At 40.1% G+C, this 57,671-nt stretch carries 35 protein-coding genes (1 of these 35 cut by a window edge); 20 read left to right on the forward strand and 15 right to left on the reverse strand.

Annotation, left to right across the window (positions count from 1 at the left end; all coding sequences use genetic code 11):
- Window positions 1-77: 77 nt before the first annotated feature.
- Window positions 78-449 carry a DUF4372 domain-containing protein gene (locus tag HMPREF9455_RS03545; protein ID WP_085930881.1) on the reverse strand — a complete coding sequence of 124 codons (372 nt, stop codon included), beginning with the start codon at window positions 447-449 and terminating at the stop codon, window positions 78-80.
- A 176-nt stretch (window positions 450-625) separates the two neighbouring features.
- Window positions 626-2,272 (reverse strand): diphosphate--fructose-6-phosphate 1-phosphotransferase, encoded by a 1,647-nt coding sequence (locus HMPREF9455_RS03550; RefSeq protein ID WP_006798230.1) that lies wholly within the window; start codon window positions 2,270-2,272, stop codon window positions 626-628.
- Window positions 2,273-2,640: 368 nt separating this feature from the next.
- On the opposite strand from HMPREF9455_RS03550, the gene HMPREF9455_RS03555 reads away from it, so the two are divergent.
- From HMPREF9455_RS03555 to HMPREF9455_RS03575, 5 genes are all read left to right on the forward strand, one after another.
- Window positions 2,641-2,988 carry a DUF3836 domain-containing protein gene (locus HMPREF9455_RS03555; RefSeq protein ID WP_006798231.1) on the forward strand — a complete coding sequence of 116 codons (348 nt, stop codon included), beginning with the start codon at window positions 2,641-2,643 and terminating at the stop codon, window positions 2,986-2,988.
- A gap of 271 nt (window positions 2,989-3,259) precedes the next feature.
- On the forward strand, window positions 3,260-3,697 hold the full coding sequence (locus tag HMPREF9455_RS03560) for a hypothetical protein (protein WP_006798232.1): 438 nt from the start codon (window positions 3,260-3,262) through the stop codon (window positions 3,695-3,697).
- 168 nt (window positions 3,698-3,865) lie between these two features.
- Complete coding sequence (locus HMPREF9455_RS03565; RefSeq protein WP_006798233.1) at window positions 3,866-4,990, forward strand: PCMD domain-containing protein; 1,125 nt, start codon at window positions 3,866-3,868, stop codon at window positions 4,988-4,990.
- A gap of 11 nt (window positions 4,991-5,001) precedes the next feature.
- Window positions 5,002-5,766, forward strand: a complete 765-nt coding sequence (locus HMPREF9455_RS03570; protein ID WP_006798234.1) for a porin family protein — start codon at window positions 5,002-5,004, stop codon at window positions 5,764-5,766.
- 143 nt (window positions 5,767-5,909) lie between these two features.
- Window positions 5,910-6,548, forward strand: a complete 639-nt coding sequence (locus HMPREF9455_RS03575) for an HAD family hydrolase (RefSeq protein WP_006798235.1) — start codon at window positions 5,910-5,912, stop codon at window positions 6,546-6,548.
- On the opposite strand, the gene HMPREF9455_RS03580 is transcribed toward HMPREF9455_RS03575, so the two are convergent.
- Together HMPREF9455_RS03580 and trhO are read right to left on the reverse strand one after the other, a co-directional pair.
- Complete coding sequence (locus tag HMPREF9455_RS03580) at window positions 6,532-7,053, reverse strand: NUDIX hydrolase (protein WP_006798236.1); 522 nt, start codon at window positions 7,051-7,053, stop codon at window positions 6,532-6,534. The genes HMPREF9455_RS03575 and HMPREF9455_RS03580 overlap by 17 nt on opposite strands.
- A gap of 7 nt (window positions 7,054-7,060) precedes the next feature.
- A complete protein-coding gene (trhO, locus tag HMPREF9455_RS03585) occupies window positions 7,061-8,092 on the reverse strand; it encodes an oxygen-dependent tRNA uridine(34) hydroxylase TrhO (protein WP_006798237.1) in 1,032 nt (343 codons plus the stop codon).
- 263 nt (window positions 8,093-8,355) lie between these two features.
- Here trhO and HMPREF9455_RS03590 point away from each other — a divergent pair, with 263 nt between their 5' ends.
- The 9 genes from HMPREF9455_RS03590 to HMPREF9455_RS03630 all read left to right on the forward strand — a co-directional run bounded on the left by HMPREF9455_RS03590 (window position 8,356) and on the right by HMPREF9455_RS03630 (window position 26,085).
- A complete protein-coding gene (locus HMPREF9455_RS03590) occupies window positions 8,356-9,681 on the forward strand; it encodes a TolC family protein (protein ID WP_006798238.1) in 1,326 nt (441 codons plus the stop codon).
- Window positions 9,682-9,759: 78 nt separating this feature from the next.
- Window positions 9,760-11,010: an efflux RND transporter periplasmic adaptor subunit gene (locus HMPREF9455_RS03595; protein ID WP_006798239.1), complete on the forward strand. Its 1,251-nt coding sequence runs from the start codon at window positions 9,760-9,762 to the stop codon at window positions 11,008-11,010.
- Window positions 11,011-11,017: 7 nt separating this feature from the next.
- On the forward strand, window positions 11,018-13,345 hold the full coding sequence (locus HMPREF9455_RS03600) for an ABC transporter permease (protein WP_006798240.1): 2,328 nt from the start codon (window positions 11,018-11,020) through the stop codon (window positions 13,343-13,345).
- Window positions 13,346-13,350: 5 nt separating this feature from the next.
- A complete protein-coding gene (locus HMPREF9455_RS03605; protein WP_006798241.1) occupies window positions 13,351-15,681 on the forward strand; it encodes an ABC transporter permease in 2,331 nt (776 codons plus the stop codon).
- A 12-nt stretch (window positions 15,682-15,693) separates the two neighbouring features.
- Window positions 15,694-18,042, forward strand: coding sequence for an ABC transporter permease (locus tag HMPREF9455_RS03610; RefSeq protein ID WP_006798242.1), 2,349 nt, complete (start codon window positions 15,694-15,696; stop codon window positions 18,040-18,042).
- Window positions 18,043-18,104: 62 nt separating this feature from the next.
- Window positions 18,105-18,785: an ABC transporter ATP-binding protein gene (locus HMPREF9455_RS03615; RefSeq protein WP_006798243.1), complete on the forward strand. Its 681-nt coding sequence runs from the start codon at window positions 18,105-18,107 to the stop codon at window positions 18,783-18,785.
- A 45-nt stretch (window positions 18,786-18,830) separates the two neighbouring features.
- On the forward strand, window positions 18,831-21,158 hold the full coding sequence (locus tag HMPREF9455_RS03620; protein WP_006798244.1) for an ABC transporter permease: 2,328 nt from the start codon (window positions 18,831-18,833) through the stop codon (window positions 21,156-21,158).
- A 39-nt stretch (window positions 21,159-21,197) separates the two neighbouring features.
- Entirely contained in the window at window positions 21,198-23,555 is a 2,358-nt protein-coding gene (locus HMPREF9455_RS03625; protein WP_006798245.1) for an ABC transporter permease, read from the forward strand.
- Window positions 23,556-23,697: 142 nt separating this feature from the next.
- The gene (locus HMPREF9455_RS03630) at window positions 23,698-26,085 is read left to right on the forward strand and encodes an FtsX-like permease family protein (protein WP_006798246.1); all 2,388 of its coding nucleotides are present in this window, start codon (window positions 23,698-23,700) and stop codon (window positions 26,083-26,085) included.
- A gap of 5 nt (window positions 26,086-26,090) precedes the next feature.
- On the opposite strand, the gene HMPREF9455_RS03635 is transcribed toward HMPREF9455_RS03630, so the two are convergent.
- From HMPREF9455_RS03635 to HMPREF9455_RS03670, 8 genes are all read right to left on the reverse strand, one after another.
- Window positions 26,091-26,804 carry a DUF4276 family protein gene (locus HMPREF9455_RS03635; protein WP_006798247.1) on the reverse strand — a complete coding sequence of 238 codons (714 nt, stop codon included), beginning with the start codon at window positions 26,802-26,804 and terminating at the stop codon, window positions 26,091-26,093.
- Window positions 26,804-27,943, reverse strand: coding sequence for an ATP-binding protein (locus HMPREF9455_RS03640; protein WP_006798248.1), 1,140 nt, complete (start codon window positions 27,941-27,943; stop codon window positions 26,804-26,806). The genes HMPREF9455_RS03635 and HMPREF9455_RS03640 overlap by 1 nt, the downstream gene beginning before the upstream one ends.
- A gap of 344 nt (window positions 27,944-28,287) precedes the next feature.
- Window positions 28,288-29,379: a Gfo/Idh/MocA family protein gene (locus tag HMPREF9455_RS03645; protein ID WP_044215369.1), complete on the reverse strand. Its 1,092-nt coding sequence runs from the start codon at window positions 29,377-29,379 to the stop codon at window positions 28,288-28,290.
- 352 nt (window positions 29,380-29,731) lie between these two features.
- Window positions 29,732-30,835: a glycoside hydrolase family 88/105 protein gene (locus HMPREF9455_RS03650; protein WP_006798250.1), complete on the reverse strand. Its 1,104-nt coding sequence runs from the start codon at window positions 30,833-30,835 to the stop codon at window positions 29,732-29,734.
- Window positions 30,836-30,905: 70 nt separating this feature from the next.
- Complete coding sequence (locus tag HMPREF9455_RS03655) at window positions 30,906-32,285, reverse strand: FAD-dependent oxidoreductase (RefSeq protein WP_006798251.1); 1,380 nt, start codon at window positions 32,283-32,285, stop codon at window positions 30,906-30,908.
- A 924-nt stretch (window positions 32,286-33,209) separates the two neighbouring features.
- Window positions 33,210-35,918 carry a glycoside hydrolase family 2 protein gene (locus HMPREF9455_RS03660; protein WP_006798252.1) on the reverse strand — a complete coding sequence of 903 codons (2,709 nt, stop codon included), beginning with the start codon at window positions 35,916-35,918 and terminating at the stop codon, window positions 33,210-33,212.
- A 149-nt stretch (window positions 35,919-36,067) separates the two neighbouring features.
- Window positions 36,068-37,813, reverse strand: a complete 1,746-nt coding sequence (locus tag HMPREF9455_RS03665; RefSeq protein ID WP_006798253.1) for a RagB/SusD family nutrient uptake outer membrane protein — start codon at window positions 37,811-37,813, stop codon at window positions 36,068-36,070.
- Between the two features lie 103 nt (window positions 37,814-37,916).
- Complete coding sequence (locus tag HMPREF9455_RS03670; protein WP_006798254.1) at window positions 37,917-41,036, reverse strand: SusC/RagA family TonB-linked outer membrane protein; 3,120 nt, start codon at window positions 41,034-41,036, stop codon at window positions 37,917-37,919.
- Between the two features lie 278 nt (window positions 41,037-41,314).
- On the opposite strand from HMPREF9455_RS03670, the gene HMPREF9455_RS03675 reads away from it, so the two are divergent.
- On the forward strand, window positions 41,315-45,367 hold the full coding sequence (locus HMPREF9455_RS03675; protein WP_006798255.1) for a hybrid sensor histidine kinase/response regulator transcription factor: 4,053 nt from the start codon (window positions 41,315-41,317) through the stop codon (window positions 45,365-45,367).
- A 274-nt stretch (window positions 45,368-45,641) separates the two neighbouring features.
- Here the strand turns inward: HMPREF9455_RS03675 and HMPREF9455_RS03680 are convergent, their stop codons facing one another.
- Complete coding sequence (locus HMPREF9455_RS03680; protein ID WP_006798256.1) at window positions 45,642-46,784, reverse strand: adenylyltransferase/cytidyltransferase family protein; 1,143 nt, start codon at window positions 46,782-46,784, stop codon at window positions 45,642-45,644.
- 520 nt (window positions 46,785-47,304) lie between these two features.
- Here HMPREF9455_RS03680 and carA point away from each other — a divergent pair.
- From carA to HMPREF9455_RS03695, 3 genes are all read left to right on the forward strand, one after another.
- Window positions 47,305-48,375, forward strand: a complete 1,071-nt coding sequence (gene carA / locus HMPREF9455_RS03685) for a glutamine-hydrolyzing carbamoyl-phosphate synthase small subunit (protein WP_006798257.1) — start codon at window positions 47,305-47,307, stop codon at window positions 48,373-48,375.
- Between the two features lie 97 nt (window positions 48,376-48,472).
- Window positions 48,473-51,691, forward strand: coding sequence for a carbamoyl-phosphate synthase (glutamine-hydrolyzing) large subunit (gene carB / locus HMPREF9455_RS03690; RefSeq protein WP_006798258.1), 3,219 nt, complete (start codon window positions 48,473-48,475; stop codon window positions 51,689-51,691).
- A 293-nt stretch (window positions 51,692-51,984) separates the two neighbouring features.
- The gene (locus HMPREF9455_RS03695; protein WP_006798259.1) at window positions 51,985-53,307 is read left to right on the forward strand and encodes an alpha-amylase; all 1,323 of its coding nucleotides are present in this window, start codon (window positions 51,985-51,987) and stop codon (window positions 53,305-53,307) included.
- A gap of 64 nt (window positions 53,308-53,371) precedes the next feature.
- On the opposite strand, the gene HMPREF9455_RS03700 is transcribed toward HMPREF9455_RS03695, so the two are convergent.
- Window positions 53,372-54,127 carry a hypothetical protein gene (locus tag HMPREF9455_RS03700; RefSeq protein WP_006798260.1) on the reverse strand — a complete coding sequence of 252 codons (756 nt, stop codon included), beginning with the start codon at window positions 54,125-54,127 and terminating at the stop codon, window positions 53,372-53,374.
- 125 nt (window positions 54,128-54,252) lie between these two features.
- On the reverse strand, window positions 54,253-55,077 hold the full coding sequence (locus HMPREF9455_RS03705) for a TerC family protein (RefSeq protein WP_006798261.1): 825 nt from the start codon (window positions 55,075-55,077) through the stop codon (window positions 54,253-54,255).
- Between the two features lie 824 nt (window positions 55,078-55,901).
- Between HMPREF9455_RS03705 and HMPREF9455_RS03710 the strand changes: the two genes are divergently transcribed.
- Together HMPREF9455_RS03710 and tilS are read left to right on the forward strand one after the other, a co-directional pair.
- Window positions 55,902-57,128: an HD domain-containing protein gene (locus HMPREF9455_RS03710; RefSeq protein ID WP_006798262.1), complete on the forward strand. Its 1,227-nt coding sequence runs from the start codon at window positions 55,902-55,904 to the stop codon at window positions 57,126-57,128.
- Window positions 57,129-57,131: 3 nt separating this feature from the next.
- Window positions 57,132-57,671: the 5' end (the start) of a tRNA lysidine(34) synthetase TilS gene (gene tilS / locus HMPREF9455_RS03715; protein ID WP_006798263.1), read on the forward strand. The gene runs 777 nt beyond the window's last position; 540 of the gene's 1,317 nt are visible here — the first part of the coding sequence; its start codon is at window positions 57,132-57,134; its stop codon lies off the right edge, out of view.

Raw genomic sequence — 57,671 nt, forward strand, 5'->3', positions numbered from 1 at the left:
AACTATCTGTTTCCTAGGTCTAACAATACTGTGTATTATTGGATTTATTCAATCAATGAGCTTTAAAGAAAAATTTTCTAAAAACAATCTATACTACGTACTTCATTGGCTTTAGATAAATTACTACGTGTTACGCTTTTTCCAAATCCAAGATGATAAAACTTTTTCTTATGCGCATCAAGTATCCCTATCAAATCCCGAAGGCTTTCCCGATTAGATAACTGACCAAAAATCAGAACTAAAAGGTGATTCCAACAAGTAAATGATTTTACATATTTATTGCCTTCGTATTTATCGACTAAACAATCAAAAGCTCTCTTGGGCAGAAATCTACATAATTGAGTAAAAACGTAATGTCCATTGTGCATTCCTACTATCATTTTGTTACTTCTAACAAAAATAGAGATTTGAAATGTACACGTAAAAAAAACGAATATTATTAATTGCATATCAAATAATTACATCGCTTGTTAATGTTTTTTAGTGGACACTAGTGTGTGCAATACGCCCCTACAAGCCTTCAATAAAGATTAAATAATTTAATGCATTTGTTCTAATATGCATGAATAAAACAAAAAGGCACGGAATTTCTTCCATGCCTTTCCTATATATATTGCGGGGTAAATTATTTACCTTGTTCCAGTTTTAATGTGATTGTAGGCTGGTCGCATACTTCAGTTGGTCCGAAGTATTGTATCGGTCCCGGATAAACAAATTCTGTACCCACAGCCCAAGCTTCACGATTTGCTACCAGATATTTGAACGGAGCACCATCGAGTTCAACAAGAGCTTTACGAATCACAGGCTTCATTTCACCATGACGGCGTTCCATGTTCATCATCATTGTCACAGGTACACCACCCGCTACCCATTCACTGGCCGGAGCTGTAGTGTTACGTACCGATGACATATATCCTGTTTTGCCTGCACCAATAAGGGCAGCAGCAGTATAACCCAAAGAATAACAATAGTCTGCATCATAATTTGACGGAGCAGCACAACGCCCTTCATATCCGAAGAAATGCACTTGCGATGCAAATTTACCGCTATATTTTCCTTCAGCTTTCATTTCAGCAAGTTTGTTACCTACCATTTCGGCCAGTAACTTTTCGGTTTCGATAAGAGAAACCTGTACATTGCCATGAGGGTCACGGTCGAGTGTCAACTGACGGGCAACGCCATCGGGAAGGCTTGCAAATACTTTCGCATTATCGGCGGATAAGTTCTTTCTGATATAAGCCAGTTGTTCATCTTTAGGCACTGCATTGAATTCGTCCTGATGATGCGCAAGGAAATCATTCAATTCTGAAATAAGCACTTTCATCGCCGGAATGAACTCGATAAGCCCTTCCGGGATAAGCACAGTACCAAAGTTATTACCATCGGCAGCACGGCGTGCCACAGCTTTAGCTATATCTGTCACAATATCGTCAAGGGATAGTTTTTTAGCTTCCACTTCTTCCGAAATGATACAGATATTAGGCTGTACCTGCAATGCACATTCAAGTGCAATGTGAGAAGCCGAACGACCCATCAACTTAATGAAGTGCCAGTATTTACGGGCAGAGTTACAGTCGCGCTGAATATTACCGATAACTTCGGCATATACTTTACATGCTGTATCGAAACCGAACGATGTTTCTATCATTTCGTTTTTAAGGTCGCCATCGATTGTCTTAGGACAGCCGATCACCTGTACCCCTGCATTGATAGCTTTGTAATATTCAGCCAATACACATGCATTTGTATTTGAATCATCACCACCAATAATAACCAGCGCTTTGATATCCAACTTTTTAAGAATTTCAAGACCTTTATCAAACTGTTCTTTCGATTCCAGTTTGGTACGTCCCGAACCTATGATATCAAAACCACCTGTATTGCGGTATTCATCAATAATTTCACCTGTAAGTTCTTTATAATCGTGGTCTACCAATCCGCCGGGTCCCATAAGGAAACCATAAAGGCGACTGCCTGAATTTAAGTTTTTGATTCCGTCGAACAGACCTGCAATTACATTATGTCCGCCGGGAGCCTGTCCTCCAGAGAGGATAACCCCTACATTGATAGCCGGATAGTTTGCTTTCTCTGAAGCTTCTACAAACTTAAGAGTAGGCATTCCATATGTATTAGGAAATAACTTCTTCACCTCTTCCTGGTCAGCTACCGATTGTGTTGCTGCACCTTCTTCAATTTTCACAGAACCATACAATGCTTTTGGCATTTTTGGTTTATAAGCAGCCCTGGCTACTTGTAAAGCACTTTTTACCATCGTTTTTTTATTGGTTTATATAGTTAAATTTATTCAGCTCTTTTTAAGGCTCGCAAATTTCGTCATTTTTTTTCAAATATGAAAGACTTTTCAACCCATATCTGCCCCATTTTTATACAATAAGCATTGTTTTTTTGATATAATCTTCTCTTTTGATGGATTTGCTTATCCTTTTATTATTTTTAGTTATATCCGATCATCAAAATATATCTTTTTGATAGTAAATATAACCAAAAAAACCCAAATTATAAACGCAAAATATATCAAATTAACTATATTTAACTACATAATAATGACTATTTGATAATTTTTCTTTCTTCTATATAAGAAAACAATATATCTTTGCAGTACTAAATTAATTTTGAATCATGAAAACAAAAACTTTATTTTCGTTATTAGCTATTCTTTTCTTTTCTGCAAACATTTTTGCAGGCACTCCTGAAACCATCACATTTACTAATGTGGAACAGACTGAAGACGGGTGTGTGAAAGAATTTATATTTTGTGACAAAAACACAAACGCTCCATTGACAAAAACTACTTATGTCTATGATGCAACTAATCGTATGATGGAAAAAGCCACTTATGAATGGATGGGCGAAAAAGGATGGACAGGTGTTCAGAAGTATAAATATACTTACAATGCCGAAAATCAACCTCAGACTCCAACTATGATCAAGTGGGACAAGAAGTCTAACGATTGGGCCAAGAAATAAAAAAACTTCACTCACTACATATATAAAAGCCCTAAGACAAAGATTCTTTTAATAATTTAAGTTTAAAATTATTCCCGAATAGCTAAAGTGGATTATATGACGCCGCCCTTCTTAAATAAGAAGGGCGGCTTTTTTATGTACAACATTTTCATTTTATTCTCTTTTATAATAGAATTTCTGTAACCTTTTTCTACCAATCTCGTCATATACATAGAAAGCGCTTATAAAAAATTTCAATCAGTGTAAAACCAGTTTAACAAAAAGTACGATTATGAAAGCAAAAGTTTTAACATCAATAATAATATTCTTATTTCTATCAGTAGGTGTTTTTTCTCAAAATAAGAGACATAGTGATGTAAAGATAAGTAAAGATGAGAGTGGATATACAACTAAAGAGTCAACTCAGTATCAACGGACAAAGGCTGTATCAAAAGTTATTTACCTATACGACCCTAGCGAAAAGCTGATAGAAAGGACAACTTATCTCTCAGAATATGGTACAAAATGGATTCCCGCCCAAAAGTACAGATACGAATATACCAGTGATGGGAAAATAGCCAATATAATCCAGACAAAATGGAACCAAGAACAGAAGATGTGGGCTCGAAAGTCGCAATGTATAGCACATTCGTATGGCAATAAAGGGACTGTGATAAGGCAAATAACCATAGACACAAACAATGATAAGTTGCTGACTATGAAAGAATAATATTTACACAGGATATTCCCATAAACAAATAAGAGCTTTTCTCTCCATTTATGAGAAAAGCTCTTGTTATTTGCATAAAAGAAAGGTAATAGTAGCTTAATATTCAGATTTTGGGCAAAATGTTAACAGAAATATTTACCTTTGCATACTATTTTTTAATCGAAATGTATGAGATCTAAATCATTTTTAACCCTGAATATCATCATTGCCCTGACATTGAACTCATGTATTCAGGATGAACCTTTAAACAGAGAAGCTGACATCACAGATGTAAAAGTAGAAGGAAATACTTTTATTTCGAGTATTATATCCGACGCAAACGATCAAGTCCAAATATTTGTAACCAGTGATGCTGATCTAACAAATCTGGCTCCTGTAATCGAAGTTTCTCCGGGAGCGACCATTTCTCCGGCATCGGGAGTGGCAATGGACTTTAGTGAAGGTAAAGAATATACAGTTACTTCCGAAGATGGAAATTATTCGAAACGATATACTATCAATGTCAGCTCCAATATAGATTTGAAATACGACTTTGAAGACTGGGGTGAAGCCGGTGTAAGCAGCCGTAAATATCCCATATTATTATCCAATCATAATGCATGGAGCACAGGTAACTCCGGTGTTGCTATTGTTCTGAATGCAAATCCATATCCGACTGAAAAGACGACAGACTCTTATTCCGGAACATATGGAGCTAAATTACAAACCATTAAAGGACTGTATGTATCTATAACAAATATGAATATTCCTATATTTGCCGGTTCATTGTTCTTAGGCGAATTTAGCCCAAAATTAGAAGACCCCCTACTCTCCCTGAAACTGGGGCGGATGTATTCACAGGCAAATGGTAAACCTGTAACTTTCACAGGGTATTACAAATATACTCCGGGACCTGAATTCACGGATAAAGACGGCTATCCTGTTGCCGGAAAAGTAGATGAATGCAGCATATATGCCGTAATATTTAAAGTAAGTAAAAATGCGTCCGGACAGAATGAATATCTGGATGGCAGAACGGTGTCGACCTCTGACAAAATTATAGCCAGAGCTGATTGGAGTAGAGAAACAAGTCATATTACCGATGAAGAAGTGGATAAAGGATTTTACAAATTCACTATTCCATTTATATACAAAGAAAATGAAAAAGGGGAAAAAATCGATTTCGATTTCGAAAACAACAACTATAAACTGACAATCGTTTTATCTTCCAGTCAAGACGGTAACCTCTATGAGGGAGCAATAGGCAGTACATTGATTGTTGATGAACTGGAAATATTAACCGAAAGTTTTTAAAAAGGAAAAATATGAAATTGAGATCTTACAATATACTATTTGCTTTACTTCTTATATCAGCATTTTCGGCAAGTATATCCGCCCAGATACAGGATAAGAAACCGCTCGATTTGTCATTCCTCCTGGGATTTAATATTGGAGGTACAGCTCCGCTGCCTCTGCCTGCGGAAGTGAGAAAAATCGAAAGTTATAATCCCAAATTTAACCCGCAATTGGGATTCAATGTGGTATACAGCCTCGATGACAAATGGGGCATCGGTGCTGGCGCCACCCTCGACTGGAAAGGTATGAGAGTAAGGGACGAAGTGAAATATATGAAGACCAGTGTTGTCCTCACCGAAGATGGTAGCCGTCTCAGCGGTTATTTTGTAGGAAAGAATATGACCAATGTGGACATGACTTACCTCACCATACCTATCTATGGAACATACAATTTTAATAACAGATGGCAGGTACGTCTGGGTATATATGCAGCAAGAACACTGTCGTCCAAGTTTAACGGAAAAGTTTATGATGGCTATATGCGTATAGATACCCCTGTAGGCCAAAGGCAGGAAATAGATGGGGAGGGAGCCACATTCGACTTTAGCGATGATACCCGTGACTACGATTTCGGATTATTGGGCGGAGGCGAATTCCGGCTTACTAATCGTATCGGATTTTACGGAAGCGTTACTTGGGGGCTGGTTCCTTATTTTTATTCGGGAACAAACCCGATCGAATTCAAGATGCACAATATCTATGGTACAATAGGCATCACTTACAGATTGAAATAAAAATATACAATACTAATTACCGGGAGATGAATTCAAATTGAATTCATCTCCTTTTTTGTGGTTCATACCGCTTATTCATCCTCAGGTTGCTTATCAAAATATAAAGTCTTACCTTTGCATCGTAAAAAAACAACGATATAGACATGACTAAAATTTCAACGGTTCTTTTCGATTTCGACGGAGTTATTGCTGACACCGAACCTCAATATGATATCCATATCGAAGATTTGGGTGAAAGGTACAATCTGGGTATAGAAAACTTTGCTTTACAGGTGAAAGGTACGACTTCACCCGATATACTGAAAAAGTATTTCAGCCACTTATCTCAGGAAGAACAAGACAAGATAGCTCAAGAACTGGAAGATTTTGAACTCAACATGGATTTCCCGTTGGTTGACGGCGTGATGGACTTTATCAAATACCTGAAAGATAACAACTACAAAACAGGTATAGTCACCAGCTCCCAGGACTTCAAAATGAAAAGGGCGCTCGATATTCTTCAATTATCCGATACGTTCGATGTAGTAGTCACTGCCGCGCGTATCACCGAAGGAAAACCTAACCCGATGTGCTACAAACTGGCAGCTCAAGACCTGAATTCTTCCCCGGCAGAATGTATCGTATTCGAAGACTCACTGCATGGCATACGGGCTGGTCAGGATGCGGGAATGAAAGTAATCGGACTGTCGACTACTATACCGCACGAAGTATTGATAGAAAGGACAGAGAATGTTGTTCCAAATTTTTCTGATATGCAGCAGATTATCAAATATCTGAACTGATTCCGCTCAGTCCTTTGTTCAGAAACTTAATAAAATCCAGTTCAAAGTTTGTCGTAAAAATATCTTTACCCAAATTGGACTGGATTTCTTCTATCTTCCAGAAGCGCCCGTCCGACAGTTCTTCCCTGTTTAAAATAAAATCACCATTATATATCGTATAGAAACAATAACTCAGTTCCCGTTCCTTCTCCGTTTCTATAATATATTTTGTGATAAATATCGGCTCTATATCCGAAAGGCCTAATTCTTCCCGGGCTTCGCGCCAAGCTGCCATATACGGCATTTCATCCAAATCTATATGTCCGGCAACCGACGAATCCCATTTGTTGGGCTGTACATCTTTTGTCGGGGAACGCTTTTGCAGATACAAATCCCCTTCCGAATTGAATATATGCAAGTGAATAACAGGGTGTAAAAGCTTCGAACCATCGTGGCAGACACTGCGCGGTGCCTGTCCGATTATATTGCCTGTTTCGTCAACAAGCGGAAAAATTTCTTCCGGCATAATTATATTAGTCTTTGAACAAAAGGCTTTTCGAGCGTCCTTTCTTAAAGATCATAGTACCATTTCTGATGCCCTTTCGTATCACCTTTTGCTGTTCATCTGGCAAAGATACAATATCCTTACAAGCATCACAGCAGCAGCCTTTCATTTTTTCCGCACATTCATCACATTGGATGAACAGCAGGTGGCATCCGTCATTCTCACAGTTGGTATGTGTATCGCAGGGTTTTCCACACTGATGGCAATGAGCGATTATGTCTTCTGTGATACGTTCCCCCAGACGGTTATCGAACACAAAATTCTTACCTGTAAACTTCGATTCCAGCCCTTCCGCTTTTACCTGACGGGTATATTCGATAATACCGCCTTCGAGCTGATAAACATTCATGAATCCCTGATGTTTGAAGTACGCACTGGCTTTCTCGCAACGAATACCGCCTGTACAATACATTAACAGCTTTTTATTGTCTTTATAGTCTTTCAGTTGCTCGTGTATGATAGGCAGTGAGTCACGAAATGTATCCACATCAGGAGTCATAGCTCCTGCAAAATGCCCTATTTCGCTTTCATAATGGTTCCGCATATCTATTACAATAGCATCCGGATCATCCATCATGCTGTTAAATTCTTTTGCCTTCAGGTGTATGCCTATATCAGTGGGATCGAAAGAATTATCATTCAGCCCGTCGGCCACAATCTTATCCCTTACTTTTATCTTGAGTTTCAGAAAAGATTTGTTATCATGCTCTACAGCTACATTCAGCCGTATTCCTTTCATAAACGGATATGTATCCAGGAAATCCTTAAAAGCTTCCATATTAGCAGCCGGTAATGATAACTGGGCATTGATGCCTTCCTTTGCCACATAGATGCGCCCAAGGACATCCAATTCATCCCAACGGATATACAATTCGTCTCTGAACTGCTGCGGATTCTGTATGTGTGCATATGTATAGAAAGACAAAGTCAATCGTTGAAGCCCTGCATCATCAATGAGTTTAGCTCTTTCTTCTGCGCTTAATGTATTATATAATTGCATTTTATATAAATATTAATTTAGAATAATTACAAATAAAAAGGCAAAGATATACAGGATACAACTAATAGTACCAATTTTCCATATCAATAGTATTTATACGACATAGATGAAGAAACCTTAGTCTATTGTAATAAAATTTGACAAACACTGTAAAATTATTTTACACTTTTTAAATATCCAAAAATACAGAAACAATTACACATCAGACAATTATCCACTTTGGCACGACTTTCGTTCTTAAATATTAAAAATGCAATAAAATTATGAAATATATAATCTTCACTATTGCCCTCTTTATAGGTCTTATAACTAATGCCCAGGAAAAGAAATGGACACTGGACGAGTGTATGCGGTATGCAATAGAAAACAGCCCCAAAAAGAACAAACAAGATGCTCAAAACAGCATCTACCACCAAAATTTTCTGGAAGCTGTGGGGAAACTTATACCATCTTTGAGTGCAAATACCAATGCATCGTTCAATTTTGGACGCGGACTGGATTCTGAAACAAATACATACACCGATATCAATTCCTTCAGTAACAATTACAGCCTTTACTCGTCACTTGTATTATTCGATGGCTTTTCGAATATTAATAAAATGAAAATGCAAAAGGTGAACAAACTGATGGGTAAACAGCAATTGCAGCAGACTAAAGATGCAATAGCTTACGAAACCATGGAGGCATTTATCAATGTCGCATATTCTATGGATATGGTAAAACTGGCTGAACAACAACTTGAAGAAAGCACAGCTAACGTAAAGCAAGTCAAACGGATGGAAGAACTCGGGATGAAAGGCGCGGCAGATGTAGCCGAACTTGTTGCCAAAGAGGCTACCGATAATTATAACCTGACACGCCAGAAGAATCTTTTGGTAATAGGCATTATTGTATTAAAAGAAAAAATGAATTTTCCTATCGAAGACGATATAGAAATAAGCAATACTGTTTCAGATGAACTAATAACAAAGACTGAAGAAACTGCGCTCTCCATTTTTGAAAATGCAAAGTCTGTCAATCCGAAAGCGATAGCAGCCGAATCTGCATTTCAAGCCCAACAATTAGCTTATAAGGCGGTAAAAGGAAGCTTCTCGCCCACTCTGTCGATGGAAGCCGGTATTTCTACGAATTTTTCCCGTTATATGGACGGCAGTGAATATTCTTCATTCAAAGACCAAATGAGGGACAAACGCGGGCATTATATCGGATTCTCTCTTTCTATTCCTATATTCTCAGGCTTCTCACGTTCTGCTCAGGTAAAAAGAAGTAAGGCTCAAACAGTCATAGCGCGTAATGAACGCGACGAAACCCTGCGCACACTATATAGTGAGGTAGAACAGGCCATTGCCGATATGAACGGGCTGGCCGACGAGTTTTACCAGGCAAAAAAACAAACTGATGCCATGACCGTCGCCCATAATGTAAATCAACGCAAATTTACAGAAGGACTCATAAGTGCGATAGAATTGTATACCAGCTCTAACCGCCTGTTACAGGCAAAAGTAGATGAGTTGAATGCTCGCCTGAAATATGAGTTGAAGCATCGTCTGGTAGATTATTACAAAGGCACTCCATTCATCACTGAATAATGCAAATGAAGGAATATGTGTATTTTGAATTAAATTATAAGCGAAGCCAAATTTTGAAATTTTGAAATAATAAATCATATGGATATTAAAATAGAAAAGAAAAAAGGAATACAGAAAAAGCATATACCTTTCATTGCCGGAGGTATCTTTTTACTTGCTGTTATCGGTTGGTTCATATTTGGTAATCATGCATCAAAACTGAATATAGAAAAAGACAAGGTTACTATACAGGAATCTACTAAAGGTATGTTTAACGATTATGTCCGCATTCCCGGACAGGTACAACCTATCAATACAATTTTTCTGAGCGCCATAGAAGGAGGTATGGTGGCAGAGAAGCTGATAGAAGAAGGATCGGATGTACATCAGGGAGACGTTATAATCCGTCTGACAAACCCCATGCTGAGCCTTTACATACTCGATAGTGAGGCACAACTGGCCGAAAAGCAAAATTTTCTTCGTAATACACAGGTATCGATGGAACAGGAAAGACTCAGTCTGAAAAAAGAAAAACTACAACTCGATATGGATGTAGAGCGCAAAAAGAGAAAGTATGAACAGTACAAGCAACTATATTCCGAAAAACTGACATCAAAAGAAGAATATCTTCAGGCTAAAGAAGATTACGACTTTGCTGTGGACGGGCGGGTATTGATTGTAGAACGTCAGAAGCAGGATTCTTTATATCGCGGTATTCAGGTAGACCAAATGGAAGAAAGTTTGCACAATATCCGTAAGAACCTCGTGCTGGTACGTCAACGCGTGGATAATCTGAATGTTAAAGCCCCTGTGGATGGACAATTAGGAGTGCTGGACGTAGAAATAGGACAAACCGTCGCTTCCGGTGAGCGTATAGGCCAGATCAGCGTCTTATCCGATTATAAGGTAGAAGCCATGATTGACGAACATTATATAGATAGGGTAAAACCGGGATTGGACGCTACATTTGAACGTCAGAACAAAGATTTTGCCCTGCGTGTAAGGAAAGTATATCCGGAAGTACGGGATAAACAGTTCAAAACCGATTTTGTATTCGAAGGAGAACGTCCCGACAATATCCGTGCAGGACAAACATATTATATAAATCTCCAGTTAGGGCAACCAGCCGAAGCTATATTGATACCACGTGGCCCATTCTATCAGACGACCGGAGGACAATGGATATTCGTTGTTGTACCGGATGGCAGCAAGGCTGTAAGACGTAAAATAACAATAGGCCGTCAAAACCCGAATTATTATGAGGTAACAAGCGGTCTGGAATCCGGCGAAAAAGTGATTACATCTGCTTATGACAGCTACGGTGATATACAGGAACTGATACTAAAGTAAAAGCACTATGAATATATTAAGGTCTTACAAACGTACCCGCTATTTTTTATGGGTGAATATAACAGGGCTGGCCATTGGTCTGGCAGCATCTATCATGCTACTCTTGTTCATCATAAATGAACTGAGCTATGATAAACATCTGGCAAATAAAGAGCGTATTCTCAATATGGTAACTATGCTGGAAGAGAATGGCAATACCCACACATACGGTATAACCCTTCGCAAAGCGTACCGGGAATTGCCATCAAAAGTACCGGGAATTGAAGCAGCTACACAAATATATGATGCCGGCAATGTAGAGGTTATCAACAAAGACGAACATTTCCAGAACCTGAGACAAGTATATGCTGACCCTGAATTTTTCACTGTTTTCCCGATGAAATTCATAGAAGGAACTCCTCAGGCTGCATTAGAAAATATGAAATCGCTGGTTCTCACCCGGTCAAAAGCAGAAGCCATGTTCGGCAGTACAAGTGCAGCCTTTGGAAAAACGCTTAAAATCGGAGAAGACGAAGTTATTGTATCAGCCGTAGTTGAAGAATTGCCTAAGAATACACATTTTACCTTCGATGTATTAGGGAGGATACCTCAATATATGGAAGAGTTTGGTGGTCTGGAATTTGTCGTGTATTATCTGATAAAACCGGATGTCTCGACAACAGATGTTTCAGCAGCCATTGAAAAAGAATATAGTTCGGAACTGGAACCTTGGGCGTCTTACTTCAATGGCAAAGCTCACGGTACTATACAGAATGTAACCGATATATACATGCATTCGTTATCTGCAGACCGGTTCTGGAAACAAGGCAGCATGACTTTTATCTGGCTATTGTCGGGGCTGGCTCTGTTTATCCTCATTCTAGCCATTACGAACTTTATCAACCTCTTTATGGCACAGGGCGAAACACGCTTGAATGAAATAGGGATACGCAAAACGAACGGAGCCCGTATAGAAGATATTATCAGACTATTTTTCAGGGAAGTTTCTGTCATTGTATTTGGTGCGTTCCTTATCGGGTTTATTCTGGCTGTGATATGTACACCATACTTCGCCGATCTGATAAGAAAGGATATAGACCTTATACAATTGGTAAACCCTTTATTTATTCTGTGTATTATAGCGCTTTTCATTATTACGGTTATACTGTCGGCATTTTACCCGGCATTTTATCTTAGCCGTTTTAGTCCGCTGGACATCCTGGGTAAGCGGATCAAATTATCGAAACGCAGGCTAAATACGATTGTCGTAGTCATACAGTCTATTATTACTATCATACTTATTTCCTTTATATTAGTTATCGATAAACAAAGTAATTACCTGCAAAATATTCCGTTGGGATATAATCCCGACAAAGTAGTAAGTTTCCCTACAACAAGAGCTATAACAGAAAGCTATGAAGCCGTAAAACAAGAACTACTCACTCTGCCTGAAGTAAAAATGGCAAGTGGTGCCCATCACACAGTCGGTGTTGGAGGCAGTGGACAGGGTATTGCACTGTTGGACAATAAAGAGAAAAGTTTTTCGATAAACGAATACAGAATAAGAGCCGGATTGTGCGAACTAATGGGATTTCAGCTACTTGAAGGAGAGTTCTACAGAGAAGAGACACCCGATAGCATCCGCCAGATAATAGTCAATGAAGCCGCAATAAAAATGCTGGGACTCGATTATCCGGTTACAGGCAAACAGGTCGACTATAAAGGAATAGCGGAAATCGTAGGAGTTGTAAAGGATTTCTATTACGACAACCCGGCCAGTACGGTGCAGCCGATAGTGCTCAGCCGTATCAGATGGGGAGGCCAGATTTATATAAAATTCGATGAAAATGTAAGCAGAAACAAAGCGGAAGAGATAACCCAGAACACCCTGCGGAAATTCGATCCCAACTTCTATCTTAATCCAAAGTGGAGTAAAGATATTTATGACCAGAAATTCAATACCATCAAGACACAGACGAAAGTGATAGCTATAAGTTCATTCCTTTCTATTCTCATTGCTACATTAGGATTGATAGCTATGCACCTGTACACGACCATGCGGCGGATAAAAGAAATCGGGATACGAAGGGTAAACGGAGCCGATAAAGCAAGCATTTTCACATTGCTCAGCCGCGATATCGTTATCTGGATTTGTGTAGCGGGAGTTATTGCCGTGCCTGTAGTTTATTATTACGCAATCGACTGGCTCAATAATTATACAAACCACACATCTCTCGGCTGGAGTATATTTGTATTTCCTGTACTGATCCAATGTGTTATAGCTATTTCAGTGACCTCGTTGGTTAGCCTTAGGGTATTGTCACGGAATCCTATAGAAGCATTAAAAAACGAATAAAGATTATGATACTAAAAAACTTAAAGACATATTTCAAGTTTTTGTCTAAAAACAAATTTTACACTTTTGTTTCCATCTTCGGATTCTCCGTGTCTCTGATGTTTGTCATACTGCTGAGCCTGTACACCCGGCAAGAATTATCTGTCGATAACTTCCATAAAAAGAAAGACAGAATCTTTCTGATGTCTCACAATTATGAAGCAAATTTTGGAAATACGGTAGCCCCATTCGTAAAAGACAAATGCCCCGAAGTAGAAGCATTCTGCAGAATGCATTCCCGCTCTGTCTTTGTAGGAGATAAAGGAACCGAAAAGTTGATAAGCGAAGCGATATTTGCCGATTCCACGTTTTTCAATATATTTTCATTTAGACTGATAGAGGGAAATCCGTCCCAGGTACTTGTTACCCAACGATCGGTTGTTGTTACCCAAGACTATGCACACAAACTCTTCGATAAAGAAAATCCTATGGGTAAAACTTTAAATATAGATAATAGGGAACATACCATAACGGGGATAATGGAAAATATTCCGCTAAACTCTCAATTTCCGCAATGCGACTTTGTGGCCAGCTACTCATCCATCACCAATTATTGGTCCGACGAGATACTCACTACAAGTAACAACTTCGGATTTACAACATATTTTTTAGAAAAAGAAGGTGCCGATCTTCAATCGAAAATTCCTTTGCTACTTCAACTGTTTAAAGAAGAATTTTGGTTCTATAAGAATGGATTTACAGATAAACTCGAATTCATACCTTTGGAAGATGTATACTTTACCGTTAAGAGCTCTTGGGGATTGGCCATAAAAACAAACAGCAAGGATCTTATAAAGGTATATGGTGCAATAGCGATTCTGATATTGATTATAGCCACACTTAATTATATCAACATGACCGTTGCTCAAGCCGGATTCAGAGGGAAAGAGGCAGCCATCAAGAAACTGTTGGGGGGCAGCAGAGGAGGCATAATGGTTCAGTTGCTGAAAGAATCACTGTTGATGACAGTCGTCACATTCTGTCTGGGGTTGGTATTGGCACTTATTTCCGAACCGTTTTTCAATGAAGTGCTAACGACCAAATTGGAGATGGTAAAGCAATTGACGGTATCAACTATCTTTGCTGGTATTTTATTTATATTGTTTATCTCTCTGGTATCGGGCTTGATGCCGGCTCTGATTATTTCCAAATTCAATCCGCTGGAAATTGTCAAAGGTACTTTCACTCGAAAGATAAAATCATCATATTCCAAGGGGCTGATTATTTTTCAGTATATTGTAGCCATAGCCTTGCTCATTTGCAGTTTTTTCATAAAACAGCAATCTGACTTTTTGGGCAATTATGATTTGGGGTATCAGCACGATAATGTCTTCTCCATGTATGTGGATTTAGATACTGTACAAACAGCGGGGTTCAGGAGTAAGCTACTTTCTATCCCGGGTGTCGACAAGGTTTCCTTCTCTTGTGGAAATCCTATGGACAGAGGCAATAACTACTCTTTCGAAAAAGACGGAGAACAATACAGTACGCAAGAAATATTGGCCGACGATGATTTTTTTGATGTTTATGGCATTTGTTTTACACCCTCCGATGTCCCTTTTACCGAAAAATCATTGCTCGTAAATAATAATTTATTCAATTCTCCGCTGGCCAATAAGGGAGATATGACAATAGAACTGGGGCATAATAGCGAGCGTCTACCCATTACAGGCATTTTGAGCGATTTCCACATCGGTTCGTTGCACGAAGACAGAAGATACCTGAGGATCAGAAAAAAGACGAACGGAATGCGGCCTTGGGGCGTCAGCGTCAGAATAGATGGGGCTGCCGACATATTTGTTGTGTCTGATAAGATACAAAAGGAGTATATAGCCTATACCGGAGGCGAGCATGCGCGCTATCCCCAATTTGCCGATAGTATAATCCAAGACTGGTACAAAAAGGAACAGAATCTGTCCAAAATACTTTCGGCTTTTACGCTCCTCACTATTCTCATTTCCGTGATGGGTGTATTTGCCATGTCGCTTTATATGATCAAGCAAAAAGAAAAAGAAATAGGAGTGAGAAAAGTAAGCGGGGCAACAGGAGGTCAGGTACTGTGGATGCTCAATAAAGAATCATTGATAAGAGTTCTTATTGCCTTTGTCATAGCTTGTCCTATTGCCTATTATATGATAGGCGAATGGTTAAACGATTTCTCATACAGAATCTCACTCAATGAGTGGACATTTGCCGTTGCGGGGAGTATTATTGCTATTCTAACGCTTATCTCTGTGAGTTATATGACATGGCGGGCTGCACAGGCAAATCCAGTAGACTCATTAAAAAATGAATAATCTTTTTTAATTATGAAATCAGTAATAAGAAATTTCATCTATGTCCTACGGCGGTTCAAGACAGCAACATTCTTGAATATTTTAGGTTTATCTGTCGCTTTCACATCATTTATGATTATAATGATGCAGGTCAATTTCGACTCCAACTTCGATAAAGATATAGTTAATGCAGACTGTATATATCGTGTAGAAGTGGTACATAAGGATGGGAGTAAACAGGGTATCATATGCCGTCCGATATCTGATATTCTGTTTCAGTCATCACCTCATATTTTAGCCGGAACGATAACTAACTTCGGTTCAGAACGATTTTTCCTTAAACCGGTATCTGGCAACAACTCGAATTCAGGATTTCAGGAAGAAATGCTCAGAGTCACCTCGACTTACACAGATGTATTTCATTTCGATATGATTGAAGGCTCGGATAAAGCTTTATCAGAACCCGGTAAAATATTAATTCCCGCAAGTATTGCCCACAAAATATGGAGAGACGAACATGCATTAAATAAACAGCTAAAACTGGAAGATAATACAATATATACTATAGGCGGAGTATATAAAGATTTTCCTAAAAATACGTCTCTCCTGAATGTCATTTATTATAAAATGCCCGATGATGAAAATATCAAAAGTTGGGGAAACAGTAACTATAACCTGTTTATACAGGTGGATTCCCCGGAGGCTGTGAACAGTTTGTCTGATATATTCAGGAAGTATGCTGCAAATGATTTGAATAACGATTGGAAAGATGTAGTCTTTCAGTTTACCCAATTGCCCGAGCTCCATTATACCACAGATGTTCTTTATGACAGACATCCGAAATCGAGCCGTCAGACAATAGCAATATTATTTGCCATTGCGTTCGTCATCGTTATCATTGCCGGCGTAAACTTCACTAATTTCAGTATGGCTTTGACTCCTGCCCGTATCAGAAGTATCAATACGCAAAAAGTACTGGGTGCAACAGAAACAGAGTTACGCATCATATTACTTATCGAAGCGGTTTGTACTGCAATAGTCGCCTTTATCCTTTCAGTTTTGTGGCTAAAGCTGGTACAATACTCACCCATACAGGAATTAATAAATGCTGATATAACAATAATGACTAATTTACCTCTAATTATATTATCGGCATTACTGGCTTTAATTATAGGTATCGTATCGGGTATCTATCCGGCCTTTTATATGACATCTTTCCCTCCGGCATTAGTACTGAAAGGTAACTTCGGACTATCAGGTAAAGGGCAGAAAATGAGAAACATACTTATCGGATTCCAATTTATTGCCTCTCTGGCATTAATAATGAGTGCCGGATTGATGTATATGCAAAACCATTTTATGCAAAACTCTTCTCTGGGATACGATAAAGAAGCCTTGATAATAGTAGGTGCTGATAAGTCGCTACGGGATAAGTGGTCATTGGTTAAGTCGCAATTAGAAACAGACCCACAAATCAAGAATATTTCCAAGAGCCAAATAGTATTGTCGAGTAGCGAACAGTATATGGGTTGGGGACGGATATATAAAGAAAAAAACATACAATTTCAATGCATCCCTGTCGGCTACTCATTCCTCGATGCAATGGGAATAAAAATATCGGAAGGCCGTAACTTCACCGAAGAAGATGCAAGCAAAAGGCTACCCTGCTACATATTCAACGAAAAAGCCAAAACGGAGTACGACTTAGAATTAAATTCGATGATAGACAGCATGGAAATCATCGGCTTTGTACCTGATCTGAAATTTGCTACATTCCGTACAGAAGTGGCTCCGATGGCATTCTATCTGATAATGGAAAATGGCAACGATTGGACGAGCCGGTTCAATCATATATATGTGAAGACAACCAAAGAAGCCAATCCGTATCAGGCCATCGAGACAGTAAAAAAGACCTTGAGTACTATCAATCCTGATTATCCGTATAACATCCGTTTTTTCGATGATGTATTGAATAACACGTATCAGAAAGAGAAGAAACTTTCTTTGTTGATTACAACATTCAGCCTGATAGCCATTCTTATTTCCATTGTCGGTGTATTCGGGCTGGTTATCTTCGAGAGTGAATATCGCCGTAAGGAAATTAGTATCCGTAAAGTGATGGGATCATCTATAAATGAAATACTCTTGCTGTTTAATAAGACATATATAAAGATATTGGTTGTTTGTTTTATACTAGCTACCCCTTTATCATATTATATAATCAATCGCTGGCTCGAAAACTTTGCTTACCGGACCCCGATACATTGGTGGGTATTCTTGACAAGCGGAGCCATAATATCCCTGATCGTAATTGCTACCGTCAGCTGGCAAAGTTGGAAAACGGCAAATATGAATCCAGTAGATTCATTAAAAAACGAATGATATAAATAAAAAAAATATTTAATAGGTCTGCGACCTTAAAAAACAATTTAAATTTAAAAGTTATGATACAGATTAATGATTTAAAGAAAGTATTCCGTACAGAAGAAGTAGAGACAATCGCATTGAACGGTATATCTATGCATGTAAATAAAGGCGAATTTATCGCGATTATGGGGCCTTCGGGTTGTGGTAAATCCACCCTGCTAAATATTCTGGGACTATTGGACAACCCTACATCCGGGCATTATCTATTAGACCAAAATGAAGTAGGCAACTTAAAGGAGAAAGAACGCACACAAACCCGTAAAGGAAATATCGGATTTGTATTCCAAAGCTTCAATTTAATTGAAGAAATGACTGTCTTCGAAAACGTGGAACTCCCCCTCACCTATCTGAAAGTAAAAGCATCGGAACGCAAAAAACGTGTAGAAGACACTCTCCGCAGAATGAGCATCAGCCACAGAGCAAGCCATTTCCCCAATCAACTATCAGGAGGTCAGCAACAACGTGTTGCCATAGCACGTGCTGTAATAGCCAATCCCAAACTGATACTGGCCGATGAACCAACCGGTAATCTGGATTCTAAAAACGGAAAGGATGTGATGGACCTGCTCACCGAACTCAACAGGGAAGGTGCTACCATTGTCATGGTAACTCACTCCCAGCACGATGCCTCATTTGCTCACCGTATAGTGAATCTGTTCGACGGACAGATCGTTACCGAGGTAGAAAGCATGATGTAATAGTTTTTTTCATTCATACCCTTACAATCAATCAGCAATATAACAATGAAACAATTTTTCAGGAATTTCAGAAAACAGAAAACAGTTGGCATACTCAATATATTGGGGCTTAGCCTGGGTATTATGTGTTCGGTAATCATAGGTTTATGGGGTATGAATGAGTTGAGCTTCGACAATTTTCACAATAACGGAGAAAATATCTACCGGACAAACCTGTCACTTGTCCTAAATAATACCCCAACCAAAATAGGCAGTTCATTCAAGCCTTTAGGAGAGGAAGCCATGAATACAATTCCTGAAATAAAAGATATGTGCAGGGTCGCAATTGATGGTAACATTGAAATAAAAATAGAGAACAAACTCTATGAGCCGAACAGGATATGCATGGCTGATAGTAATTTCTTTACTTATTTCAATTTTCCATTACTCGAAGGTAATCCTCAAACTGTACTTTCTACTCCTGACGGAGTTGTTATTAGTAAAAGTTTTGCAGAACGTTATTTCCCTCAAAAAGATCCAATAGGGCAGTCAATAAGCTTTGATGATGTTTACTTTACAGTATCAGGCATAATGAAAAATATGCCGATTAATTCGCATTTGCAAGCTGATGCTGTTTTACCGTTCTTTGGCTACTATAAAGATTGTACATGGGGATGGTCTGATGTTTTCAACACCTATCTGACAATCAATACTAATACAGATTTAAATAAGGTTGAAAAAGCACTCACTGAAATATACGATACCAATATGACATCACATTTACCCGACAGTCGAATTGAGTTGCAACCACTTAAAGATATTCATTTCGGTTCCGGATTTATGAACGATCAAGTTATTAAAGGGAATAAACCATTGGTATTTATATTTATCCTGACAGCCATCATTATTCTGATCATCTCATGTATAAACTTTATAAACCTATTTGTATCCACTTCATTTATCAGAGCAAAAACCATTGGAATTAAAAAAGCGCAGGGGGCCGATAAGCGAATTCTGATATACGACTTTTATCAAGAAACAGCTTGCTACGTTATATTGTCGATAATAATAGGTTTACTTCTGGCTTTTCCCTCTGTTCCTGTATTTAATCAGGTGATGAATACGCATATTTTTATAGATTTCTGTTCTGTAAAGCTTTATGTATTCCTATTCATCCTTTTTATACTAACCGTACTGATTGCCGGGTCTTTTCCAGCCCTGTATATGACCAAATTTGGAATTATAGAAACATTGAGGGAAAAGTTTAAAGGAAAAAAAATGTCCGTATTTCAAAAGTCACTTGTTATTCTCCAATTCTCGGCATCTGTGACTTTATTGATTATAATCTTTTTCTTCAACAAGCAAGTTGATTATATGGTTTCAGCAGATATGGGATTCGAGAAAGAAAACGTATTCTATATTGGAGGACGGGATAATTTTGGCAATAACTTTGAATCATTCAGAGCAGAGATGCTCCAAGAACCAACCATAAAAGATGTAACAATGAGCCGTAATCCAATAACGGAATGGCGGCAGGGCTGGAGCATAAAAACCATAGGAAAAGAAGAAACTGTTTTGACAGAAATATGTAGAGTAAAGCCTAACTTCTTCGATTTCTTTAATATAAAGTTTGTCGAGGGATACAATCCGTTGAATACGTTCGAAGCTGATAGCTTATGGGTTGGAGTCATAAATCAAACAGCTGCACGTCTTATGGAGTTTAAAGATCCGATAGATAAGGAACTCATTACTCATAATAAAAGAAATACTGTGATAAAAGGTGTTATCCATGACGCCCAAACACGGTCTTTCCACACAACCGTTGATCCTCAGGTCTATTTCAAACTCACTCAAGACAAATACAACCAGATATATTTCAAAGTAGCAGGGAATCCTGCTAAAGCAATAGCTTTCGTTGAAAATAAGTGGAAAGAACAGATCACAGATGCTCCTTTCGAATATCACTTTTTGGACGATACATACAAGCAGCTTTATATAACCGAAACTAATGCTCAGAAATTATTGACTTATGCTATGTTTATATCATTTTTTATCACAATGGTAGGATTGTTTGCCATATCTTATTATAGTCTGCAACGACGTGTAAAAGAGATTGGAATCCGAAAAGTCAATGGAGCTACCCTATCCGACTTATTAATTCTTCTGAATAAAGACTCCCTTACCTGGGTGCTTATTTCATTTATCATAGCCTGCCCTATTTCTTATTTCTTCGTAAAAAACTGGCTGAATAATTTTACAATAAAGACTTCTGTCGATCTGTGGATATTTCTTCTCGCAGGAATATTCTCTCTATTGGTTGCTCTATTTACGGTTAGTTATCAGACATGGAGGTCAGCTAATATGAATCCGGTAGAGTCTTTGAAAAATGAATAATGATACCTGTTCTAAAATTATATTGATATAAAAGACTATATGAAACAATTTTTCAGAAATTTCAGGAAACAGAAAACCGTAGGTATACTTAATATTTGCGGATTAAGCCTCGGTATCATGGTCTCCATTACAGTCGGATTGTGGGCTATCAATGAATTATCTTTCGACAATTTTCATAAAAACGGAGAGAGAATGTATCGGGTAGTGCAGAGTTTCGAGTATGGTAGTATTCCTATCAAAGCAGCTACCGCTTTTAAACCTTTAGGTGAACTGGCTGCTGCGGAGATTCCTGAAATAGAACAGATGTGCAGGGTAGTTATAGAAAACAATGGTATTGAGATTGACCGGATCACATATTTTAATGTAAGGAATATTATTACCGACCATAATTTCTTTTCATTCTTCTCTTTTCCCCTGAAAGAAGGAGATATTAAAACGGCTTTCTCGGCCCCTGATAACGTTATCCTAACAGAATCGGCTGCAAAAAGATACTTCCCAAATGAAAACCCCATAGGTAAGATTGTTATCTTTCACGGATGGAAATTTACCGTATCTGCTATTATGTACGATATGCCTCGAAACTCTCATATACAAGCTGATATTGTTTTCCCTCTGTTTTCTTTTTTCAAAGACTGGGGATGGGATAGCAGTTTTAAGTATGATACCTATTTTATCCTTTCGCCAAATGCTGGCATTCATTCTATAGAAAAGAAGATCAGTCTGATAAACAAAAGAGGTGTATCAGCTTTTATTGGCGATATTCCTGTTGAACTGGAGCACCTGAAAAATATTCATTTCAGCAAAACAAGTGCGGGTTTCGATAGTGCAATAAAAGGGAATGAAAACCTTTTAAAAACGTTTATTAGTATTGCCATAGCCATTCTTATCATCGCTTGCATCAATTTTACAAACCTTTTCATTTCTACTTCTTTCATCAGGGCAAAAACTATCGGAATCAAAAAATCGCTCGGTGCCTGTAAAAAAGTGCTTATATTGGACTTCTATAAAGAAACTGCAGTATATGTTCTGATTGCTATATTTTTAGGCATATTACTTACAATGCTGGCTCTTCCTGTTTTCAATAGTTACACACAGTCTAATGTGACTATAAATTACCTTTCTCCTGAATTATATATCTTTATTTTCACTTTGGCAGTAGTGACAATCCTTATAGCCGGCTCGTTCCCTGCTTTTCAAATGACTAAATTCGGAGTTATAGAAACCCTTAAAGGAAAATTTCGTGGGAAAAAGATGTCTATATTCCAGAAGGTGCTTATAATCGTCCAATTCTCCACGTCTATCAGCCTCCTCATTATAGTACTTTTCTTTGCTAAACAAATAGATCAGATACTGAATCAGAATTTGGGCTTCGACAACAAAAATATAGTTTACATAAATGGCTGGAGAGACTTTGGTCGCGATTATAAAGCTCTGCGCGAAGAAATGATACAAGAACCCTCTATTACAGATGTGGCGATGAAACAATACGATCTGCCTCTTAGAGGAGGAAATGGAATAGGTGGAAAAAACGTAGAAACCGGAGAGGAGATATTACTTGATTTATCGGAAGTATCACCCAACTATTTCGACTTCTTCGGTATGGTATTCATTGCCGGTGAAAATCCTTTGTATGAAGAAAGTGTTGCCAGTTCACGCTTTTGTGTTATAAATGAACGGGCAGCCCGGTTACTGGGGCTCGAAGATCCTGTTGGCAAAGCTTTTCATATAATATCTGTAGGAGGAAAGCTCAGCGAAAACGATGGGAAAGAGTATATCGTGAAAGGTGTGATAGGCGATTCTTATGTAAAATCGTTATATCAGGAACCTGATGCTCAAATGTATCTCAACCTATCGAGGGATGATCATAATCCGATATTCTTCAAAATCGCCGGAAACCCTCAAAAGGCAATAAAGACCATAGAAAAGAAATGGAAGCAAATATTGCCCAATGTACCTTTCGAATATCATTACCTGGATACAACATATGAGGCTCAATACTCGTCCGAAATGAATGCCCGTAATGTATTAAGTTATGCATTGATTATCACTTTGATTATTACCGTCATGGGCTTATATGCGATGGTATTTTATTCCACCCAGCGAAGGATAAAAGAAATAGGTATCCGCAAAATAAACGGGGCTACGATTCTCGACCTTATCGCATTATTAAATAAAGACACTATAATATGGATAGTTATTTCATTTCTCATAGCCTGCCCTGTATCCTATTACTTTGTCTCACGTTGGCTGGATGGTTTTGTAGTAAAAACATCACTGAGCATATGGGTATTTCTGGGAGCCGGGGCATTGTCTTTCATCATCGCAATGCTTACGGTCTGCTATCAGACATGGAAGGCAGCCAATATGAATCCTGTAAATGCAATACAAAATGAATAGTATTAGTTTCCGTAGATAATTGTTATTGTAAAGGAGTAGAAAAGGTTTAGAAGCAGACACACTCTTTCTCTTTCTTTCCATGTTTTTTAGCCTTTCGCTCCTTCTACAATTCGTATTAAATCAATAAGTCAAAGAACTCTTTATGTACCATATACCGTTTATACTCCGCCGCTTGCTGAAAAGTAAAAGTCTCCGTATTATAAATCTGCTGGGATTAACCCTCATATTTGCTTGTATATTGGTTTCCTATACATACATCAAGCGCGAACTTAGCTACGATAAGTTTTACAGCAATGCTCACCGGATAGCCCGCATGACTCTTTCATATGAAAACAATACAGCTGACGGACGTATTTATGGTATTTCTGCAAAACAAATATGGCAAGACATACCCGAAATAGAAGACGTACTGAAGTTGGAACTGGTAAATACAGCAATACTAAACCACAATGGCAACAAACAAGTATTAAGCAATCTATTCTTTGCCGGTGAGAACTTATTGAACATCCTCGACATCCCGTTAATAGAGGGCAATAGCAAAGAAGCATTCAGGTCTCCCGAAAGTGTCATTATCAGCGAACGCCTCGCACTCCAACTCTTTGGCAGGACAGATATAATCGGCGAAAAAATAGAATTGAGCAGCAGACGAATCGAATCTACTGTCCGCTTTATAAGTGGAGTATTTAAGAACATGCCCGAAAATACCCACTTCCATAGCGATGTCATTATCCATAAAGACGATTTCGACAATTCATTTTACTATACATACCTGTTGTTGAAAGACGGTTACAATCTTGCCGACATTCAAAGCAGGCTGACCACCAATTTCAAATCACAAAACCCGGATAACGGGAATGCCGTAATCAGTCTGATGCCGATGACCGACATCCATTTGCATAGCCATTTACTACGCGAAATGGAAACCAACGGTAATATATATTACATCTACCTGATAGCTGGCATCAATCTCCTTCTTCTTATAATCGTCCTGTTCAACCTGTGGCTCAATTCCAGCGTAATCTTCTCTTACAATAAGCGGTATTACCAGTTGCTGAGAATGAACGGAGCTTCCTCTTCGGTAGTAATAAAAGACGAGACATGGGTTTCGCTGCTCTTAGCCGTTATCTCCATATTAGCAGGGAAATTACTGTCGGTATTCATCGGCAGCTATTTTTCCATCTCATTCTCCGCATTATCTTTGAGCGAAACAATCGGCATCGCCCTTCTTTTTATCCTTTTCACCATCTTTGTATCTCTATTGCCTATACTTATAAATATGTCGGCAACCGTCTTTCTGAATGAGCAGGCAGACTTGCGGCAATCCCGCTTTTCTATATCCAATGTAAAATACATGCTCATAGTACAGTATAGTATAGTCCTGTTCATTATCATTGTAGGTATCGGCATCAATAGCCAGATGGCCCTTATCCGCAACACTCAGGTTGCAGGCAACAATGACAGTATACTTGTATTTGAAGAACAACCGCACGAGGTCATAAAAAACTATACAGCCTTTCGGGACGAGCTCCTCAAACATAGCGAAATAGAATCCGTTACAGCCGCTATGCAACTACCGGGAATCGCTGTCCGCGATATGATTGCTATAACCGCGCAAGGGAAAGAACCGGTATATATACCCGTACTGGTGGTCGGTGAAGACTTTATGCAGACTTTCAATATAAAACCTGTAGCGGGAACACTGTTTCCACCTCTCCGGCTATCATATGCGGAAGAAGAAAATCTTCAGCAAAGGAAGATGTATGAAGAAGGCTTTAAACCATTCCACACAGACAATATCATAGTCAACAGAAAAGCACTCGGTCAATTAGGCTTCTCCTCGCCTGAAGAAGCTATCGGAAAAGAGGTCGGCATAGTCCACAACTCTCTCGACTATTTTCCTACAGGAATAATCTGCGGAGTAGTCGAAGATTTCACATACACCAATGTTTATGAAGACGCCATCCCTATGGTTATACTCCAACGGAATATGTTTATGAATTGCTTCATTATCCGCATTGCCCCCGGTAGGAACGAACAGGCTTTAGCCACTCTGAACTCTGTATGGGCTACACTAAATCCTGATTATCCGATCAACTACAAATTCTTGTCCGACTCTTACAAATCCCTATATATGAACGAGCTGAATGCTGAGAAGGTCGTTCTGTTCTTCTCCATACTGTCTTTCATTATTACTATTCTCGGACTGATTATATTCATGGCCTTTATGATAAAGAACCGTATGAAGGAGATCAGCATCCGCAAAGTAAATGGCGCAACCAATAGCGAGATCGTGTTTATGCTCAATTTCGGATTGTTGCGATGGATATTCCTATCCTTTGTCATAGCAATGCCTGCGGCATGGTATATTATGGACAAGTGGCTCGAGAACTTTGCATATAAGACGACCATATACTGGTGGATATTTGTCCTTGCGGGAGTATCAGTTTTTCTGGTTTCTTTCCTTGCTATCAGCTGGCAAAGCCTTAGGGCAGCCCGTATCAATCCGGCCAAATCATTAAAGGGGGATTAAGATTATCACTTCTTCCCTTTAAAATTCTCGATGGCTTTCAGCAGACGGTCCAGTGGACGTATATCATAACGAAGGTCAAAACGTATATTATTAAAGTCCAGCTTGTTGACAACACGGGTAGTCGCATTGTATTTCTTGGTATACGACTTGCCTACAAGACGATAAATATTATCGAGGTCTTTGGCCGGATGCTCCCTTGCTTGCGGATCGGAAGCATAGGGATCGAATCCCAGCTTATCTTTTATGAAGCGCCCTGTCAGCCGTTTGTCTATTTTCCTGAAGTGATTAGTCTCGGCCAGAAACCAGGCCTCTATTTCGTGTACAGCTATAATGACATCGAAATAATGAGCATCGTTCTTCAGCTTGTTTGGAAGAAAGCGCAACCCTTTTTCCAGCTTTTCCAAATCGTCTATCGGCAACGGATACAGGTCGCGTAAGCCAATAATCATTTCATAACCGTTTTTTCGTAAAGTCTCCATATTGTCCAGTATTTCAGATTTCACACGGTTATCCGAACCACAATCGAAAATGAGCACTTCGTATTTCGGGTTACGCGAAAATGAAGAGTTCCGCACAATCTCTACTTTCGGGATATTCACTCCTCCGCGAAACTGTTTCTGTATAATATTTATCTGTTGAGTTCCCAGAATTTCCTTTATCAAGCGATTAACGAAAATCTGCTCGGTCTGTCCTTCAACAAAAAAAGCAATCCGTTTCATCAATCGTTATCTTCATCTATAACACCAAAGCCTTTCTTGAAAAAGTCCGTGGCAAGAAAATCAAAGTTATTCAGTCCTGTGTATTTAAAATCGTCGAAAGTATCTTTCGAATTGGTGTAATCGTAAAATATAGATTTACTACTCTCCCGCCCTATCACAGACCAGTAGCGAAGCGGTATCTGGTTCATAACCTGCCTGTCGTTGGACGTCATAAAGAATTGCATATTCGATTTGTTGACTTTCTTAATAACCAGATCCATCATCTTCTTCGAACTTTCAAAGTCGAGGCCTTCGCCCATATCGTCGATAAGCAGGCAAAGGGAAATATCGCTCAGCCGGGCATAACTTAACATAATGAACAAAGATAAGGCACGGAACATCCCCTGCGACATCTCACGCTGCGAGATTGTATATTCCCCGTCTTCTTCAATAAAGATGCCAAAGCCACCACGTGTTTCCTTTATATCGATATTTGTGATTGAATAACCCAATTCCTGCATACCGGCTTTAACTTCCGATATAAATGTTTCGCCAAAAAGTTCCCGCCCCTTGTAGAATGTGTATATGAGTACATCCGGGTCGTCTATGTCATGATCGTCCCCATCTATTTGGGTATAATCTTTTACCAGGCGATTCTTTTCCAACTGATTGGCAAACAGATAATTCTTTAATGATTCGCCCCATGATACAAGATTCGCGAAATAGGGTTTGCCTTCAGCATCGCACTGCGCTATGGCGATTTCGAAATCGGCTACTTCGAACGGAATATTTTCTCCCTGAGGGTTCAATAGTATCTTTTTTGACCTGTTCAGTAATACTTTATTATTGAGAGTCAATACCTCATCTGTTACTATTCTGTCCTTAAAGGTCAAAGAATACTTGTATTTATCATTATTGCCATTGGTAAATATCAGTTCGAACAATTCGGACGGACTGATCGCATATTTCAAATCTATTCTGCCCGATAGTAAATCGGCAATTTCACGGATAACATTCAATGTGCGGCTCTTACCCGAAGCATTCTTTCCGACCAATAGATTTATATTATTGAAATAAGCATAATCACCACCATTTCCCACAATGCACCATTCGCGGGGTTCTCCTACATAGCGGGTATATTTTAAAGCACTTAGTATCATCCTAGTAATAAATTTATATATTATGAATAAGCGTATAAGTAAAGCAAAGTATTTAATACAACATTATTTAAACACAGCTAACTATCCCTCTCGCAGATGAAAAAATAATAAAAAGGTCTGTGACCTTATCTGCTGTTTCAGACTCAAATATACGTTTTTTTCAGTAATCGGTGAATAAAAATCATTTACCTTATCATTATTACACGGTCATAACCGAGTCTCGCAAATTTCGAACAGGATAATCAACAATACAGGAAATTTTAAATTACAAACTGTAATAATATAAATGGAGTTATCTCTCCGACTTTTGAGACAACTCCATCTTATTATTTTGGTTGGATGATTTACAATTTCACTCTCCTACCCGTCTTGCTGCTTTCTATGGCCGCATTGAGTATCTCTACAACTATAAGGTTATTTTCCAAAGAGGACAGATCGGTAGGCTTCACCTCTATTTCGCCACGTACAGCGGCTTTGAGGTAATAGAAAGAATCGTTGTACGGTGCGGTCAACTTTTCGGCTACCATCTTATTTTCTTTCTTATCCGAATATACACGCATATCATTTGCATTATCCTGATATATATAGCCTTTATCACCATAGATATGCATATCCTTGCGGCTCATCGGCCAGTTCCACGAAGCCATGATAACGACTGTGGCATCGGGATACTCAAGCATTATAGTCGCATCATCGTCCACCTTGGGATAAACCTGCGGTTTCAGATGCTGTAATGTGGCGGATACGCTGACAGGCTTCCTGCCGCCCATCAACCATGTACTCAGATTTGCTCCATAACAACCGAAGTCTACAACAGCACCGCCTCCATTAAGCACGGGATCGGTAAGCCATCGGAGAAACTCCGGGCCGCAACCTATTTCTACAGGTCCCTGATGTCCGTCATACACATTTATACGCGATATCCGGCCAATCGCATTTTCATTCTTAATCAGATCGTAAGCTTTATGATTGGCGGCATACCATGTTGTTTCATAGTTGGTAAGCACCATTATATTATGCTTGCGAGCCAGTTCTGCTATGCGTTTTGCCTGCTCTGTTGTGGTAGCGAGCGGTTTCTCTACCATTACGTGTATACCACGCGGTGCGCAGGCTTCGATTACACGCAGATGGTCATATATGCTTTCATAAACAATAACAGCTTCGGGCTTGGTTTTATCCAGCATTTCATCCAGATTCTCAAAGAATTTACTCTTGTCTACTTTTGCCCGTAAGGTCTTATTGTTCCAAAGTGAAGTATCTTTTTCTGCAATACCTACCACTTCGAAATCACCCCTGTCGAGGCGGGAAAGGACTTCCCATAAGTGTCCGTGCGAAAGACCTGCCACAGCAAGGCGGAGCGGTTTATCATTTTGTGCAGATGCAATTGCGGATATAGCTGATAAAGCCATTATCAGAAGGATTTTAAATTGTTTCATGGAATACTTATTTTGTTAAATAAATCAATTGACCAAAGTTAAAAAAAATAATAATTCCCAATCCTTCTTTTTATGGCTTTTATTCTGAAGAAAATGCATCAATATTTTCCATCCGCAATATTGTAAATATAAGAAGCTGTTTGAATTATACCGGAATAAATAAAAACAAATTTTTAACGACCTTTACCAGCCTCTGTTTGGCTGCTTTAAGCATCTTTTTAACCTTTTTCTCTTGGTTTAGCCCGCTAAACCTGCGATAAAAACGCTAAAAATCTATCTTAAATCAGCTCAAAACAGGCAGGTAATATAACTCAAACAGCTTCTAAATTCAAGATATTACAATTTCCACTACTCATTTCTTCATAAGAGCAACCGTACACCACAGATAAGGAGCCTGACCGTGAAAATCTCCCGCCAGGCGCGGACGATCGTAATAGTACTGCTTATCATTCTTCTTACCTGTACCGACACATACTTCAGTTACATTATTACGCTCGTCGATATACGGAATCATTGCCAGCCATGCTTTCCGGGCGGCAGGAGCATATTCTTTAGCATCCAGCCAGCCTTGTTTAACTCCTACTATAAAGGCATAGGTAAACATGGCAGATCCCGAGGTCTCAACCCAGCAGTCAGGCTCGTCGATCAATTGGTTCCACATGCCGCTAGGAGCCTGATATTTTTTCAAACTCTCCATCATTGTAAGATAGCCTTTCATTATACGTGGACGGTCTTTATGATCCGCAGGAAGATAACCAAGCAGATCGGCCATACCTACAGCCATCCAGCCATCTCCACGCCCCCAATAGTAAGGGACATCCGGTGCATGGTAGAAAAGTCCGTTAGGTCGCTGTATTTCTTCCAGATAGAGCACCATTTCCTTTGCCGCGCGGTCAATGTACTTGGAGTCTCCGGTCACTTTATACGCTTCGGCCTGTACAGAAGTTATCATATACATATCGTCGATCCACAAGCGTGTCTGCCACGAATAGCCTTTTTCCGCCCAGGCTTTTTCCGCCGGTTTTGCATTGGCCGGAACTTCCCATTGGGTATCGGCATAGGCCATACCCATATCCAGATAGCGTTTATCTTTTGTAATCTGATAAAGTTTAAGGGCTAATCCGCCAAACATATTGTAATCGACATGATTCATAGGAGGCAACAGGACTTTCTCCCTTGTGAAGAAAGGTTCGAATCTCTCCTGCAGAAGTTTAATAAGTTTCTGATCTTTTGTTTGAAGGGCATAATCGAGAGCCCCTGTCCAGGTGCATACTTCGGCATAATGAATATACCTCCCCGCATAAAGGTCATGCCTGTCGTCTACAATATGATATGCCAGGCGCTTCCCTACTTCTTCGGGAGTGAATCCTTTGGGAAAGTTAGTCAACTGGCTTTGCTGAGAGAATAAAAACTGGAATGGTAAAAGAAGCAATAACGTAAATAATTTTCGAAACATGATATTGATTTTTAGTTATAAAATAGCTACAAAAAAATGGTGTAAATAAAACTTAAACAGTCTCTAACAATTATAATAATTGCCCGACCTCTTTCAGGCGGCTCCTGAGTTTAGTAATATCAACATTATGAACATCGGGGGTCGTTGATTTAAAAATCTGTCCGGCAGCTACACCTGCAGCTTCTCCCGTAACCAGACATGGGGGCATTACCCGCAGACTGCCATGTGCATAATGGTCGGTAGAGATACAACGCCCCGCCACAAATACATTTTTAAGTCCTATCGGAAGAAGGCTTCTGAAAGGTATACCGTGCGATTCTCCTTTTCCATAGCGTTTATATTCTTTTGCATCGCTTTTATGTATATCTATATAATAAGAGTTACGCCCGATACCATCCTCAAACTCTCTGCGTGCCTGCCAGTCTTCGACTGTAAAAGTATAATCGCATTTAATGCGGCGGCTTTCGCGAATACCCATCAAAGAGCCTGTGGTAGCGAGATAGGAAGCCGCGAATACTTTCGGTTCATACTCGGCCAGTCCTTCCTGAAACTGCCGGGCTATTTTACGGCCAACCATCATTGCCGATGAGAGTGAGACCGGATTAGTACTATCCACCGTTACATGACCCGCATTAAAAGCCAGATATCCGGGCCCTGCATATTTGTCATTGATATGACTATCCTTTATCAGATCGTATTTTCCCGACTTTAGCATTTCATGTATAGGGCCATCCTTCCTGCTGGTATGCACACTACCGATCAGCGAAAATTGATACGGATCAATATTCGCCAGTGCGAAGCACAGCGTACCCTCCTGAACAGCACCCTTACCGTCGCCTGTATCAAATTTAGCTCCGGCCCATGCCGCTAGATCGCCATCGCCCGTACAGTCTATAAACAGTTTGGCTTTGTATGCGGTAAGCCCCGCCTTATTTCCCACAATGATAGCGTCGACCACTCCGTCCTGCTTCATTTCCACAGCAGCCATAGTAGTAAAGAACAGAACGGATACCCCTTCCGAAGTTACCAGATCGTCATACACCACTTTCAGGTATTCCGAGTTGATCGGAACCCAGTCATCTCCTTTTACGTGAGGAACTCCTTTTTTAGCTTCCAAGAATACCTTTTCCGCTATCCCTTTATAAATAATCTTTTCCTTATCCGTAAAAGGACACCATGCATTCAACAGGCCGGAAGTCCCCATTCCTCCAAGAGCTCCGGTACCTTCTATCAGTAAAGTTTTCGCTCCTTCGCGTGCGGCAGCGGTGGCTGCAGCACATCCCGAAGGGCCACCTCCGACAACAATAACATCCCATTGATCGTCTACTTTTATACCCTCTTTCCGGGATATAGTCTGTGAGGATATTGTTTCCCCTGCCGATATACTGCTGCTTGCAATTGAAGCCAGTCCCAGCATGCCCGCATTACGTAAAAATTTTCTTCGTTCCATATATATTTATTATTTAAATTCTGTTTTTCATATTTAATCACACCGCAGAAAGTAACATATTCACATTTTCGAATCTACCAACATTTAACAATTTTTCGAGTCAAACTCTTATTAAATTAAACTTCATTTACAATATATAGTTAAAAGGTAACAGAAGTAACAGAAAAATCAATTAATAATTAAGAATGAACAATTAATAATTTGATTGTTATACTGAGTGGAGCGAAGTATCTCGTCAGTTAACGATTAACAACTTGTATCCCGTGTCTTGTCTACTCGTATCTCATATAACTTCCAACTTATTACTTAAAACTCATTACTTGTTAAAAAGTAACACATGTAACACCTTTTTCATTATTATTCTAGTATCATGTCAACAAAAAAAATAACGTTTTATAATTAGTGGCTTGTTGTAGGGGTGAATTATCATCCGCCCGCTTTAATAGCATCATTCCCATATTCGGGCGTAAAATATTACGCCCCTACAGCAAGTCATCAAACCCTCATTATAGCCTTGACGCAACTTAGTTACTTTTTCCATTCTTGCAGGGGGGCACTCTTGCACCTACCTCTCACTCGAGAAGGAGGTAAATACAAGATATAGCCCCTGCAAAAATTTCTAAAAAGGTAACAAAGGTAACATCTTCGTTCCCGTTTTCTACTTGTCACTTCCGAGTTACAGGGCAAACGCATCAAATTATTCAACTTCTATCGAAGGCCTGTAGGGGCGTATTGCATACGCCCGCATAACAAAATATCACAACTGGGCGTATGCAATACGCCCCTATAGGAGGTTGAAAACAGCTTTATGAATTTTGATGCGTTTGCCCTATCCGAGTTAACCAGTATATTAAAATTTATTTCAAAGAACTATAAGTTAATACTATATAGATAAAGTGTTTTTCTAAAATCAGATTATATTCTTCATTTTACTAAAATAGTATTTTTCACCGGAGAAACATTAAAACCCTTCAGAATCAATGAATAATTATCTGCCGGAAGATTCTTTTTATCTGTCTCTATTGTTATGCTGCGGCTTTCTCCCGGCATCATACTAAAGAAGTTATCGGTATAATACGAAGGACGTACAGGCTTGCCTGCCCGGTCGAGCCATTGCAATTGTGTGAAGAACGCAATTGAACGGTTCGTGTTTTTCAGCTCGATGTCTATATAATGCTTTCCTTCGCTTACACGGGTTTTGTATTTCATCGACACTTTAGCTGGAGCAAGGTCTTTTATGCTTTGGAAACCTGCAGTCGTAGGTCCTGTCATAGACTTCATCCCTTCATATACGCTCGTGGAACGCCAGTAGAAGTTACTGCCCACTTCCTTTCCCGTGTTATCGAAAAGGCGTAGTTTGATAAAATGGACGGGTGAAATATTCTCAGGAAAATCAATCTTAAATACGTCATTTACAGCCCCATCTTCGGGAAGATCTATCGAAGCCTGATTTTTCCATACTTGTTTTGAGTTGATATCGAAAACTTCAGCTGTAACCTTATAACCGGAAAAGGCTTTATAATAGTCGTTTATCACCGATACGGTATTTTTCAGATAGTCGAACTGAGGGTGTAACGGTTCGCATGCATTTGCCGCCGCATAGAGCGCTGCCGTAGGTTCGAGCGACCAGTCCCACATACGCCCGCAAACCTGACGGACAGGAGAATTGTGATACCAGAAAAGGACACCGGAAGTGTAACGGTCTCCATAATTCAGTTTATTATAGTTCCAGACCTCCCAGATACTTTTGTAACTCATTGCTCCTACAAATTGCCCTTTCATCGCGAATTCGTCTATGCTTTCCGACTTTCCGTACTCATCCACCAAGTCTACATAGAGTGACGACATCTGGTGAAATCCATTTCCATCACTATAATCCCATACCTCCGTATTGATTGGCCAGAGGTCTTTTTCCGGCATCATTTCACGCAGGCATTCAACAGTAGGGAGACACGGCGCGCCATATTCGGGATTGAACCCGTCTACCCGGCTGCCACGTTCGGATGCCGTGTTTTCATAATGCCTCATCGGATTGACCGTTTTATATGGACTGCCATCGTGTATCCCGCAACATTCCGATTCCATCTGGTAACCGCGTGTGCCGTCTATCCGCTGAAGTAATTCTTCGAGACCGGACATTTCGGTTGATTCATTCGAACATACATAATAAGCCAGTGACGGATGATTCCGTACACGTTTAACGGTCGATTCCGCATTCTGCAAATGTAGGGCCCTGTCGATAGGGTGCTTCGTATCACCTGTCATCCAGAATTCCTTCCATACCATTATTCCCAGCTCATCGCACAGATCGAAAAAGTAGTCAGATTCTGTGATACCGCCACCCCAGAAGCGAATCAGGTTTACGCCCGATTGTGCTGTATAGCGTAGCTCCGCATAAGTTCGCTCGTCAGACATACGCAGCATGTTTTCCGGCAACCAGTTAGTCCCTTTGATAAAGATATCTTTTCCGTTCACCCTGAATGTACGCGACTTATCGGGAGTATCCGTATGTGATGTGATTTCCCTGATACCGAAACGGGTCGTTATCGAATCAGAAAGTTTTCCCCCTACTTCCGCTTTTACAGAAAGGGTATATAGTTCCTGCGGACCTTTATTGACAGGCCACCAGAGACGGGGTTTGTCTATAGCTAACTGAGGAAAATCGGTAGCGTTGAATTCTATTGTTTTGGTCAGCCCACGTAAAATTTCAACCTCTTTTTCAAAAGTAATGTCTTCACCCAGTATTTCACCTTTTATCTTCACTTTTTGCGTTCTGAATCCGGGGTTATGCAATTCTATACTTACGGTCTGGCGGGAATGGTCATAACCGGGTTTTCGCAAATCGCTCTTCACGAAGGGATGGTTAAGCGTAACTTCCCCTGTTTTAAAGAAACTGATATCTTTCCATATCCCCGTATTACGGTCGCGAATACCATCGAGGTAGGTAAAATCCCAACCTACCGTCATGAGCATTGTTACATTCTTGCCAATTTCCCCATTACCCCCATTGCGGAATTCGCCTATTGCCCCCCACGATTTGGAAACGCCTTCACGCGGGCCGCCCGGTTCATCTACAGGATATACTTTTACTGCAAGCACATTCTTGTTACCCGAATTGATATAGTCTGTTATATCGATGAATTCCTGACGGAACATTCCGGCTATATTGCCGGCCATCTTACCATTGAGCCAAAGTTCGGCCCGGTAGTTTATTCCATCGACCTGCATCCACATACGTTCGCCCTTCACGCATTCAAGCCCGTCAAACTCGGTACGAAACCAATAGGTGTAAAAATCACGCCCTGCGGTACTCAAATCGGGGATTAATCCACTTGTTATTTTGTTATTCAGGCCAAAATAGGGTTCTGGATAGAGTCCCTGGGCCACCAGCGAATTGAGTACTGTACCGGGAACAATCGCTTCTGCCCATCCCTTTGTACCATATCCGACGCTGGAAACATCTTCTGCCCTATCGCCGACATTTCCTGCCTTTTTCATGAGCCATTGGGCTGTTCCTCCATGTCCCATACCAGATTTTAAAGAAAGGAGATACCCGCGTCCCTGAGAAAACGCCGATTCACAAAATATCAGAATTAAAAACGTAAAAATTAAATACTTATAACAAACTCTCATTATCTTTTTTATTTATTGATGTCAATTCTTAGGGCATTAATATTGCCTCTATTTTCAGTTTTGTATTTTCAGAATGCCCTTACATGAATCTCAAAATCTGATACAGGCGTACACCAAACCCATACGCCTGTATGATTTACTGAAAGGATTTACATTTTATCCCATCCGTTAGGTTGTTGCGGATAAGGATCCCCTACAATAACAGACTCTATCTGTTTCTGAGGGATCGGACGTAATACATGGAAATCCTGTATATTATCTTTAGGTAAGGTATGATTTGTCCATTTTGTGGTGAAGAAACCATACTTCCGCACCCGTTCTACCAATTTCTTTGTGCGTACAAGGTCGAGCCAGCGCAACTGTTCGCCGCAAAGCTCACGTGTTCTTTCATCCAGAATATAATCGATGGTTACATCCGCTGCGGAAATCATCAGGTCATTAACATATTCGGTCTTCGAGGCAGCCCTCTTACGAAGTTCGTTGATATAATAGGCTGCTCCGTCGGTAGTCGAATTATTTCCGAGTTTGAAAGCCGCTTCGGCGGCAATAAGATACGTTTCCGCCAGACGGTACACGATAATTGTACGACGGGAGTCGAATGAAAGGCTTGTCCGGTTAGGGTCCAAATATTTCTTCATTGTAGGGAAGTTAGGATCGGTATAATTCTCCGGAGTAAGTATATAGTAATTTGCCGACTCTATCTCCTCTTTGGTCATATTCTTACCCGGGAGATAGCCTGCAAGCTCGCCTTTTGCGCCACTTCTGATTGCAGAATACTTGTTTTCACCGACATAGAATTCCTGCTTTTTATTACTGAAATCAATGGGAGCTGTCCATTTGCTTTGGAAGGTGCCATGATAACGTGAGTCTTTGTCTATATCACCAAAAACCGTGTTGTATAGCCAAGTGGTTCCGTGATAACGCGCGTAAACACGTCCGTCCTCTATCTGCTGAATATTGCCGCTACCATTAAAGTTAAAGTAGCCTGCAACAAAAATATGAGCAAGGTTATTCATACCCGAATCCTTTTCCGGAACACCATAAATAGGGTCGTCTGTCATTTGCACATTAAAGAGTATTTCCTGATTGTTTTCATTTCCGGGTTTATGAATATCTTCATATTTTCCCATCAGTTTAACCCCTGTCCGGTCTCCATCCTCTATCAGCTTTGTTGCTATATCATATGCATTCTGAAAATCGGTGGCTTTAGCTGCGCTACTCCATCCACGTGTAAGATATACTTTTGCCAGAAGATGACGGGCTAATGCCTGGGTAACACGTCCGGGCTGGGTATCTTTAGGGCCGGCAGGCAGATTACCGGGAGTTGTACAATACAGCAGGTCTTCGACAACAAAGTCGTAAACATCGGCCATCGGGTCACGCTTAGCTGTTTTCACCACAACGTCGTTGTATGTGCGGTTCAATGTCACATCGCCGAAAAACTGCACCAAACGGAAATAAAGCAATGCCCTGAAAAATCTGGCCTCAGCCAGCATGGTTATCTTTTTGGCTTCTGGAATATCAGTCATACTTTCGCCGAAGTGAACAAGGCCATTACAAGTATTAATCAGGGTATATGAACTTCTCCAATAGTCATAAATATAACCGGAATTAGGCTTATAATTCGTTGTATAATTACCAAAATTATAGATGTCGCCCGAAGAACGGCTATAGAATTCGTCGGTTCCGGGCACAGTTATCATATGAATAGCACTGATAGGTCCATAAAAGGCTCTCATTCCACCATATACGCCGTTCAATCCAAGTTCGAAACCTTGTGGTGTACTGAATGACTCAGGTGTCATCTTCGAGTGATTTTCTTCGTCCAGAAAATCGCCGCATGCCATCATAATAAATAGCGGAAGGCAGGCTAATAAATATATTATTTTTTTCATTGTTGTCTCACAATTAAGTAAATGAATATGTTTTATAATACATTTTTGAGTTATAGTAATCTTATTTTATTTACTCAGCTATGTAATAAAAAGGTCTGCGACCTTAAAAGGTTATATTAATACCGAATAACATTTGCCATGATGGAGGTATTACAGTACCCATCACCCGGTTGGTTTCCGGATCAAGCCCTTTATATTTATTTACATATTCGGAAAAGAACGTGAATGGATTTGTCGCTGTGGAATAAACACGGGCCTTGCTCACCCCTACTGTCTTAAGCAGTTTATCCGGTAAGGAATATCCCAAAGTAAGCGTCCGTATCTTGAGATAAGAGGCATCAAACAGCGTAAGCGTGCCTTTGTACGGTATACTCTGTACCTTGTTATTCGGAGCAGGCCAGCGGGCGCCTGTATTCTCAGGAGTCCAGTAATCTACATTCAGGTTGTTGTAATAACCTCCCATCAAAGAGTTTTGCCCTCCACCATAAAGGTCTGACCTAAGCTTGCCTCCCTGACGGAAATTCATAACCACAGTGAAGTCAAAGTTCTTATAGGCCAGACTATTTGTCCATCCACCTTCAAAGTTTGCCTGATGGCTACCTACTATTTTGCGGTCAAGATCATTAATTACATTATCAGGAACACCGTCAGGGCCGCTTATATCCGCTACCTTAATAGTTCCTATCACCGAGTCGTCGCCGGAAGTCTTGAGTCCGTAACTTTCTGCAAGCGCCCTGTCCTCTGGTGTATCCTGCCAGATACCAAGCCCTACATATTCGTAAAAAGATCCTAAGGGATGACCGACAAAAAGGTTGTCTGAAATCAGTTTGTCTACACCTTCGGTCAGCTGAACAACCTTGTTCCTGTTAAAATAAATATTGAAATCGGAAGTCCATTGGAATTTATTTTTACCATCACCGTCGAAAACGTGTACACGGGCTGCGAATTCAAATCCGACATTTTCCGTTTCACCCACATTGTAAGGAATTTGCGTGCTTACTCCGCTTGTCGCCGGAGGGGTAAATTTCATCATCAGGTTGTTGGAGAATTGTTTGTAAACCTCAATTGATCCCGAAAAGCGGTTATTAAGAAAACCTAAATCTATACCAGCGTTATAACTGGCGGTACGCTCCCACTTCAGATCACTGTTAGAGGCAGCAGTAGGATAGTATCCGAGTACACCCTGTGACCCGAAGATATACTTATTGCTGGTCATGTCGCCCATAGTATCGTAAGGACTCACATTAGTGTTACCTACTTCTCCATAACTTAGTCTCAGTTTCAACTGCGACAATATGTGAGAAGTCCCGCTCATAAACTTTTCATTGCCGATATTCCAAGCCAAAGCGGCAGACGGGAAATAGTGCCATTTATTACCTTTTGCCAAACGTGATGAACCATCGGTACGCAGCGTTGCTGTAAGGTAATAACGGGAGTCGTAGTCGTAATTGATACGCCCCATATAAGATAGCATACTCCATTTATTATAATCTCCGTTTCCCTTATGATTCTCAGCCGTACCCGGATTGTAGTAACCCACCTGATTGGTCGGTACATTTTCGTAATTCAGATCGAATTCCTGAGCTTCTCTTTCTTCGGCACTAAACATAGCCGTAAGATTAAGATTGTGCTTATCCAACTTCTTGTCATAGGTTAACAGGTTCTCAATAGTATAATCAGTCAGAGAATTAGATTCGTTATACCCGTAGTTAGATGACTGGCGGCGCTTACTTGTTCCTTTCTGATAGTAACGTTGCAGCGTGGTAGAAGAAAGTTGTACTCCAGCATTGAGCCTGTATTTGAATCCATGAGTGAAATCCACTTCCAGATAACCTGTCGTAAATGTCGATAGCCTTTTGCGGTCATCCTGAATCGCATCCTTGCGAAGATCCATTAAAGGATTGCTCATAAGGTCGTTCGGATGCACCTTTTCCCGGATTGTACCATCATCCATGTATGGCGACAACAACGGGCTGAGGCTAAGGGCATCACCCATCGGATTCAGGCTTTCCCCTCTGCTGATATAATAGGTATTCAATGTATTCAGCCCAAATTTCAGGTATTTGTTTATTGTATGATCTATAGACAATTTGAGGGTTGTACGCTCCATCGACTGCAGGTCATATACACCCGTCGATTTATAATATCCCAACGATGCCGCATACTGTGTATTTTTTGTTCCGCCCGATAAGCTTATCTGATGATTTGTCATCACAGGGTTTTTGTCATACAATTCTCGCTGCCAGTCAGTGTCTACACCTCTTTCATAACCTTCTATTTCACCATCAAGACCTCCTTCAAATACTTTTTGCATCACTCTCGGATCATCTACTCCTGTATAATTTTCTGCGTTTTTATAACGATTATACATAGACCATTTGCGCAATTGCATATAGTCTTCAGATTTCATAACATCGTAGAAACCCAGCGGTTTACTGAAACCAATATATCCATTATAGTTTACAACAGCCTTGGTACCTTCCGACCCGCGTTTGGTAGAAACAAGTATAACGCCATTGGCTCCACGCGATCCGTAAATAGCAGTTGATGATGCATCTTTAAGTACAGTAACCGAGGTAATGTCCTCGGGCGCGATATTGTTCATCATGCTTAATTCGTAAGGAATACCATCCACAACCAAAAGAGGATCGTTACCCGCAGCTATGGAACGGGTTCCGCGGATACGGATTTCGGGAGTATGTCCCGGATGTGTGGAACCGCCGCTACGCTGTATGTTCACACCAGCCCCGGCCCCTTGCAGAGCCATCGCGATATTTGCGGCAGGAGTAGCACGGATAGTTTGCTCACCCATAACATTAACCGCTCCTGTGAGATCGGAGCGCTTACGTGTACCATAGCCTACAACTACTACGCTTTCCAGATTGATAACATTGTCTTCGAGAACAACATCGATTCTCGTTTGCCGGCCTACGGGGATTTCCTGCGAAATATAGCCGATAGATGAGAATACCAGTATATCATTGCCGGCCGCATTGATCGTATATTCTCCCTTGTCACTGGTTATTGTTCCCGTAGTTGTTCCTTTTACCGCCACTACAGCGCCTATTACAGGTTCACCACTAGCAGTAACAGTACCTGAAATGGTCACTTTTGTCTGCTGACCGTTTTGTGCAGTCACCACATTTACTGTCAGAAATAAAGCGATAGCCATACTTAATGACAGAAACTGTCTAAGTCTGTTTCTTAGTTTGTTCTTTTTCATAAATAATAATGGTTTTTCATAATAATAAATTTTTCTTTTCAATGGTTTTTGAGTGTGAATTAGATTAAATGTTAATTTGAACAAAATTAAGGAAGCTATGGCATCCCCTTGTCCGCATTTCTGTAATAATTGTCAGCAAAGATGCATGGCAGAAAAACGGACTAAAATGGCAGATATACGCATATACCTTGACATAATACTGAGGGGAGAATTAGGTAAAGCTTGTCTTAATAAACTATATTTGCAAAAAACCTTATTTCGTATATCTATTACTTGATATGAAAAAAATTTCGGGCCTGATAATAATCGCAATACTTGCCATTTGTACGAATATTAACGGATATGCATATAACATTCAACATATATCTTCCCGCTACGGACTTTCTTCGAGTGCGGTGAGATTTGTAACAATGGATAGTTACGGATTTATGTGGTTTGCTACTTATGACGGACTCAATCGTTACGATGGCTCTTCGGTTAAAAATTACCTGCCAACAAGCCACAACAATTCCTTACCGGGAAATGTAATAAGACACATCACAGAAACCGATCCCGGTATGCTCTGGCTAAAGACGAATCAGGGATTATGCCTATTCAATTCCAAATCAGGCACATTCGAGAATCATCCTGATATGAGAACTATATATTGGCAGGCGAAAAGCCCGGACGGGACTTTTTTTGTCCTTTCCGAAAATGATTCGATTGCTGTATATAACAAATCCGATGGCCGGTTTCACAAAATACATACTCCGGGAGTAATACCCTATAGGACACAATGTTTTTCTATCTGTAAGGATAATATTATCTGGGTATTTGGTTCTATGGGACAGATAATGCGCTATAAAATAATAAAGGAAAACGGGATCATAACCGGAACCTACCGTTTGATGGATTACGAACATGATGCCGCTGTCAGATGGGCTTTCGAAAAAGGTACGAATGTCGTTTTTGTAGATGCCCGGTTCGATCTATATACCCTTGACATCAACACAGGTATCAAAGAATTTGTAATGAATATTGGTGCGGAAATTCCACCTAAAGAGAGCATGAGAGATGCCCTGATAGCAGGTGACGACATCTTTATTGCTTTCATTAATGATGGGCTTAAAGTGATAAGGCGCGATCCTCATCCCGGAAACAAACCATATATAGAACGTACTACACTCAACTATGGCATTTTTAATATGGCCTATGATCCGGTACAGCAAATTGTGCTGATAGGTACTGATGGTTACGGAGTATATATATATTCGGAAGAAGATTACACGATACGCTCTTCGATGTTATACGAATTCTATCCTCAGGCAAAAGTTCCGGTACGGTCTGTAACACTGGATGCTGATAATAATTTATGGATAGGGACAAAAGGTGACGGACTTTTTTGTTTTCCCGATTATAATCCGGATGAACCACTTCCCGATAAAAAAGTGAATCATTTTCACATACAGAACTCTGCTCTTGCCAATAATTCAATATTCAATCTTGTAGAAAGCAGGCATAACTTACTATGGATCATAAGCGGCGGGCCGGGTATCAATTATTATTCTTATTCCGACAAACGAATACACACCCTATCACAGCCCCCCGGAAGTAAACCATTATATTTTCTATGTTCGGCAACCGAGCAAGACGCAAACACCCTGTGGGTAACGACTTCCGGAGACGGACTACACCGTATAAAACTGGCATTTACAAACGGTGTTCCACGGATAGAAAAGATGGACCATTTCAGGTTTTTCCAGACAGAAAATGTAATTTATGATACTGAGATAGAAAATGATTCTATTTTATGGATCGGGAGCAGAGGCGAAGGCCTGGTCAGATTTAACCTGGAAACGGAGGAAAAAACGTTCTATAAACTAACCAATGGTGAAAATCAGTTGGTTAATGATATACTTGTAATATATCGCGATAGCCATAAAACATTGTGGCTGGGTACCAGTTTCGGACTTTGCCGGATAACAAAAGTGGGAAAGGACAAACTGGAATATATTAATTATAATACCGAATCGGGGCTTCCCAATAACACTATACATGGAATCGTGGAAGATTCGCAGGATTATCTCTGGCTGAGTACGAATAAGGGACTCGCCAGATTCGATCCCCGGACAAAAGTATTCACGAATTATAGCAACCCCAACAATCTGTCTGTGCAGGAGTTCAGTGATAATGCCTATTATATATGCCCTCGCAAACAGATAATGTTTTTTGGGGGTATCGACGGATTTGTTTCCATCCGCAGCAACCAGACAAAAGCACCTGTTTTCACACCGAACTTCTACTTTAACAGCCTCAGCATATACGGAAAAGAGGTAGAGATAGCAGACTATATTAAAACAAGAGATCAAAAAGATATACTGGAACTGCCACACAATCAGAATTTCTTTACCGTGTCATTTGTTGCACCGGATTATGTCAACGGACACAAGTATACTTACCAGTATTTGCTGAGTGGCCATAGTGACAAATGGATTGATAACGGGACTTCGAACAGTGTTACGTTTACTAATATGGCTCCCGGAGAATACCTGTTGAAAGTACGCTTCTCAGCCAACAACATTTTCGAGAATCAACCTGTCTACACACAATATATACGGATTCTTCCGCCATGGTATATGACTACTGTGGCCTACATTATCTATGCGATAATAACAGGTTCCGTAGCCTTATTCATCATATTATCATACAGGCGCAAAGTAAAACGCAAAGAACACCGGGTCTTCGAAAAAATGGAACAAAAGAAAACGGAAGAAATTTATGAGTCGAAATTACGCTTCTTTACCAATATAACCCACGAGTTCAGTACGCCTCTGACTCTTATTTACGGTCCTTGCGACCACATACTTTCTTCTGTTGACAAGTCATCCCCCGTATACGATTATGCAACCTTAATACACCGCAATGCGGAAAGGTTGAACGGCCTGATCCAGGAACTTATTGAATTCCGCAGGATAGATACCGGGCACACTCAGGTGGTTATAGAGAAAGTTGAGATAGAAGAGTTTGCAGGAAATATATTATCATCGTTCAGGCTATTATCTGATAGTAAGCAAACAAATTACAATGTAAATATAGAAAAGAAGCTCATATGGCAAACCGATCCGGGATGCTATTCAAAAATATTGACAAACCTGGTTTCAAATGCTTTCAAATATACTCCGGATAGTGGTAATATCAATGTCGATATTTTCGTCAAAGATCAAAAGCTTGTCACTTCCGTATCCAATACGGGAAAAGGATTCAGCCCGGAAGATTTGCCCTTAATTTTCGACCGTTACCGGGTGTTGGATAACCTTGAAAGCAGGCACAACAGCCGCCTGTTTTCCCGCAACGGATTAGGACTTTCTATCTGCCACAGTACAGTAAAACTACTTGGTGGAGACATGCAGGTAAAAAGTACCCCCGGACAGATCACATGTTTTACGGTCGAACTCCCTATGCATGAACTTACCAACAAAGCTCTTGAATCTTCCAGAATTGCATCCGGTATTCCAATGCAAATACCGGAGAAAAAACAAATTATACTACCTGAATTCAATATTGTAAAATCACGTCCGACAATTCTTGTTGTGGACGATGAAATCGAGATACTATGGTTTGTGTGCGAAATACTGAAAGACCAGTATAATGTTATTCCGGTAAACGATCCGGATACAATAGAGGATATATTATCCAAAACAAAGATAAATCTTCTTATATCTGATGTAATGATGCCCAGACGGAGTGGCTTCGACCTTGTACGCATGCTAAAAGAATCGCGGGTGACTTCCCATATTCCGATTATTATTTTATCGGGCAAAAATTATACAGAAGACCAGCTTGAAGGGCTTGATGCAGGGGTAGATATGTATATTTCAAAGCCGTTCGATGTCCAATACCTGAAAAAAGCTGTCAGCCGCCTGTTAAAAAGGGAAGAAGAAACAAAAGAATATTATAATTCAGCATTAAGCGCTTTCGAAATTGAAGAAGGGCAGATTCTACATCGCGAAGATAAAGAGTTCTATGAACGGACACTGCAAGTAATAGATGAGAACATCAAAAACCATGCATTTTCGACCGAGGAACTGGCATCTCAGCTCAATGTAAGTGTACGCCAACTATACAGAAAAATAGACGTCGTATATAAGAATGGCCCGGGAAGTCTGATAAGAGATTATAAATTGAAGATAGCAGAAGGCTTACTTATCAAGACAAACATTTCTGTCGATGAAGTTATCTATCAGTCGGGATTCAACAACAGAGGAAGTTTTTATAAACTATTCTCTCAACGTTACGGCATGCCGCCAAAGGCATATAGAGAAAAGCACAATATAGAAAATAATGATTTCTGAGCCTATCTTATAAAGATACTTAATTATTGTAAACTTCTAACCAACTCTAAAAACAAAAAACAAATTTCATTGTTTTATTTGCAGATCAAGGAAAACGGAAAGGATCGAAAAGAAGACAAACATATGATAATGCGAAAGGGAGTCAGACACTCCCTTTTTTATTGCTTTCATACCTTTATTTTTTCTTACACATTAGTTTTTACGGAGAACAAAATATATAAGCCTTATATAAAGTTTGATATTATCTTGCCTTATTTTCCCAAATTATATCCTGTTAAAAATTATCCCCACGGCGTATACGTATCTGAATCGCATTCTCTATCGGCATTTCGCTAACGAATGTTAGATAACCTCCACCTCCTGCACCACTAAGTTTCCAGCCTAACGCCTTATCTTTATACTTATCCAATACCTTGAATATATCACTGTTTACCATATGCGGATACATAAGTATCTGGGCATCGAAGCTGTTTTTTACAGCCTTTCCTAATTTCTGAATATCCTTTCCTCTTATTGCATCCCATGCCGAGAGAGCTGCAGCACTTAGTTTCTTTGCATTTTCAATTGTTATATTAGTCTCAGACAACACATCATAATTGTCATGACGAGGATATAATGGCACCAGCCATAAATGTTTTTCGAGCCAGCTAAGAATTTCGTTATCCAATACACTTTCTATTTCCGACGGCCAGAAATCTCCCGTATAGTATAATTTATTGAGCCCCGGCATAACAATCCCCAACGAATCCTGCGATCCGCTTACATACTTTGTACCGGGAGGATTCTCAAAGCAGAAAAGAGTTAATGCTAATTTTTCCCTGTTACTCGGCGGGATATCCACTTGCCAAAGTTCGATGGCTTTATTCCGCGAACTGGTAGACATACCACTGCGATCATTGAATTCGTAATCAGGCTCTATGGATATAGTCAGCACAGGCCCCGGATAAAGGCTGCTTACATTTGGTTGATCCAGCCAGCCACCTGCCAGATCGATACGGTACGGAATACGGCACTCTTCGCGTAGAGCCGTGGTAGAACGAACCGGTAAATTTTCATGAGGAACACGTTTACTTACAACATATTCTATACCCAATTCTTTACACAACTGCTCCTTCAGGGAACTATGTCCGTCACTATTGACAAAAAATATATCCGGTTTTAGTTGTTTGATCTCTTCCAAAAAATCAATAAGTCCTGAACCACGATTTATCCATGCCTCTTTTACTGATTTGAGGGAACTCACCATATACAGACGTTCCTGTTCATTATTGACAGTTTTTCGAGCTTTAAGCTCATTCACAGTCTGATCCGAACCTATACCTACATATAGATCTCCATATGTGGCAGCCTCTTCGAAAAACGCGACATGCCCACTGTGAAGCATATCATAACACCCGCTGACAAAAACTTTCTTCATAAAGTCAATCCGATAGTAAAGTGTGTTTTTTTATTATGTAAATATAAATCTTTTTTTCTATTCTGTGTAATTTTCAGAATTGCTTGTGTTGCAAATTGAACGTTTAAATATGTTATTGAGGTCGTCTAGACTTTTTGAATCTGGTAACATTATGAAACAAATACCCTCTTTGTCATTTTGAACAGAGTGAAAAATCTCTTGAGAAATGAGATGCTTCCTATCGTCAGCATGACAAAAAGATATGAAAAGAAAAAGTCTAGACGAGTTCTTTAAAAAACATTTTTGAAAAAAATGTATATATAATCAAAATAATATCAATCAATCGGAAGGATATTATAATTTATTGCTATCTTTGTGCTTCAGATATTCACATGAGTTTTATCGGATATTTGAAAAAATGAAAAAGAAAAAGATACAACATTATTATACAAGCTAAAGGAACAGATATACCAAATATCACGTTCCTTTTTTTTTATCTTATAAATCAGTTATTAGTCACAATTATATTCTAAACAAAAAGATGTATTCAGACAAACCAGTTCAACTAATTCTTGACGACGGAACAGTTTTCGAAGGACGGTCTTTCGGCTCGGAAAAAGCCAGTGCCGGAGAAGTTGTATTCAATACAGCTATGGTAGGTTATCCGGAAAGCCTTACCGACCCTTCTTATCTGGGACAGATACTTGTTGTCACCTTCCCGCTTGTAGGAAACTACGGGGTTCCTGACAACACTTTCACAAATGGTATTTCCGACTTCTACGAATCGGAAAAAATACAAGTGAACGGACTCATCATTTCAGATTATTCACACGAATACTCTCACTGGAATGCTAAAAAAAGCCTTGGTGAATGGCTCAAAGAAAATGATGTACCGGGAATTTACGGTATAGACACACGCGAACTGACGAAGATATTACGCGAAAAAGGATCGATGAAAGGTAAAATCGTATTCAGCGGAGTTGACGAAATAGACTTCTACGATCCGAACATCGAAAATCAGGTAGCCATAGCCAGTTGTAAAGAAGTGATTACATACGGCAACGGCAAGAAGAAAGTAGTACTGGTAGATTGCGGAGTAAAACACAATATAATCCGCTGCCTTGTGAAACGCGATGTAACACTTATACGCGTGCCGTGGGACTACGACTTCAACCAGCTGGAATGGGATGGCCTCTTCATCTCCAATGGACCGGGAAACCCCGATTTCTGTGAAGAGACTGTTAAGAATATCCGAAAAGCGATGGAAGGTAACAAACCTATTTGCGGTATATGTATGGGCAACCAGCTACTATCAAAAGCCGGAGGCGCAACCATCTACAAACTGAAATACGGACATCGCAGCCACAACCAACCTGTGAAAATGGTAGACTCTACCAAATGCTTCATTACATCGCAAAATCACGGTTTTGCAGTAGCAAATGCCTCTCTGGGATCGGATTGGGAACCATTGTTCATCAATCTGAATGACGGAACAAACGAAGGTATCAAACACAAGACTAAACCGTTCTTTTCCGCCCAGTTTCACCCTGAGGCTGCCAGTGGTCCGACAGATACGTCATTCTTGTTCGATATGTTTGTAGAAAAATTATAAATCAGTTAACAGTCATCAGTTAACAGTTAGCAATGAAAATACTAGTAAACTAGAATTCTTTTACACTAAATTACTTGTAACTCGTAACTAAAACAAAATGGATATAGACGTAAAAAAAGTATTAGTCCTTGGTTCGGGAGCACTCAAAATCGGTGAAGCGGGAGAGTTTGACTACTCAGGTTCGCAAGCCCTGAAAGCCCTGAAAGAAGAAGGCATAGAAACTGTACTTATCAACCCCAATATTGCAACGGTACAAACCTCGGAAGGCAGTGCCGATAAGATATACTTCTTACCTATCACCCCATACTTCGTAGAAAAGGTTATCCAAAAAGAAAAGCCGGAAGGCATACTTCTCGCTTTCGGTGGGCAAACTGCCCTCAACTGCGGTGTACAACTCTATGAAGGCGGCATTCTGGAAAAATATAATGTACGTGTACTGGGAACACCCGTACAAGCCATTATGGATACCGAAGACCGAGACCTCTTCGTCAAGAAACTAGACCAGATAGATGTAAAGACTATCAAAAGCCATGCTGTAGGCTCAATAGAAGACGCAGTGACAGCAGCGGCGGAATTAGGTTACCCTATCATCGTACGCGCCGCATACGCGCTTGGCGGACTGGGCTCGGGATTCTGCGATAATGAGCAGGAACTGCGGGTGCTGGCCGAAAAAGCGCTGGCTTATTCATCACAACTTCTGGTAGAAAAATCACTGAAAGGCTGGAAAGAAGTCGAATACGAAGTTGTCCGCGACAAGTATGACAATTGCATGACAGTGTGTAACATGGAAAACTTCGACCCGCTCGGCATCCATACCGGCGAAAGTATCGTAGTGGCACCATCGCAAACGCTGACTAATTCCGAATATCATAAACTGCGTGAACTATCTATACGCATTGTGAAACATATAGGTATCGTGGGTGAATGTAACGTACAATACGCTTTCGACCCCGAATCGGAAGACTACCGTGTGATCGAAGTTAACGCCCGTCTGAGCCGTTCATCGGCACTGGCATCCAAGGCAACAGGTTACCCGCTGGCTTTTGTAGCCGCCAAGCTGGGACTAGGTTACGGACTGTTCGAACTGAAAAACTCAGTAACCAAATCTACCTGCGCTTTCTTCGAACCTGCACTGGACTATGTGGTGGTAAAAATCCCTCGCTGGGACTTGGGTAAATTTCACGGCGTATCGAAAGAGATAGGCTCAAGTATGAAATCTGTCGGTGAAATTATGGCTATCGGCCGTACATTCGAAGAGGCCATACAAAAAGGACTTCGTATGATTAACATCGGCATGCACGGATTCGCGGCCAACAAACCTCTGGAAATCGACAATCTGGATGATGCGCTGAAAAATCCTACAGACAAACGAATCTTCTGCATAGAAGAAGCCCTGAAAAGAGGATACAGCATAGAACAGATACACGACCTCACCAAAATAGACCTTTGGTTCTTACAGAAACTGCAATATATCTTCAAATGCTCTAAGGAACTGGAAAAATTCGACGATATACAGTCTCTCCCACTCGACCTGCTTCGCTCTGCCAAACAAATGGGATTCTCCGACTTCCAGATAGCGAAGATCGTATGCAAAGAACCAAGCCTTGTAGAAAATATATCATACGAAGTACGCCGCATCCGCAAGGAAAACGGAATCGTACCATGTGTGAAACAGATAGATACGCTTGCCGCCGAATATCCGGCTCAGACCAACTATCTCTACATCACATACAACGGTAAGGCCAACGATGTGAAGTATCTGGGCGACCACCGATCGGTGATCGTTCTCGGATCGGGAGCATATCGCATCGGATCGTCCGTAGAGTTCGACTGGTGTTCGGTTAATGCCCTGCAAACCATCCGTAAGGAGGGGTATCGCTCTGTAATGATAAACTACAATCCCGAAACAGTATCTACCGACTACGACATGTGCGACCGCCTCTACTTCGACGAGTTGACTTACGAGCGCGTGATGGATATTATAGAACTGGAAAACCCGCATGGAGTAATCCTTTCGGTAGGCGGACAGATACCAAACAATCTGGCAATGCGACTAGATGCGGCAAAAGTAAACATACTCGGCACAACTGCCAAAAGCATCGACAATGCCGAAGACCGCCACAAGTTCTCCAGCATGCTCGACCGCATCGGAGTAGATCAGCCACGATGGAAAGAGTTGAGTTCGCTCGATGATATCAAAGGCTTTGTAGCCGAGGTTGGTTATCCGGTACTCATCCGGCCGTCTTATGTACTCTCGGGTGCTGCGATGAATGTCTGCTCTAATGATCAGGAGCTTGAAAACTTTCTCGGACTGGCTGCTGAAGTCTCAAAAAAACACCCTGTGGTAGTCAGCGAATTTATCGAAAATGCCAAAGAGATAGAAATAGATGCCGTAGCCAACAAAGGCGAGATAGTGATGTATGCCATCTCGGAACACGTCGAATTTGCCGGAGTACACTCGGGGGATGCGACCATACAGTTCCCTGCTCAACGCTTATATATCGAGACTGTAAGACGGATAAAGAAGGTAGCACGGAAAGTGGCCGAAGAGTTACAGATTTCGGGACCTTTCAATATGCAGTTCCTTGCAAAAGACAACGATATCAAAGTGATCGAATGTAACCTGCGGGCATCCCGCTCATTCCCATTCGTATCTAAAGTACTGAAAATAAACTTTATCGATCTTGCTACTCAGGTGATGCTGGGCAAAAATGTAGAAAAGCCGAACAAGAACGACTTCGACCTCGACTATGTAGGCATCAAAGCGTCGCAGTTCTCATTCTCACGCTTGCAAAAAGCTGACCCTGTACTGGGTGTGGATATGGCTTCTACCGGAGAGGTGGGATGCATCGGAGACAATTTCTACGATGCTATGCTCAAGTCGATGCTATCGGTCGGTTACCGTGTACCGAAGAAAACGGTACTGTTCTCTACCGGACCAGCCAAATCGAAAGTGGAACTGTTGCAAGCCGCACGCCTGCTACATCAGAAAGGATACGAACTGTATGCAACCGGCGGTTCTCAAAAGTTCCTTGTAGACAACGGAGTTCCTGCTACTCAGGTATTCTGGCCGAATGAAGACCAGAAACCAAGTGCACTGGAAATGATCCAGAACAAAAAGATAGATCTTGTGGTAAATATCCCTAAAAACTTTACCACAAATGAGTTGGACAACGGATATAAAATCCGCAGGGCATCTATCGACTACAATGTGCCTCTGCTTACAAACTCCCGCCTCGCATCTGCTTTCATCCAGGCATTCTGCAAAATGAATGTCGATGAGATAGAGATCAAGGCATGGAACGAGTATGAATAATCTGCTTTTATTATAATGAATAGCCTCAGTTTTTCTGAGGCTATTTTTTTTCGTTAACGAAGTCCTGTAAGTACAGATTTCACATCAACAATTGGCTCGCATTGTCATATAAGGGCTACATATCATGTGTATGCACAGTAATACATAATTTGTTAAACAAAAAGGAATATAAAAGCGTTTTCTTTGTACTTTTAGTCTAAGAAAACCAAAAGCTGGATTTAAATTTTCGTTAGACATTCCCTAAATGGGAATCAAACATAAAATCACAAACAAAAAAATAAACATTGCCGGTTATGAAAAATGGTGTAATGATGCAATACTTTGAGTGGAATCTCCCAAATGACGGAAATTTATGGAAACAACTAAAACAAGATGCAAGACATCTGCATGAAACAGGTATAACGGCAGTATGGATTCCTCCGGCATATAAGGCAGACGAACAGCAGGATGAAGGGTATGCAACATACGATCTTTTCGACCTCGGAGAATTTGACCAGAATAGTACCGTAAGAACGAAATATGGTACAAAAGATGAATTAATAGAAATGATCGGTGAGTTACATAAAAATAAAATATCAGTATATCTCGATACTGTGATGAATCATAAAGCCGAAGGTGACTATACCGAGAAATTTAAAGTAAAAGAGGTAGATCCTAAAGCGAGAAACAAGGATATAAGCGACGAAATAGAGATTCAGGCATGGACAGGTTACTTATTCAAAGGACGGGGGAATAAATATTCCGACTTTAAATGGCACTGGTATCACTTTTCCGGTGTCGGATTCGACCATCCGGAAGTGATAAAAGAGCTGAACCGCTGGGGACTATGGGTTTCCAACGAATTGAATCTGGATGGTATGCGTCTCGATGCAGTGAAACACATGGAAGATAAGTTTGTTAAACAATTTCTGGAAACAGTAAGAGCAGAGAGGGGTGACGACTTCTATTCGGTCGCTGAATACTGGAACGGGGATCTGGAGACGTTAGAAAAATATCTTTCCGCTGTAAATAAAACGACCGATTTGTTCGATGTACCTCTGCATTATAATATGTATAAGGCTTCGATATTCGGCAAAGATTATGATTTGCAAAGAATACTGGACAATACTCTCGTTTTGCATCATCCGGACTATGCAGTCACTTTTGTGGATAACCACGACTCGCAACTGGGTAGCTCTCTGGAATCGGAAATAGAAGACTGGTTCAAACCTTCGGCTTACGCCCTCATCCTACTAATGGAGAAAGGATATCCCTGCATTTTTTATGGTGATTATTATGGTACTAACGGCGAAAAATCGTGTCATCAACCTATCATTGATCTATTACTGGATGCCCGGAGGAAATATGCTTATGGCGAACAAAAAGATTATTTCAACCATCCCTCTACGGTAGGCTTTGTGCGCATGGGAGATAAAGATCACAGCGGATCGGGACTTGTATTTCTGATGTCGAACGGTATTGACGGAGATAAGATAATGAATGTGGGGATAAACCGTAAAGGTGAAGTTTGGTACGACCTTACCGGAAACGTACAGCAGAAAATAACAATAGACGATGAAGGTAACGGCAATTTCCTTGTCGAAGGAGGGGCTTTATCTGTTTGGGTAAAATCTTAATGATATAAGGAATATAAAAAAGGCGATTAGAACTGATTTAACCGCCTTTTTTACATTCTTTTTTTTAATTCTTATATATCATCTCCCGGACTAATTCTCCGTTATAGAACTGCTTTACGGGATACCCATCCGTATCGTATTCATATGTAACTTCAATAGTATCTGTACCATACCTTGGGTCTTCGGTCGTAAACCCGCTCGGATTATTTTTACCGATAAAGTCTCCGCACCATCTCATACTATTTACATGCCATGCCCAGAACCACGCTGGAATACTCTCTATATTGAGAAAAGCAGATTTGTCATTGTTGAATTTAAAGATAGTGATCTTACTTCCTTCGTTGGTTGCTCCATGTTGTGTGTATGTAACCAGATTATTATTTTCGTCATATACAAATTCTTCCCACGGTTTACCATCTTCAAATACGGTTTTGGTAAGCCGTCCTTTATGATCTATATGAATTTGCAGGTGGTCTGTTACTTTTTTCTCCTTTACCTGTTTTCCGGAACTTGCCACCTCTTCAGCAATATAACCATCATTGTAAGTATATCTGGAATTGGTAATCAATTCCCCTCTGTCCTGATTCATTATACACTCTGAGAGCAAGTTCGTAATTTTATCATATTTGAACGTAAATTCACGAAAGGTAACAACACCCTTTTCTACAAAATAGGTAAGTTGTTTTTTGTTATTATACTTGAGATCGACTATCTCTTTCGTTTTCACCGAATTGATTTGGATAAGCTGCTTCGATTGAGCATATAACGTAAATCCGGCTGATAATATGCCGATAAGGGATGTAAGTATAAATCTCTTCATAGAATAAGTGTCTGGTCTTTTTTAATGATTACCTATTTAACGAACCGGGCGTTCTTTTATTGTAAATTGGTCTGTTAGTATATAAACTGATTGGCAAATGATGATAACAATCTATAGCTTAAAGACTATTCTTCTTTTATCAGTTCCGAATCTTTGAGTTTTACAGGAGTTGACTTCTTCCTTAACTTCATATTCAGGAATTCGACAAGTAAAGAGAAAGCTATGGCAAAGTATATGTAGCCTTTCGGTATTTCCCCAACTGTTGTACCAAATATTGAAATCTGAGACAAATGTGCCGATTCTACCAACAACATTACACCTATAAGTATCAGGAATGAAAGTCCAAGCATCTGAATTGTCGGATGTTCGTTTACAAATTTACTTACCGGACCGGAAAATAATAACATAATCATAACAGCCGCAACAACCGCGGTAACCATGATAGTCATGGCCCCGACATATCCGAATTCGCTGAAACTGACCAATCCAACCGCAGTGAGGACACTATCAAACGAAAAGACAATATCAAGAGCTACAATCTGTACAATAACACCGATGAAACCGGATTTTGACTTCCCATGAGCAGCATCGCTCTCCCCTTCCAGTTTGTGATGAATTTCAGTTACACTTTTATATAGTAGAAAGAGCCCTCCTACTCCGATTATAATGCTCTGCCCCGAAATAGAGCCGTCGAACCATGCCGTGTCGAATGAGAATATCGGCTTGGTAAGCTTCATCAGCCAGGATATACAAAATAATAAAAGGATACGAAATAGCATGGCCAACAATAAGCCTATGGTACGGGCTTTTGGCTGCTCCTTTTGTGGTAATTTAGACGATATGATAGACAAAAACACAATATTGTCTATTCCTAATACTATTTCAAGAAAGGCCAACGTGAGCAAAGCTATCCATGCACTTGGCAAAAGAAAAGTTTCAAAAATTTCCATAAAAATATTTTTGCGACAAATTTAATAAAGAATTTGACGCTTTTGGAAATTATCTCTTTTTTTCTAAATATTCCTTTATAACAGTATCTCTATCTGTTTTCTTAAGACCCAGCATTCGTTGAACCCTGAGTAGTAGTTTCTTCATAATTGTTCGCATCTAATTGTCCTCGATCTTCATTACAAAGATAACATTTTCGGTAGTTCACTAAAACTATTTACTTAATATCTCTATTTTTTTATATTCTTTTGTAATTGCATCTACACAATAAAAAATAATATAAAATATTACCACTTATTATACCTCATCCGGACAAACCTTGTCCATGACCGAAAAGATATCCTCTGGCTTCTACCTAGAAAAAATTTAGGACAAACCCTAAATTTAATCTTTTTGAAAAAGTTTATCTATATAGTGAGCTATTAGCCTTTAGCTGCTAGCTTGTAACTCTTTGAAAAAATGATATGAAGATTTAAAAATTCAAGGTTTAATGATTTTTTCATTCTTAATTATTCATTGTTTTTTGTGTTACCTTTGTTACCTTTTAACTATGCATAGTTAATAAATGCAAAAATGACAGATAAGAAATAGTAGAAAATTTGTCAGAAGTGTCAGGTTTTAACATTGTATAGTTAATGAACCTAAATTGACGATAGATAATGAGTTATACTTTGCGCTTTAGCGTCTCTGCGTGAGGACACTGTTGACCGTTAACTGAAACGTGCTAATTTTCGTGTGTTTACCCCAGAGAAACTTGCTGTTAAACCTCGATTAATTAAATTCTCTGTATCTTTGAACTCTAAAATATTAAAATACACTGTTACTGATGAGTAATAAGAAGAAAATAATTAATGATCCCGTATTCGGTTTTATTACTATTCCGAATAATTTTCTTTACAGACTTATACAACACCCTTTTTTGCAGCGGCTCAATCGTATCAAGCAACTGGGGTTGGCCTCATTTGTGTATCCGGGAGCGCAACACACCCGTTTACACCATTCCATCGGCGCTATGTACCTGATGGACGAGGCCATAAACAACCTGAGAATAAAAGGTCATGAAATAACTGCTGAAGAAGCAAATGGAGCATTAGCCTGCATACTGTTGCACGATGTAGGACACGGACCTTTTTCACATGTACTGGAATATACGCTGACAAACGGTATCCATCACGAGGAATTTTCCCTTGCGCTGATGGAAAACCTGAACGAAGAACTGAACGGCGAACTTGATATTTGTATTTCAATATTTAAGAACGAATATCCGAAGAAATTCCTGCATCAACTGGTGAGCGGGCAACTGGATGTAGACCGTCTCGATTACCTGCGCCGCGACAGTTTCTTTACGGGTGTAACCGAAGGAAATATAGGATCGGCCCGCATTATCAAGATGCTCGATCTTCGCAATGACCGCCTTGTAGTCGAAGCTAAGGGTATTTACTCGATAGAAAACTTCCTGATGTCGCGCCGGCTGATGTACTGGCAGGTATATCTTCATAAAACGGCCGTTGCAGCCGAGAAGATGCTGATTAAAACACTGACACGTGCAAAGGAATTGAGCGATAAGGGGATAAAACAGTTTGCCTCTCCGGCATTCCTGTATTTCTTAGAAAATGATGTAAACAAAATCTTCTTTGAAAGAAAGCGTGAAGAGGTGCTGAAACATTTTGCAGGCCTGGACGATAACGACATCTGGTGCGCATTGAAGGTATGGGCAGAGAACAAAGACAAAGTATTGTCCACGCTTAGTGCAGCTCTGATAAACAGGAACCTGTTTAAGATAGAAATAACCAACGAACCGCTTTCTGAGCATCAGATACAGAAACATATCGCGGTTTATACCGAAAAGCTCGGGGTGGATGAATATGAAGCGTCTTTCTTCTATTCGTCCGATGTTATTTATACAAATATGTATAATGAAGCTGATGACAGTATAGATATCCTGTACAATGACGGGACTATCAGGGATATATCCGAAGCATCGGACATGCTGAATATACAACTGTTGTCTAAAAAAGTGCAGAAATATTACTTTTCGTACCTGAAAATTTAAATTATGGATATTTCAAGAGTAGAACAGTATATCGTTGCCAACGGATTACTTGCCGGAGGAGAGAAAATTATCGTAGGCGTCAGCGGAGGAGCGGATTCTATAGCTTTACTGGATATCCTGCATAGCTTCGGCCTCGAATGTGTCGTAGCTCATTGTAATTTTCACTTACGAGGCGAGGAGTCTAATAGGGACGCATTCTTTGTAGAAGAACTTTGTAAAAAGTATAATCTGAAATACGAGCGTATCGACTTCGATACGGAAGCCTATGCCGCCATAAATTCCGTGTCGATAGAAATGGCTGCCCGTGAACTGCGTTACAACTGGTTTGAACAACTCAGAGTCATTCATATGGCCGACAAAATAGCTGTAGCACACCATCGCGATGATTCTGTAGAGACCATTCTGCTCAATCTTGTCAGGGGAACAGGTATTCGCGGACTTACCGGTATTGCCCCTGTGAACGGATATGTTATCCGGCCATTATTATGTGTGAGCCGCGACGAAATAATAGAGTATCTGAAAGAAAGGCGAATGTCGTTCGTA

Origin of the sequence: Dysgonomonas gadei ATCC BAA-286, assembly GCF_000213555.1 — a bacterium.
In the GTDB taxonomy this organism is placed as follows: Bacteria; Bacteroidota; Bacteroidia; order Bacteroidales; family Dysgonomonadaceae; genus Dysgonomonas; species Dysgonomonas gadei.

Bases quoted from the DNA above. Each gene is read 5' to 3' on its own strand.
- HMPREF9455_RS03630 (WP_006798246.1), top strand. From the start codon at position 23,698: ATGTACCATATACCGTTTATACTCCGCCGCTTGCTGAAAAGTAAAAGT.
- HMPREF9455_RS03660 (WP_006798252.1), bottom strand. From the start codon at position 35,918: ATGAGAGTTTGTTATAAGTATTTAATTTTTACGTTTTTAATTCTGATA.
- HMPREF9455_RS03575 (WP_006798235.1), top strand. From the start codon at position 5,910: ATGACTAAAATTTCAACGGTTCTTTTCGATTTCGACGGAGTTATTGCT.
- HMPREF9455_RS03615 (WP_006798243.1), top strand. From the start codon at position 18,105: ATGATACAGATTAATGATTTAAAGAAAGTATTCCGTACAGAAGAAGTA.
- HMPREF9455_RS03710 (WP_006798262.1), top strand. From the start codon at position 55,902: ATGAGTAATAAGAAGAAAATAATTAATGATCCCGTATTCGGTTTTATT.
- HMPREF9455_RS03600 (WP_006798240.1), top strand. From the start codon at position 11,018: ATGAATATATTAAGGTCTTACAAACGTACCCGCTATTTTTTATGGGTG.
- HMPREF9455_RS03555 (WP_006798231.1), top strand. From the start codon at position 2,641: ATGAAAACAAAAACTTTATTTTCGTTATTAGCTATTCTTTTCTTTTCT.
- trhO (WP_006798237.1), bottom strand. From the start codon at position 8,092: ATGCAATTATATAATACATTAAGCGCAGAAGAAAGAGCTAAACTCATT.
- HMPREF9455_RS03655 (WP_006798251.1), bottom strand. From the start codon at position 32,285: ATGGAACGAAGAAAATTTTTACGTAATGCGGGCATGCTGGGACTGGCT.
- HMPREF9455_RS03620 (WP_006798244.1), top strand. From the start codon at position 18,831: ATGAAACAATTTTTCAGGAATTTCAGAAAACAGAAAACAGTTGGCATA.
- HMPREF9455_RS03625 (WP_006798245.1), top strand. From the start codon at position 21,198: ATGAAACAATTTTTCAGAAATTTCAGGAAACAGAAAACCGTAGGTATA.
- HMPREF9455_RS03645 (WP_044215369.1), bottom strand. From the start codon at position 29,379: ATGAAACAATTTAAAATCCTTCTGATAATGGCTTTATCAGCTATATCC.
- HMPREF9455_RS03565 (WP_006798233.1), top strand. From the start codon at position 3,866: ATGAGATCTAAATCATTTTTAACCCTGAATATCATCATTGCCCTGACA.
- carB (WP_006798258.1), top strand. From the start codon at position 48,473: ATGGATATAGACGTAAAAAAAGTATTAGTCCTTGGTTCGGGAGCACTC.
- HMPREF9455_RS03680 (WP_006798256.1), bottom strand. From the start codon at position 46,784: ATGAAGAAAGTTTTTGTCAGCGGGTGTTATGATATGCTTCACAGTGGG.
- HMPREF9455_RS03595 (WP_006798239.1), top strand. From the start codon at position 9,760: ATGGATATTAAAATAGAAAAGAAAAAAGGAATACAGAAAAAGCATATA.
- HMPREF9455_RS03560 (WP_006798232.1), top strand. From the start codon at position 3,260: ATGAAAGCAAAAGTTTTAACATCAATAATAATATTCTTATTTCTATCA.
- HMPREF9455_RS03705 (WP_006798261.1), bottom strand. From the start codon at position 55,077: ATGGAAATTTTTGAAACTTTTCTTTTGCCAAGTGCATGGATAGCTTTG.
- HMPREF9455_RS03695 (WP_006798259.1), top strand. From the start codon at position 51,985: ATGAAAAATGGTGTAATGATGCAATACTTTGAGTGGAATCTCCCAAAT.
- HMPREF9455_RS03700 (WP_006798260.1), bottom strand. From the start codon at position 54,127: ATGAAGAGATTTATACTTACATCCCTTATCGGCATATTATCAGCCGGA.
- HMPREF9455_RS03675 (WP_006798255.1), top strand. From the start codon at position 41,315: ATGAAAAAAATTTCGGGCCTGATAATAATCGCAATACTTGCCATTTGT.
- carA (WP_006798257.1), top strand. From the start codon at position 47,305: ATGTATTCAGACAAACCAGTTCAACTAATTCTTGACGACGGAACAGTT.
- HMPREF9455_RS03580 (WP_006798236.1), bottom strand. From the start codon at position 7,053: ATGCCGGAAGAAATTTTTCCGCTTGTTGACGAAACAGGCAATATAATC.
- HMPREF9455_RS03550 (WP_006798230.1), bottom strand. From the start codon at position 2,272: ATGGTAAAAAGTGCTTTACAAGTAGCCAGGGCTGCTTATAAACCAAAA.
- HMPREF9455_RS03590 (WP_006798238.1), top strand. From the start codon at position 8,356: ATGAAATATATAATCTTCACTATTGCCCTCTTTATAGGTCTTATAACT.
- HMPREF9455_RS03610 (WP_006798242.1), top strand. From the start codon at position 15,694: ATGAAATCAGTAATAAGAAATTTCATCTATGTCCTACGGCGGTTCAAG.
- HMPREF9455_RS03670 (WP_006798254.1), bottom strand. From the start codon at position 41,036: ATGAAAAAGAACAAACTAAGAAACAGACTTAGACAGTTTCTGTCATTA.
- HMPREF9455_RS03650 (WP_006798250.1), bottom strand. From the start codon at position 30,835: ATGTTTCGAAAATTATTTACGTTATTGCTTCTTTTACCATTCCAGTTT.
- HMPREF9455_RS03605 (WP_006798241.1), top strand. From the start codon at position 13,351: ATGATACTAAAAAACTTAAAGACATATTTCAAGTTTTTGTCTAAAAAC.
- HMPREF9455_RS03570 (WP_006798234.1), top strand. From the start codon at position 5,002: ATGAAATTGAGATCTTACAATATACTATTTGCTTTACTTCTTATATCA.
- HMPREF9455_RS03635 (WP_006798247.1), bottom strand. From the start codon at position 26,804: ATGAAACGGATTGCTTTTTTTGTTGAAGGACAGACCGAGCAGATTTTC.
- HMPREF9455_RS03665 (WP_006798253.1), bottom strand. From the start codon at position 37,813: ATGAAAAAAATAATATATTTATTAGCCTGCCTTCCGCTATTTATTATG.
- HMPREF9455_RS03640 (WP_006798248.1), bottom strand. From the start codon at position 27,943: ATGATACTAAGTGCTTTAAAATATACCCGCTATGTAGGAGAACCCCGC.
- HMPREF9455_RS03545 (WP_085930881.1), bottom strand. From the start codon at position 449: ATGCAATTAATAATATTCGTTTTTTTTACGTGTACATTTCAAATCTCT.